The 57,671-nt window shown below is 72.9% G+C and carries 49 protein-coding genes and 1 pseudogene (1 of these 50 running past the window's edge); 21 read left to right on the forward strand and 29 right to left on the reverse strand.

The features are described 5' to 3' along the window. A partial coding sequence (locus B124_RS21135; RefSeq protein WP_496504463.1) for a transposase occupies positions 1–266 on the forward strand: 266 nt, incomplete at its 5' end. 62 nt (positions 267–328) lie between these two features. Here the strand turns inward: B124_RS21135 and B124_RS21140 are convergent. Next, positions 329–3,403 carry an AfsR/SARP family transcriptional regulator gene (locus B124_RS21140; RefSeq protein WP_496504464.1) on the reverse strand — a complete coding sequence of 1,025 codons (3,075 nt, stop codon included), beginning with the start codon at positions 3,401–3,403 and terminating at the stop codon, positions 329–331. Positions 3,404–3,535: 132 nt separating this feature from the next. On the opposite strand from B124_RS21140, the gene B124_RS21145 reads away from it, so the two are divergent. After that, positions 3,536–4,117: a dihydrofolate reductase family protein gene (locus B124_RS21145; RefSeq protein WP_496504465.1), complete on the forward strand. Its 582-nt coding sequence runs from the start codon at positions 3,536–3,538 to the stop codon at positions 4,115–4,117. Between the two features lie 15 nt (positions 4,118–4,132). Here B124_RS21145 and B124_RS21150 read toward each other — a convergent pair whose 3' ends face one another. Continuing rightward, entirely contained in the window at positions 4,133–4,654 is a 522-nt protein-coding gene (locus B124_RS21150) for a pyridoxamine 5'-phosphate oxidase family protein (RefSeq protein WP_496504466.1), read from the reverse strand. A 200-nt stretch (positions 4,655–4,854) separates the two neighbouring features. Between B124_RS21150 and B124_RS21155 the strand changes: the two genes are divergently transcribed. The 3 genes from B124_RS21155 (at position 4,855) to B124_RS21165 (ending at position 8,208) form a co-directional block, all read left to right on the forward strand. Further along, on the forward strand, positions 4,855–5,790 hold the full coding sequence (locus tag B124_RS21155; RefSeq protein WP_496504467.1) for a sigma-70 family RNA polymerase sigma factor: 936 nt from the start codon (positions 4,855–4,857) through the stop codon (positions 5,788–5,790). A gap of 94 nt (positions 5,791–5,884) precedes the next feature. Then, the gene (locus tag B124_RS21160) at positions 5,885–6,892 is read left to right on the forward strand and encodes a methyltransferase (protein ID WP_496504468.1); all 1,008 of its coding nucleotides are present in this window, start codon (positions 5,885–5,887) and stop codon (positions 6,890–6,892) included. Positions 6,893–7,137: 245 nt separating this feature from the next. Further along, positions 7,138–8,208, forward strand: a complete 1,071-nt coding sequence (locus tag B124_RS21165; RefSeq protein ID WP_496504469.1) for a ScyD/ScyE family protein — start codon at positions 7,138–7,140, stop codon at positions 8,206–8,208. A gap of 139 nt (positions 8,209–8,347) precedes the next feature. On the opposite strand, the gene phzG is transcribed toward B124_RS21165, so the two are convergent. The 6 genes from phzG to B124_RS21195 form a co-directional block, all read right to left on the reverse strand. Continuing rightward, positions 8,348–8,986, reverse strand: a complete 639-nt coding sequence (gene phzG / locus B124_RS21170) for a phenazine biosynthesis FMN-dependent oxidase PhzG (protein WP_496504470.1) — start codon at positions 8,984–8,986, stop codon at positions 8,348–8,350. A 51-nt stretch (positions 8,987–9,037) separates the two neighbouring features. Next, positions 9,038–9,877, reverse strand: coding sequence for a PhzF family phenazine biosynthesis protein (locus tag B124_RS21175; RefSeq protein WP_496504471.1), 840 nt, complete (start codon positions 9,875–9,877; stop codon positions 9,038–9,040). 79 nt (positions 9,878–9,956) lie between these two features. After that, on the reverse strand, positions 9,957–11,975 hold the full coding sequence (locus B124_RS21180) for an anthranilate synthase family protein (RefSeq protein ID WP_496504472.1): 2,019 nt from the start codon (positions 11,973–11,975) through the stop codon (positions 9,957–9,959). Then, positions 11,972–12,595 (reverse strand): isochorismatase family protein, encoded by a 624-nt coding sequence (locus B124_RS21185; RefSeq protein ID WP_496504473.1) that lies wholly within the window; start codon positions 12,593–12,595, stop codon positions 11,972–11,974. The genes B124_RS21180 and B124_RS21185 overlap by 4 nt, the downstream gene beginning before the upstream one ends. A 92-nt stretch (positions 12,596–12,687) precedes the next feature. Then, the gene (locus tag B124_RS21190; RefSeq protein WP_496504474.1) at positions 12,688–13,857 is read right to left on the reverse strand and encodes a 3-deoxy-7-phosphoheptulonate synthase; all 1,170 of its coding nucleotides are present in this window, start codon (positions 13,855–13,857) and stop codon (positions 12,688–12,690) included. Positions 13,858–13,914: 57 nt separating this feature from the next. After that, on the reverse strand, positions 13,915–14,376 hold the full coding sequence (locus B124_RS21195; RefSeq protein WP_496504475.1) for a PhzA/PhzB family protein: 462 nt from the start codon (positions 14,374–14,376) through the stop codon (positions 13,915–13,917). 768 nt (positions 14,377–15,144) lie between these two features. On the opposite strand from B124_RS21195, the gene B124_RS21200 reads away from it, so the two are divergent. Further along, positions 15,145–16,041, forward strand: coding sequence for a S1 family peptidase (locus B124_RS21200; RefSeq protein ID WP_496504476.1), 897 nt, complete (start codon positions 15,145–15,147; stop codon positions 16,039–16,041). 122 nt (positions 16,042–16,163) lie between these two features. On the opposite strand, the gene B124_RS21205 is transcribed toward B124_RS21200, so the two are convergent. The 4 genes from B124_RS21205 to B124_RS21220 all read right to left on the reverse strand — a co-directional run bounded on the left by B124_RS21205 (position 16,164) and on the right by B124_RS21220 (position 19,646). Next, on the reverse strand, positions 16,164–16,520 hold the full coding sequence (locus tag B124_RS21205) for a DUF1330 domain-containing protein (protein WP_496504477.1): 357 nt from the start codon (positions 16,518–16,520) through the stop codon (positions 16,164–16,166). A 175-nt stretch (positions 16,521–16,695) separates the two neighbouring features. After that, complete coding sequence (locus B124_RS21210) at positions 16,696–17,511, reverse strand: SAM-dependent methyltransferase (protein ID WP_496504478.1); 816 nt, start codon at positions 17,509–17,511, stop codon at positions 16,696–16,698. A gap of 29 nt (positions 17,512–17,540) precedes the next feature. After that, the gene (locus B124_RS21215; RefSeq protein ID WP_496504479.1) at positions 17,541–18,734 is read right to left on the reverse strand and encodes a hypothetical protein; all 1,194 of its coding nucleotides are present in this window, start codon (positions 18,732–18,734) and stop codon (positions 17,541–17,543) included. 234 nt (positions 18,735–18,968) lie between these two features. Then, positions 18,969–19,646, reverse strand: a complete 678-nt coding sequence (locus B124_RS21220; RefSeq protein ID WP_496504480.1) for a lytic polysaccharide monooxygenase — start codon at positions 19,644–19,646, stop codon at positions 18,969–18,971. Positions 19,647–19,812: 166 nt separating this feature from the next. Between B124_RS21220 and B124_RS21225 the strand changes: the two genes are divergently transcribed. Continuing rightward, the gene (locus tag B124_RS21225) at positions 19,813–20,391 is read left to right on the forward strand and encodes a dihydrofolate reductase family protein (RefSeq protein ID WP_496504481.1); all 579 of its coding nucleotides are present in this window, start codon (positions 19,813–19,815) and stop codon (positions 20,389–20,391) included. Between the two features lie 27 nt (positions 20,392–20,418). Here the strand turns inward: B124_RS21225 and B124_RS21230 are convergent, their stop codons facing one another. From B124_RS21230 to B124_RS21250, 5 genes are all read right to left on the reverse strand, one after another. Further along, the gene (locus tag B124_RS21230) at positions 20,419–21,954 is read right to left on the reverse strand and encodes an MFS transporter (RefSeq protein WP_496504482.1); all 1,536 of its coding nucleotides are present in this window, start codon (positions 21,952–21,954) and stop codon (positions 20,419–20,421) included. A gap of 91 nt (positions 21,955–22,045) precedes the next feature. After that, positions 22,046–23,080 (reverse strand): Ppx/GppA family phosphatase, encoded by a 1,035-nt coding sequence (locus B124_RS21235; RefSeq protein WP_496504483.1) that lies wholly within the window; start codon positions 23,078–23,080, stop codon positions 22,046–22,048. A gap of 96 nt (positions 23,081–23,176) precedes the next feature. Beyond that, complete coding sequence (locus B124_RS21240; protein ID WP_496504484.1) at positions 23,177–24,316, reverse strand: FUSC family protein; 1,140 nt, start codon at positions 24,314–24,316, stop codon at positions 23,177–23,179. 252 nt (positions 24,317–24,568) lie between these two features. Then, on the reverse strand, positions 24,569–25,864 hold the full coding sequence (locus B124_RS21245) for a glucuronyl esterase domain-containing protein (RefSeq protein WP_496504485.1): 1,296 nt from the start codon (positions 25,862–25,864) through the stop codon (positions 24,569–24,571). A gap of 130 nt (positions 25,865–25,994) precedes the next feature. Continuing rightward, positions 25,995–26,894 carry a hypothetical protein gene (locus tag B124_RS21250; RefSeq protein ID WP_496504486.1) on the reverse strand — a complete coding sequence of 300 codons (900 nt, stop codon included), beginning with the start codon at positions 26,892–26,894 and terminating at the stop codon, positions 25,995–25,997. A gap of 203 nt (positions 26,895–27,097) precedes the next feature. Between B124_RS21250 and B124_RS21255 the strand changes: the two genes are divergently transcribed. Beyond that, positions 27,098–27,634, forward strand: coding sequence for a tellurite resistance TerB family protein (locus B124_RS21255; RefSeq protein WP_496504547.1), 537 nt, complete (start codon positions 27,098–27,100; stop codon positions 27,632–27,634). Between the two features lie 93 nt (positions 27,635–27,727). Here the strand turns inward: B124_RS21255 and B124_RS21260 are convergent, their stop codons facing one another. From B124_RS21260 to B124_RS21280, 5 genes are all read right to left on the reverse strand, one after another. Further along, positions 27,728–29,158, reverse strand: a complete 1,431-nt coding sequence (locus B124_RS21260; protein ID WP_496504487.1) for a dihydrolipoyl dehydrogenase family protein — start codon at positions 29,156–29,158, stop codon at positions 27,728–27,730. A gap of 91 nt (positions 29,159–29,249) precedes the next feature. Next, positions 29,250–30,161, reverse strand: a complete 912-nt coding sequence (locus B124_RS21265) for a helix-turn-helix domain-containing protein (RefSeq protein ID WP_496504488.1) — start codon at positions 30,159–30,161, stop codon at positions 29,250–29,252. 186 nt (positions 30,162–30,347) lie between these two features. After that, positions 30,348–31,136, reverse strand: coding sequence for an SDR family NAD(P)-dependent oxidoreductase (locus B124_RS21270; RefSeq protein WP_496504489.1), 789 nt, complete (start codon positions 31,134–31,136; stop codon positions 30,348–30,350). 64 nt (positions 31,137–31,200) lie between these two features. Further along, the gene (locus B124_RS21275; protein ID WP_496504490.1) at positions 31,201–31,887 is read right to left on the reverse strand and encodes a DUF899 domain-containing protein; all 687 of its coding nucleotides are present in this window, start codon (positions 31,885–31,887) and stop codon (positions 31,201–31,203) included. Between the two features lie 103 nt (positions 31,888–31,990). Then, on the reverse strand, positions 31,991–32,857 hold the full coding sequence (locus B124_RS21280; protein ID WP_496504491.1) for a helix-turn-helix transcriptional regulator: 867 nt from the start codon (positions 32,855–32,857) through the stop codon (positions 31,991–31,993). 109 nt (positions 32,858–32,966) lie between these two features. Here B124_RS21280 and B124_RS21285 point away from each other — a divergent pair, with 109 nt between their 5' ends. Together B124_RS21285 and bla are read left to right on the forward strand one after the other, a co-directional pair. After that, the gene (locus B124_RS21285) at positions 32,967–34,499 is read left to right on the forward strand and encodes an MFS transporter (RefSeq protein WP_496504492.1); all 1,533 of its coding nucleotides are present in this window, start codon (positions 32,967–32,969) and stop codon (positions 34,497–34,499) included. 36 nt (positions 34,500–34,535) lie between these two features. After that, positions 34,536–35,153 (forward strand): annotated as a pseudogene (gene bla, locus B124_RS21290) (class A beta-lactamase); the annotation flags it as partial. 36 nt (positions 35,154–35,189) lie between these two features. On the opposite strand, the gene B124_RS21295 reads toward bla, so the two are convergent. Then, the gene (locus B124_RS21295; protein ID WP_496504493.1) at positions 35,190–36,260 is read right to left on the reverse strand and encodes an NAD(P)/FAD-dependent oxidoreductase; all 1,071 of its coding nucleotides are present in this window, start codon (positions 36,258–36,260) and stop codon (positions 35,190–35,192) included. A 147-nt stretch (positions 36,261–36,407) separates the two neighbouring features. Between B124_RS21295 and B124_RS21300 the strand changes: the two genes are divergently transcribed. Both B124_RS21300 and B124_RS21305 read left to right on the forward strand, forming a co-directional pair. Beyond that, positions 36,408–37,367, forward strand: coding sequence for a TIGR02996 domain-containing protein (locus tag B124_RS21300; RefSeq protein WP_496504494.1), 960 nt, complete (start codon positions 36,408–36,410; stop codon positions 37,365–37,367). After that, positions 37,364–39,238 carry a hypothetical protein gene (locus B124_RS21305; RefSeq protein ID WP_496504495.1) on the forward strand — a complete coding sequence of 625 codons (1,875 nt, stop codon included), beginning with the start codon at positions 37,364–37,366 and terminating at the stop codon, positions 39,236–39,238. Before B124_RS21300 ends, B124_RS21305 begins: the two co-directional genes overlap by 4 nt. Here B124_RS21305 and B124_RS21310 read toward each other — a convergent pair. Together B124_RS21310 and B124_RS21315 are read right to left on the reverse strand one after the other, a co-directional pair. After that, entirely contained in the window at positions 39,184–41,007 is a 1,824-nt protein-coding gene (locus B124_RS21310; protein ID WP_496504548.1) for an ATP-binding protein, read from the reverse strand. The genes B124_RS21305 and B124_RS21310 overlap by 55 nt on opposite strands. Before the next feature lie 176 nt (positions 41,008–41,183). Continuing rightward, entirely contained in the window at positions 41,184–42,644 is a 1,461-nt protein-coding gene (locus B124_RS21315; RefSeq protein WP_496504496.1) for a DUF2201 family putative metallopeptidase, read from the reverse strand. Between the two features lie 241 nt (positions 42,645–42,885). Between B124_RS21315 and B124_RS21320 the strand changes: the two genes are divergently transcribed. The 3 genes from B124_RS21320 to B124_RS21330 all read left to right on the forward strand — a co-directional run bounded on the left by B124_RS21320 (position 42,886) and on the right by B124_RS21330 (position 45,510). Beyond that, the gene (locus tag B124_RS21320; protein WP_496504497.1) at positions 42,886–44,334 is read left to right on the forward strand and encodes an MFS transporter; all 1,449 of its coding nucleotides are present in this window, start codon (positions 42,886–42,888) and stop codon (positions 44,332–44,334) included. A 160-nt stretch (positions 44,335–44,494) separates the two neighbouring features. Next, positions 44,495–44,956, forward strand: coding sequence for a hypothetical protein (locus B124_RS21325; protein ID WP_496504498.1), 462 nt, complete (start codon positions 44,495–44,497; stop codon positions 44,954–44,956). Further along, on the forward strand, positions 44,944–45,510 hold the full coding sequence (locus B124_RS21330; protein WP_496504499.1) for a hypothetical protein: 567 nt from the start codon (positions 44,944–44,946) through the stop codon (positions 45,508–45,510). The genes B124_RS21325 and B124_RS21330 overlap by 13 nt, the downstream gene beginning before the upstream one ends. A 34-nt stretch (positions 45,511–45,544) precedes the next feature. Here the strand turns inward: B124_RS21330 and B124_RS21335 are convergent, their stop codons facing one another. Further along, on the reverse strand, positions 45,545–45,814 hold the full coding sequence (locus B124_RS21335; protein ID WP_496504500.1) for a hypothetical protein: 270 nt from the start codon (positions 45,812–45,814) through the stop codon (positions 45,545–45,547). 1,505 nt (positions 45,815–47,319) lie between these two features. Between B124_RS21335 and B124_RS21340 the strand changes: the two genes are divergently transcribed. Then, positions 47,320–50,913, forward strand: a complete 3,594-nt coding sequence (locus B124_RS21340) for an RHS repeat-associated core domain-containing protein (protein ID WP_496504549.1) — start codon at positions 47,320–47,322, stop codon at positions 50,911–50,913. Next, positions 50,910–51,221, forward strand: coding sequence for a hypothetical protein (locus tag B124_RS21345; RefSeq protein WP_496504501.1), 312 nt, complete (start codon positions 50,910–50,912; stop codon positions 51,219–51,221). Before B124_RS21340 ends, B124_RS21345 begins: the two co-directional genes overlap by 4 nt. Before the next feature lie 38 nt (positions 51,222–51,259). On the opposite strand, the gene B124_RS21350 is transcribed toward B124_RS21345, so the two are convergent. Continuing rightward, the gene (locus tag B124_RS21350; protein ID WP_496504502.1) at positions 51,260–51,715 is read right to left on the reverse strand and encodes a PaaI family thioesterase; all 456 of its coding nucleotides are present in this window, start codon (positions 51,713–51,715) and stop codon (positions 51,260–51,262) included. A gap of 168 nt (positions 51,716–51,883) precedes the next feature. On the opposite strand from B124_RS21350, the gene B124_RS21355 reads away from it, so the two are divergent. Together B124_RS21355 and B124_RS21360 are read left to right on the forward strand one after the other, a co-directional pair. Continuing rightward, entirely contained in the window at positions 51,884–53,317 is a 1,434-nt protein-coding gene (locus B124_RS21355) for a hypothetical protein (RefSeq protein ID WP_496504503.1), read from the forward strand. A 141-nt stretch (positions 53,318–53,458) separates the two neighbouring features. Continuing rightward, complete coding sequence (locus tag B124_RS21360; RefSeq protein WP_496504504.1) at positions 53,459–55,297, forward strand: alpha-L-fucosidase; 1,839 nt, start codon at positions 53,459–53,461, stop codon at positions 55,295–55,297. A gap of 196 nt (positions 55,298–55,493) precedes the next feature. On the opposite strand, the gene B124_RS21365 is transcribed toward B124_RS21360, so the two are convergent. Together B124_RS21365 and B124_RS21370 are read right to left on the reverse strand one after the other, a co-directional pair. Beyond that, positions 55,494–55,811, reverse strand: coding sequence for a hypothetical protein (locus tag B124_RS21365; protein WP_496504505.1), 318 nt, complete (start codon positions 55,809–55,811; stop codon positions 55,494–55,496). 2 nt (positions 55,812–55,813) lie between these two features. Beyond that, complete coding sequence (locus B124_RS21370) at positions 55,814–56,041, reverse strand: hypothetical protein (RefSeq protein ID WP_496504506.1); 228 nt, start codon at positions 56,039–56,041, stop codon at positions 55,814–55,816. A gap of 17 nt (positions 56,042–56,058) precedes the next feature. Between B124_RS21370 and B124_RS21375 the strand changes: the two genes are divergently transcribed. Then, the gene (locus tag B124_RS21375) at positions 56,059–56,295 is read left to right on the forward strand and encodes a hypothetical protein (RefSeq protein ID WP_496504507.1); all 237 of its coding nucleotides are present in this window, start codon (positions 56,059–56,061) and stop codon (positions 56,293–56,295) included. A 251-nt stretch (positions 56,296–56,546) separates the two neighbouring features. Then, positions 56,547–57,671: the 5' portion of a tetratricopeptide repeat protein gene (locus B124_RS21380; RefSeq protein ID WP_496504508.1), read on the forward strand. 216 nt of this gene lie beyond the right edge of the window; only the first 1,125 of its 1,341 coding nucleotides appear in the window; it begins with the start codon at positions 56,547–56,549; its stop codon lies off the right edge, out of view.

Genomic DNA, 57,671 nt, shown 5'->3' on the forward strand with positions numbered 1-57,671 from the left:
CCTCCTCAGGCCGCACCCACCGCCACCGCCTCAACCGCGGCGGCGACCGGCAGGCCAACTCCGCGCTCTACCGCATCGTGCTCTGCCGCCTGCGCTGGGACCAGCGAACCAAGGAGTACACGCAGCGGCGCACCAAGGACGGCCTGTCCAAGAAGGAGATCATCCGCTGCCTCAAGCGGTACATCGCCCGCGAGATCTACCAAGTCCTGACCACCCCGGCCAACACCACCACCACCACTGCCGAACAGCTCACCACCGCCGCTTGACATCCATAAGAGCATCCACCGGCCCCGCCCGGGACGGCGATCCGTCCCGGGCGGGCTCGCGCCTACGACGGCCGTGCGCCCGGCGCGTGGCGGAACGCGTCCGCGGCGGCGGCGTCGAAGACCGTGAGCTGGTCGTGGACCTGCTCGGCGGCGGACGGGCCGAGGCCGGCGAGGAGCGCGTGGGCCAGGCGCCAGTGCGCGTCCGCGGCTGCGGGCTCGCCGGCGAGCCGGTGGCCGACGCCGAGGTGCGCGAGGGTGCTGGCCTCCCCGTATACGTCGCCGACGGCCCGGAAGGCGTCGAGCGCCTGGACGTAGCCGGCGACGGCCTCGGCGGGCTCGCCGCGGCGCAGGCGGACGTCGGCGAGGCAGGACCAGGTGTGCGCCTCGTACGGGCGGTTGCCGAGCTTCTGGTGCAGCACGAGGGCCCGTCGCAGGAGGTCGAGCGCGCTGTCGTGATCGCCGGTGCGGCCGTGGTGCCAGCCGAGGTCGGTGAGCGCGCTCGCCTGCCCGGCCTGGTCGCCGAGCAGTTCGAAGAGTGCGTGGGCCCGGCGGACGGCGCGCAGCGCGTCGGCCCCGCGGTTCTCGACAGCGTGCACCATGCCGCGCTGGTAGTGCGTCCACGCCTGCCCGTCGAGGTTGTCGCCGGCGCACTCCAGCGCGGCGTCGAGGTGGCCGTGGGCGTCGTCGAACCGGCCCAGGTCGGCCAGTGCCGCCCCGAGGTCGCGCCGCGCGCGGCTCTCTGCCGCCCGGTCGCCCAGCCGCCGGGCGGCGGCGACGGCGGCTTCGTGGGCGTCGGCGCGGTCGTGCCAGTGGCCGTTCCGGTGGAGGAAGACGGACAGCGCACGGGCCAGCCGGCACACGTCCTCGTCAAGCCGGAGCCGGCCGGCGAGGCCGAGGACGGCGAGCAGGGCGGTCCGTTCGGCGCCGAGCCAGGCAACGGCGTCGTCGGGGGCGGCGAAGCCGGGGGCGGGGGCGACGGGTTGGCGGGCCGGGGCGGCGGGGGTGACGGGACCGGCGGGGCCGGGGTCGGCCGCCGCGGGCTCGGGGGTCCCCGGGCGGGCCGGCGTGGAGCCGGTGTTCCCGGGGTGGTCGGCGGAGGGGGACGTCTCCGCGGGGTGGGCGGGCGGCGGCGCGGGGGTGGCGGAGCCGGCCGGTTCCGGGCTGCCGGGGAGGCGGCCGGCGGCGGCTTCCGCGGTGCGGACGCAGCAGTCCACGAGGCGGTGCGCCGCGTCGGCGCGGCCGGCGGCCGGGTCGCGGGCCTCGCCGAGTTCGCGGGCGTAGCCGCGCAGCAGGTCGTGGCAGGTGTAGCGGCCCGGGGCGCGCTCGGTGAGCAGCCCGGCACGGGTCAGCTCCGCCAGCGGCCCCCGCACCTGCGCCGCCGGTACGTCCGCCAGCGCCGCGGCGGCCCCGGTGCCGCAGTCGGGCCCGGGGTGCAGCCCGGCGACGAGCCGGAACAGCCGCGCCGCCGGGTCGCTCAGCGTCTCGTACGACCAGGAGAACACGGCCCGTACGTCGGCGGTACGCGCCAACGCACCCAGCGCGTCGCGCAGTTCACCGGCGAGGGCGTCGAGCGGGAGCGCGGGGTGCAGCACGGCGCGGGCGGCCACGATCGCCAGCGCCAGCGGCAGCCCGGCGCAGCGCCGCACGATCTCGTCGGCGGCGGCGGGCTCGGCGGCGAGCCGGTCCCGGCCGAGACGGGCGGCGAGCAGCTCCCGGGCGGCTTGGGGCGCCAGCACGTCGAGGACGAGCGGCTGCGCCCCGTACGACACGACCAGCCCCGGGAGCTGGTCCCGGGTGGTGACGAGGACCAGGCACCCGGACGCGGCCGGCAGCAGCGGGGTGATCTGCGCGGCGTCGCGGGCGTTGTCGAGCAGCACGAGCACGCGCCGCCCGGCGAGCAGGCTGCGGTAGAGCCCCGCCTGCGCGGCCGGCCCGTCGGGCACGCGGTGCGGCGGCACACCCAGCGCGCCGAGGAACTCCCGTACGGCCGCGGCGGGTCGGACGGGATCGCCGGAGGGGTCGTAGCCGCGCAGGTCGGCGTAGAGCTGCCCGTCGGGAAAGCGGTCGGCGACGCGGTGCGCCCAGTGGACGGCGAGGGTCGTCTTCCCGACCCCGGCCGTGCCGGAGACGAGGGCGATCACGGGGGCGTGCGGCGGTCGGTCCAGCAGTGCTGCCAGCGCCGCCGTCTCCGCCTCCCGGGCCGCGAACGCCGCGGTGGCCGCGGGCAGTTGCCGGGGCACCCGGCGGTCGTCGGGCGGCGCCTCCGCGTTGAGGAGGCCGGCGTACACCCGTCGCAGCTCGGGGCTGGGGTCGACGCCGAGTTCCGCGGCGAGCCGGCGGCGGATCGTCTCGTACCGCTCCAGCGCCTCCGCGGGCCGCCCGGCGGCGTCGAGCACGCGCAGCAGGCGCGCCCACAGCGACTCGCGCAGCGGGTGCCGTTCGGCCAGCGCGGCGAGGGACGCGAGTCCGGTGGGGTCGGCGGCTTCGGCCGCGCGGGTACGGTCCGCGGGGGCGCTGCCGTACGCCGTGGGCGCATCGGCCGCCGTGCCGGGGCCGGTCTGCGTCCCCGTACCGTCTGCCGGACCCGCGAACGGCCCGCCGCGGCCCGCGCCCCGGCCCCGTAGCGGATCCGCGCCCGGTGCCAGGTCCAGGTCCACGCAGCGCTCCACCGCCGTCAGATACCGCTCCTCCAGCGCCGGGGCCTCCGTGCCCTCCAGCCGGTCCGAGCGGATGCCGTCGAACGGCGTACCGCGCCACAGCGCCAGCGCCGCCGCCAGCCGGTCCCGTTCCGCCCACCCGCCCGGCGCCGCGGCGTCGAGGAGCCCGGTGAAGCGCAGGGCGTCGACCTGCCCGGGCTCGGCCAGCAGTACGTAGCCGCCGTCACGGGCGGCGATCAGGGCGCCGCCGGGGCGGCCGAGGGCGCGGCGCAGCCGCATGACGTTCGTACGGACGTTGGTGCCCGGGTCGCCGCGCAGCTCCGTGCCCCACACGGCGTCGGCCAGGTGCGCCGTGGAGACCGGGCGGCCGGCGGCCAGCGCCAGGGCCGCCAGCAGCGCGCGCAGCCGCCCGGCCGGCAGCTCGACCGGCCGCCCCGCCACCGCCACGCGCAGCGGCCCGAGCAACTCGACGCTCAGCACGCGGATCGCCCCCCTCCCCGGACCTGCGGTCCCTCCCCGCGGCGTGTTTCACCGCGGTGACACCACTGTGCCACCCGCGGCGCGCCAGGCTCTCAGTCGTTCCGCACCCGCGATCGACGAGGGAGAGCCCCCATGGGCAAGGTGATCTTCGATATCAGCATGTCGCTCGACGGCTACGTCAAGGCGGCCGGCGCGACCCCCGACGAGCCGCTGGGCAGGGGCGGCGAACGGCTGCACGACTGGGCGCTGCACCCCGAGGGCGACAACGGCGAGCTGCTGGCGAGCGCGGTCGCCCGGGCGGGCGCGATGATCGGGGGGCGGCGGACCTACGACGAATCGATCCGCGGGTGGGGGGCTGACGGACCCACGGGGGCCGCCCGGGTGCCGCTGTTCGTCGTGACGCACCGGACGCCCGCGGACGTGCCGGAGAACGGCGTCTGCACGTTCGTCACCGACGGCGTCGAGAGCGCGCTGCGGCAGGCGAAGGAGACCGCCGGCGGCAAGAACGTGCTCCTCATGGGCGGCCCGGACGTCGCCGGGCAGTTCGTCCGCGCCGGACTGGTCGACCAGATCGGGATCCACCTGGTGCCCGTGCTGTTCGGCGGCGGCTCCCGGCTGCTGGAGCACCTCGGGGACGGGCACGTCCGGCTGCGGACGGCGCGCGTCACCGACACCCCGCAGGCCACCCACCTGCTCTACGACATCGTCAAGTGAGCCCCCGCGCCCGGCTTACGCGACACCCAATGCCGCGGCGTCGGGCGCGAAGACCGTCATCCAGTGCGGGCGGAGCCGGTAGAAGACGACCTCCTCGTCCCAGCGGAAGGCGTTCTCACCGTAGAAGTCCTTGAAGTACGCGAGGAGTTCCGGCCATTCGGGGTCGGGCTCCCCCGCCGCGGGGTTGAGAGTGACCGCGTCGCCGTGGGCGAACACGCCGAGTTCCTCGCCGCGCATGTGCGCCACGCTGACCGCGGGCCGGGCCGCCAGGTGCCGGGCCTTGGCCGCGGTGCGGGCGGTGCCGAAGTACCAGGTGCCGTGGAGGAAGTGGCCGTCGGCGCCGCTGATGCGGGGTTCGCCCTTGGCGGTCACGGTGGACAGCGCGAGGGTGCGCATGCCGGTCAGGACGCGGGTGAGCTGGTCCGCCGTCAGGGTACGGCCGGTCCTGACGATGGAGCGGAGGTGGTCGGTGGAGCGGGCCAGGGAGGTGTCGAGCAGTTCTTGCAGCCGCCGGAGTTCCTCGGGGGTTTCACGCATCGGGTCACGGTAGCGGGCGGGATGCGGGGGACGGGGTACGGGGTGGGGTGGGTACGTATCCGCCGCGGACGGCGGCGGGACGGCGGGGCGTCCCCCTCTGCGGGCTGCTCCCGCCCTCGGCCGGATCTCTTCGCGACTCGTCACATCGGCACGTTCCCGCCGGTCAGATACATGACAGGCTGCGGGAGAGGACCGGATCGTTGACGAGAGAACAAGACTGGTTGGCGGAGCGTTTCGAGACCGATCGGCCCCGGCTGCACGCGATGGCCTACCGGATGCTGGGCTCTGTCCCGGAAGCCGACGACGCCGTCCAGGAGGCGTGGATCCGGCTCAGCCGCTCGGATACCGGCAAGGTGGAGAACCTCGGCGACTGGATCGCGACGATCGTCGCCCGGGTGTCGCTGAACATGCTGAAGTCCCGCAGGTCCCGGCCCGAGACGGGGACGGACACGACGGACGGGGACGATCCGCAGGACGAGTCGTGGCCGGTCGATCCGGAAGAGGAGGCGGTGATCGCCGACTCGGTGGGGCTGGCCCTGCTGGTCGTCCTGGATGCGCTGACTCCTGCCGAGCGGCTGGCGTTCGTGCTGCACGACATGTTCGGGGTGCCCTTCGAGGAGGTCGCGACGGTACTCGATTGCTCCCCCGCCGAGGCGCGGCAGTTCGCCCGTCAGGCGCGGCGGCGTATGCAGCGGTCGACGCCGAGCCTGCCGCGGAGGGAGGCCCTCGGCACCTGCGCCGCCGGCGGCCCGTTGCCGGCCGGGCAGCCGGATCTGGCGACGGCGTTCCTCGCGGCGTCCCGTGAGGACGACTTCGAGGCGCTGCTGGAGCTGCTGGCTCCGGACATCGTGCTGCGTACGGACGCGGCGGCGATGCTGATGAGCCGGGAGGCCGGGCGGCGCGGCAGGCACCCGGTCACGGACGTTCCGGAGATCCGCGGTGCGGACGCGGTGACGCGCGTCTTCGCGGGCCGGACGTGGAATCCGGCTCCGGCGCTGATCGGCGGTGCGGCGGGACTGGTGTGGGTCAAGCGCGGACGGCCGCACGTGGCGTTCTGTTTCGCCACGGAGAACGGCAGGATCACGGCGATCGACATCAAGGCCGATCTCGACGGTCTCGGCATCGTCTTCCCGTAGCCGCCCGGCCGCCGGCCGCCCGGGCAGGGCGTAACAAGATCCTGCCACCGGAGGCCTTCTGTCAGGCGTTGCATGTGCGACCTAGGGTATAGGCATGGACGAATCTACCGATCTCACCGAGCAGTTGATGGATTTATCCGTCGGCTATCTGCGGTCTGCCGCGCTGCACGCGGCCACGCACTGGCGGATCGCGGATCTGCTGGCCGGCGGTCCGCGCAGCGCGGACGACCTGGCGGCGGAGGCGGGGCTCAACGGCCCGTATCTGGCGAGGCTCCTGCGCTTCCTGGCGGCTCACGGTGTGTTCCGGCAGGAGGACGACGGCCGGTTCGCGCTGACGCCGATGGCGGAGTTGCTGCGCGAGGACGTGCCGGGGTCGATGCGCAGTTACGTAGACGTGCGCGGCCACGACATCTACTGGCGTGCCGCGGCAGGGTTGCGCGAGGCGGTCCGCACCGGCGCGAACCCGTTCGAGGACGCGTTCGGGATGCCCTTCTACCGGTATCTGTCCGCCAACCGTGAGCTGGGCAGGCAGTTCGACGCGAGCATGGCGTCGTTCTCGGAGGCGCTGAGCGATCAGGTCGCCGAGGCCTACGACTTCGGATCCGCGCGCACCGTGGTGGACGTGGGGGGCGGTCGCGGCGGGCAGCTCCGGGCGATTCTGCGGCGCAACGCGCATCTTGAGGGCACGCTGCTGGATCTCGAGCCGGTGGTGGCGGGACACGTGCTGGACGTGCCGGAGCTGTCGGGCCGGTGGCGCGCGGTGGGCGGTGACTTCTTCTCGGGGGTGCCGGAGGGCGGGGACGTCTACATCCTCAAGCACGTGCTGGCGAGCTGGCCCGACGACCAGTGCGTGCGGATCCTGGAGACCTGCCGGCAGGCCATGCCGGACCACGGGCGGCTGCTCATGGTCAACGCCCTGGTGCCGGAGGGTAACGAGCCGCACCCGAGCAAGACCGTGGACATGGTGATGCTGACCGTGCTGAACGGCAAGGCCAGGACGCAGGCGGAGTACGAGGACCTGATGCGCAAGGCGGGACTGGCGCCGGCACGGGTGCTGCACGTCTCGCCGCACGCCGCGGTCATCGAGGCGGCGAAGGGCTGAGATCCGGCAGTGTCTCCCCTCCCGGCGGCCGGCGTGCGGCACCGTTCGCTCTGGCTAACTCCCGCTAAATAGACGGCAATTCGTTGTAGGACGAATGAGGCTCTCCGCGTCTAGGGTGACGCCGGTTGCAGCGCCCCTGACTGCGGGGGCGTGCCAAGTTGAGGAGAGACATGTCAAGAGCAAGCAAGTCTTGGGCGGGGGCCTTCCTTGCGGCGGCAGTGGTGGGCAGCCTCACGACCGGTGCCATGCCGAGTCAGGCCGCGTCGTCCGGCAAGGGCACGCCCAAGGCGTTGAAGCCGGTGGTGCTGGCGAGCGGGCTGGAGAACCCGCGTGATGTCACGCTCCAGCCGGACGGCTCGATCCTGGTCGCGGAGTCCGGCATGGGCCCGGACAATCCCTGCACGGAGCCGGGCGCCCAGTGCCTCGGCTTCGACGGCGCCATCCTCCAGGTGAAGGGCAACAAGAAGAGGCACGTCGCCACCGGCCTGCCCTCCAAGCTGATCATCCGGGCAGACGGTTCCGGCGTGATCGCCGGCGCGAACCACGTCGGGGCCGCGCCGGACGGCAAGTACTACGTGGTCTACGGTCTGAGCGGCACCCCCGAATCCCGCGATGCGCTCGGCGCGGGCGCGGAGCCGCTCGGCACGCTGGCCACCTCCGACGGCAGGGTTCTGGGCGACCTGACCGCGTACGAGGGCGAGAACGACCCCGACTCCATACTCGGCAACAACGACATCCTCGCCAACCCGCAGCACTACGTCAGGGACGGCAGGGACTTCCTGGTCACCGACTCCGCCGCCAACACCCTGATCCGGGTCCACCCCGACGGCACGATGGAGACCGAGTTCGTCTTCCCGAACAACCTCCTGCCCACCGCCGAGGGCGAGGTGTCCACGATGGTGCCTCCAGGTGAGGTCGAGGGCGTGCCCACCAGCATCGTGCCCGGCCCGGACGGCAGCTTCTACATGTCCGACATGAGCGGCATCCGGCCCGGTGTGAGCCGCATCTGGCACTACGAGCCCGGCAGCGAGCCGACCGTCCTCGCCACCGGCCTGACGGGCGTCATGGACCTCGACGTCGACCCCGACGGCAACCTGGTCGCCCTGTCGTACGCCACGGACCCCAACGTGCCGAGCGTGCCGTACACCGCTGCCCTGACCCGGATCGACAAGGACACGGGCGCCCTTACCAAGATCGACACTGGTGACAGCCTGACCCTGACCATGGGCCTGGACATCGCTCCGAACGGCGACATCTACGTCACCAACAACGCGCTGAGCGACCAGGGCGAGCTCCTGAAGTTCCCGGCCTCCTGATCCCATTCGCCTGTTCCACCCCCGTCCGGCGGACGCCCTGCCTTCGAGGCGGGCGTCCGTCGGCATGGGAGGCAACCGCCCACTGCCGGCCCCGCGCCGTCCGCGTCGTACGCTCGCGGCGGCTGCGGGGCCGTACGGGCTACGGCTGCAGGCGGACGGAGGTCCAGCCGTCGCCCTCGCGGTCGTAGCGCAGCCGCAGGTGGAGCCGGTCGGGGCGGTGGGCCCAGAACTCGACGTCGTGGGGCAGCAGCCGGTAGCCGCAGAAGCGCTCGGGGCGGGCGAGGGGCTTGCTGCCCGCACCGAGGCGTTCGGCTTCGGCGCGCAGCGCCGCCGGGTCGGCGAGCGGCTCGCTCTGCCGGGACGCCGCGGACATGGCGTGCAGCGGAACGGGCCGGGCCTGCCACAGGCTGTCGGATTCGGCGAGGGGGACGGGTTCGACGGGTCCGGAGAGCTTGACCTGCTGGCCGGTCTCGCGCCAGTAGAGCACTCCCGCGCCCCAGTTGTTCTCCTCGATCTCGCGGCCCTTGCGGCTGGTGGCGTGGGTGGTGAACAGGACGCCGCGCTCGTCCACGGCGCTGACGAGCACGATGCGCGCGGAGGGCCGGCCCCTCTTGTCGGCCGTGGCCAGCGCGAGCGCCCTGGGCTCGCGGACCTCGAGCTCGTCGGCGCGGTCCAGCCAGCGCTTCAGGAGACCCACGGGGTCGGCGGGCGGGTTGTCGTACTCGGGGAAGTCCGGGTCGTTCTCGACGGTGAGGCTCTCGAACCTGCTTGTGTGCATCTCATGCCTTTCTGCGGTGGCCGCCAGCCGGGCGCCCGCGGTCGGGGGAAGCTAGAGGCAGAGGGTGCCGCGTCCTGCGGTGACGCCGTTGCCGCCGACGTGGACGGCGTGGATCTGGTCACCGTCGCCCTCCGCGGTGGCGAGCATCAGGGAGGGCCGGCCCATCTCGACGCCCTGGAGTATCTCGACCTCTTCGCCGTACGCGGCCAGGCCGTGCCGCGCGAGGTGGATGGCGAGCGGGCCGGCCGCCGAGCCGGTGGCCGCGTCCTCGACGACGCCGTACGCGGGTGAGAACATCCGGGCGCGCCACTGCCGGCCCTGGCCGGCGAAGCAGTTGGCGGCCATGTCGGGGAACGCGGACAGCGCGCGGTGGTCGGGGTGCAGCGCGGAGAGCGCTGAGACGCTTTCCAGTCCGACGAAGACGTGGCGGGGGCCGTTGCGGTAGACCTCCACGGGGGCGACGGAGGTGTCGACGCCGAGGGCGGCGAGGAGTTCGCCGGCTTCGGCGTAGGGCTCCCACACCGGGTGGGGCTGGCGCATGCTGACCTTGACGGCGCCCTCGTCGTCGGTGAGCTGGACGGGGATGACGCCCATCGCGGTCTCCAGGCGCATCTCGTCCTGCTTGCGGGTCTCGCCGAGGGCGACCGCGGTGCCGAGCAGCGGGTGGCCGGCGAAGGGCAGTTCGTTGACGGGGGTGAAGATGCGGATGCGGGCGTCGCCGCCGTCGCGGGGAGGCAGCACGAAGGTGGTCTCGGAGAGGTTCATCTCCCGGGCGATGCGCTGCATCAGGTCGGGTGTCAGTTCCCTGGCGTCCAGGAACACGGCGACGGGGTTGCCGTGCAGCGGCCTGCGGGAGAAGGCGTCCACCAGCATGTAGTCGAGTTCGGGCATGTGCGGCACTCCTGACGGGCGGATACGGGTTCGTCGTCTGGCCCCGGCGGCGGGGCTCATGTGGCGGGCGCTTCCGGCCTCACCGGCCGAGCGCGCCGAGGAGGGCGTCGCCGATGAGCCGGGGGCCGTCGACCGTGAGGACGGATTCGGCGTGGAACTGGAAGGACGCGAAGCGGGGGCCGCGCAGGGCGTCGACCTGGCCGGTGGCCGCGTCCCGGCTGACGCGGACCCGGCCGACGCCGGGTACGTCCAGGTCGTCGTCAGGGCTGACCGCGGCGAACGTGTTGTAGTAGCCGACGTGTTCGCGGCGGCCGAAGAGGTCGATGGCGCGCTGGAGGCCCTGGTTGGGCCGGCTGCGGCGGACGAGGGGGAGGCCGAGGCGGAGGCTGAGCACCTGGTGGCTGAGGCAGACGGCGAGGAACGGGGTGCGCTGGCGCAGGAGACCGGCGACGGCGGTGTCCAGCGCGGCGATCTTCGGGTCGGCGGCGGCGCGGGGGTCGCCGGGGCCGGGGCCCATCACGACGAGGTCGAAGCCGTCCACGGCGTGCGGCTCGTCGAAGCGGCGCACCTCGGCGGTGGGGCCGAGGGCTTCGAGTTGCTGGACCATCATGGCGGTGAAGGTGTCCTCGGCGTCCACGACGAGGACCTTCAAGCCCTCCAGCGCGGGCACGGTCAGCGGGCGGGCGGCGGTTCCGGCGAGCCAGAAGCCGGCGATTCCGGTGTTGCGCCCGCGTAACGCGTCGCGGATGGCGGGGTGGTCGGCGAAGCGCGGGGCGGGCGGGACGGCGGCGCCCGCGGGCGGCGCGGTCTTGGCCCCGGCGGCGGGTGCGGCGGACGTCGCGGCCTGGCCGGGGCCGGGCTGCGCGTCGGCCGCGCCGTCAGTGCCGTCCGCGCCCAGGGCGTCGAGCAGCGCGGCTGCCTTCGCACGTGTCTCCGCCGCCTCGCCCTCGGGGGACGAGTGGCGGACGAGCGTGGCGCCGACGGAGAGCGAGAGCCGCCCGTCGTCCGCGATGTCGGCGGTGCGGATGAGGATCGCCGAGTCGAGGGTGCGGCTGCCGGTGGGCTCATCGCTGACGAGCGCGGCGACGCCGCTGTAGTAGCCGCGGCCGTGCGGTTCGTGGCGGGCGATGACGCGGGCGGCGCTCTCCACCGGGCTGCCGGTGACGGTCGGGGCGAAGAGCGTCTCGCGCAGCACGTCGCGTACGTCGCGGGTGGTCTGGCCCTCGATGAAGTACTCGGTGTGGGCGAGCCGCGCCATCTCCTTCAGCCCGGGGCCGGTGACCCGGCCGCCGGCGGTGCAGATGCGGGACATCATCTTCAGTTCCTCGTCGAGCACCATGTACAGCTCGTCCGTCTCCTTGCGGTCGCGCAGGAAGGCGGTGAGGCCGTCGAGGGTGGGGCCGCCCGCGGGGTAGCGGTAGGTGCCGCTGATGGGGTTCATCACGGCGCGGCCCTCGTGGACGGAGAGGTGCCGTTCGGGGGTGGCGCCGACGAAGGTGCGGCCGTCGGCGTGGATGGCGAACGTCCAGTAGGCGCTGGGTTCCAGGGAGATCAGCCGCCGGAAGACGGTCAGCGCGGCGCGGGCGGGATCGCCGCCGACATCGGCGGACAGGGTGCGTTTGATGACGAAGTTGGCGCCTTCGCCGGTGCCGATCTCGCCGGTCACGACGCGCCGTACGACGTCGGCGTACTCCTCGTCGGAGAGGTCGAAGCGGTGGCCGGTGAGCGCGGCGGGGGTGCCGGGAAGCCGGGCGAGGGCGTCGGCGAGCGGCACGGTGGCCTGTTCCGTGACGTTCACGGCGATGAGCGGCGCGCCGTCGTCGGGGGCGGCGAAGCCGCGCTCGGTGAGCTGCCGGTAGGGCACGACGAGGAGCGTGCGGTGGGCGGTGGCCGCGGGCGGGGCGGCCGGGGCGGGCAGCGGGAGGCCGGCGAGGGTGGGGGGGTGGGTGAGGTCGCCGACGAGTACGTCGACGGTCCCGGGGGTGCCGCTTTCGGGGCGGTGCAGGAGCGCGTACGCCGGCGGGAGGGGCCCGCTCAGCAGCCGGTCGAGCAGCCCGGGGCCGGCGGCGTCCGGGCGGGGGCCGGGGGCGGTGGTCATGCGAATATCTCCGCGCTCGGGACGACCATGCCGCAGCGCCGGGCCACGTAGTCGAGGGTCATGCGGTGCTGCTCCGCACTGAAGTCGGCGACGGCGTCGGCGGCGAGGAACACCTGGATGTCGTGGGTGAAGGCGTCGACGGCGGTGGCGAGCACGCCCACGTGGGCGTAGACGCCGCAGAGCACGAGCTGGTCGCGGCCCTCGGCGCGCAGCCTGTCCAGCAGCCCGGACTTGAAGAAGGCGCTGTAGCGCCACTTGGTCAGCAGCCAGTCGCCTTCTGCGGGGGCGAGTTCGGGGACGACTTCGCGGTCCTCGGGGGCGGTGCGCATGCCGGGGCCCCAGAAGTCGGCGAGCAGGCCGCGCTCTTCGGGTGTCATGCCGCCGGGCTGTGCCGAGTAGGCGACGGGTACGCCGAGTTCCGCGGCGCGTTTGCGCAGCAGCGCCGCGTTGTGGACGAGCTGGGAGCGGACCGGCTCGGGCACCGGGCGCAGGAAGAACCGCTGCATGTCGTGGACGACGAGCGCCGCGCGGGCGGGATCGGGGGTCCATGCCGCCAGGTTGGCCGGCAGGGTCTCTGCCGTCGGCAGCTCGTACGGGTCGATGACGGGTATGCCGACCACGGTGGGGCTCCTTTCAGAGTGCGGTGGGGGGCGGGCTGGGTCCGGGCCGCGCGGCAGGGGCCGGGGACGGCCCCGGGTGCCCGGTGGCGCCGTCAGCGGGCGTGGGCCCACGCGGCGACGAGCCGGTGGGCCTGACCGGGGTTGAGCCGGGGGTCGCAGAAGCTGGTGCGGCGGCCGGGCGAGCCGATGGCGGCCATGTCGGTGACGCACTCGGCGACCTGGTCCGGGGTGGTTTCCAGGTGGAGTCCGCCGTTGGTGCCGCCGGTGGCGTCCAGGACGGCGCAGAAGTCCTGGACCGCGGTGAGCATCGTGCCCATGAGACGGGTCTTCTCCCCGTCGGGGCCGGTGATCGTGTTGCCGTGCATGGGGTCGCAGATCCACACGGCGGGGTGTCCGGCGGTGCGGACGGCCCGGACGAGCGCGGGCAGGCGGCTGGCGACGAAGCCGGCGCCCATGCGGACGATGAGCACGAGGCGGCCGGGGCTGCGGGCGGGGTCGAGGCGGGCGGCGAGTTCGGTGATGTCGTCGGGCGTGGTGCCCGAACCGATCTTGCACGCCACGGGGTTGACGACGCCGGCCAGGAGGCCGACATGGGCGCCGTCGGGCTGGCGGGTGCGCTCGCCGACCCACGGCAGGTGCGCGGAGGCGAGGTACCGCTCGCCGGTTTCGGTGCGCCGCAGCATCGGCGTCTCGTAGTCGAGCAGCAGCGCCTCGTGGCTGATCCACACCCGTTCGGGGTCGGGGCGGCCGGCGTTGACGGCGTCGAGTTCGCGGACGACGTGCTGGGCGGCGCGTAAGCAGGTGAGGATGCGCCATGGGTCGGGGCGCCGGGCCTGCGCGTCGGGCTCGGGGGCGTTGACCATGTGCCCCCGGTAGACGGGCAGGGTGACGCCGCCGATCTGCTCGACGGGCTTGGAACGGGGTTTGGCGAACTGCCCCGCGATGCGGCCGACCCGCAGGGCGGGACGGCCGGTGATCTCGGACGCGGTGCCGGCGAGCGCGTCGAGCAGCGCGCTCTTGCGCCGCACGTGGTACGGCGTGGACTCCGCCGGGTCCTCGGCGCAGTCGCCGGCCTGGATGAGATGGGCGCGTCCCTCGGCGACCTCGGTGAGGGCGCGGCGCAGCCGTGCCGCGCCGTCGCCGGTGACGAGCGGCGGCGCGGCGTCGAGGGCCTCGCGTACCCGTCGCACCTGGCCGGCGTCCTCCCACTCGGGTTGCTGGAGAGCGGGTCGCGCGTGGAACTCCTGGACTGACGTAGGCACGTTGCCCCCCTTGCCGGGTGTGCGTATCGGGGATCGCGGTCGGCTGAACGGCAGTGCTCAGGTCGGGATGCCTTCGCGGCGCACCGAGGGCACCTCGATGCCCAGGGCGCGGAACTGCTGGCAGGGATTCATGAACTCGCGCTGCTGCTTGATCTTTCCGTCCTCGAAGAGGAAGGAGTGCAGGAAGTGGTTGCGGTAGTGGCCCGGTTCGTAGCCGGGGAAGCGGATCTGGCCTTCGCCGTCGCACTCCACCCAGAAGCGGTTGGGGTCCTGGGTGTCGAATATCTCGATGTTGATCCAGGCCCAGTCGGGGAAGCACTTCAGCGACCAGACGGCGTGCTCGCCGAGGGTGTCGCGACCGCTGATGACGATGGGCTCGCCGGTTTCGGTGGTCCACAGCCCGCCGGTGCCGTCCTCGGTGAACAGCAGGTGCCGCTCCAGCCGGTCCTGGCCGCGGCAGTGCATGTACGTGTCGACGATGGCGCGGTTGTGGTCACGTACCTCTTTTTCGCTGGGCATGGGTGGTCTCACTCCCTATTACTCAGGTGGCACCCGGGCGGTGCCCGGGCCGTACGGACTCCGTCGTCCTGAACACGGTCAACGGCCGCCGGGGACATGGGTGTCGAAGAGGCTTCGGATCCGGCTGGTCCCCCCGAACTCAGCCGGTGAAATCGAGCGGTCCCGCGCGGTTCAGCGGGCCCTGCTGGAACTTCCGGGCGGCCTGGACGCGCCGCGGGCAAGCCGCCGCGCCGGCCGGATACTCGGGATACGGAAGTGCGGCACCGGAGGTGCGGCCACGATGGCAGATCGAGCTGAAACTCGCACTACCGGGTCGTGCCTCCTTACTCCTTGTCGGGGTCCGGTCTTGCTCCAGCACCATAACCGTCCGCCGGGCCCCTCCAACACGAGTGAGCGGCATAGCGCGGACGCCTGGCAAGGACTTGCCAATCTGTTTTCAGCCTTCTATGCAATACACAGCGCCCCGTGCCGTGGCGACGATTATGCGCGGTCATGAAAGTCGGCTGAAAGTCGCCGGGTCAGTCGTCACCGGGCCTGATACGGCGGGCTTTTGCCGACGCGCACCGGCGCGTGCGGCGGGAGCGCAGCCCCGGGGCGCGGGGCGGGCGCGCAGGGGTGATCCGGGGGCGGGGCGGTCTTGCGCTTCGCCGCCGCGTGCCCAAGACTCCCCTACGACGTGTCAGGGGCACGGCAAAAGCCGGGCCGCTGACGGTGTCTCATGGGCTCGTCACCTCGAGTCCTGGTTCCCCCAAACCAGAGGAGACATCTGTGAAGATCTCTCGCACCACCCCCACCGAGGCTTCCCGCGGCAGACTGCGGCTGATCACCGCGACCGCCGGCCTCGCCGCCGTGGCAGCGCTGGCGCTGCCCGCGGGTGCGAACGCACAGGAAGCCTCACCCTCGTTCAGCGCGGCAGAGCTCCGGTCCGTCGACCTCGCGGTCGGCGAAGCGGACGTCGCGGGCACCGCCTGGTACGTCGACCGCGCCACCGACACCGTCGTGGTCACCGTCGACAGCACCGTCTCCGCGGCCGAAGTGGACCGGATCACCGAGGCGGCCGGCGACAACGCCGGAGCCGTGGACGTCCAGCGCACCAACGGCACGTTCACCAAGTACATCGCCGGTGGCGAGGCCATCACCACCAGCGGCTCCCGCTGCTCGCTCGGCTTCAACGTCGCGAGCTCGGACGGCACCGCGTACGCGCTGACCGCCGGCCACTGCACGAACATCGGCTCCTCGTGGAGCATCGGCACCAGGGCCGGGACCAGCTTCCCGACGAACGACTACGGCATCATCCGGCACTCCAACCCGTCGGCGGCTGACGGCCGGGTCTCGCTGTACAACGGGTCGTACCAGGACATCACCTCCGCGGCCAACCCCTCGGTCGGCCAGTCCGTCCGGCGCAGCGGCAGCACCACCGGCGTGCACGGCGGGTCCGTCACGGGACTGAACGCCACCGTCAACTACGGCGGCGGCGACATCGTGTACGGCATGATCCAGACGAACGTCTGCGCCGAGCCCGGCGACAGCGGCGGCCCGCTCTTCAGCGGCAGCACCGCGCTCGGCCTGACCTCCGGCGGCAGCGGCAACTGCTCCTCCGGCGGCACGACGTTCTACCAGCCGGTCGTCGAGGCCCTGAACGCCTACGGCGTGAGCGTCCTCTAGTCCCCGGCACCGCTAGTCCCCCGCACCGCGCACACGGCACACGAGCACGTCGCCCCGGCCGGCCACCCGCCGGCCGGGGTCCGTGCGTTCCCGGGCGACGCCGGCCGGCCCGGTGGCACCCGCTACGCGGTGCCCTGCGCGGCTGCGGCCTCCCGGATCGCGCGGGCCGCGGCGGTCGGGACGTAGCCGTCGGGCACGCCCTCGACCATGATGATGTCGCCCTCGATGCGGCGGGAGCGCAGCGGCGCCAGCTCCCGGTAGGCCGGCGAGTCCCACCAGGCCCGCGCCTCGGCGATCCCCGGGAAGCCGATCATCACGACGCCCCCCGGCCAGTCCCCCTCCTTCACCTCGTGCGGCGTGGCGTGCACGAGGTACCGGCCGCCGTACGGCTCGAAGGTGCCCGGCAGCCGCTCGATGTAGTCGGCGACGTCCGGGTGCGGGGCGGAGTCCCGGAGGCTGGCGATCACGTAGGCGGGCATGGTGGTCCTTCCGTTCGGGGACGCGGTCCGTACTCTTCGCGGAGGAGCGGACCGGGGTCGATTACCCCGCGGGTAGGCGGCGACCCCGGCACCCGGCACGGCACGCGCGACGGCCGCCGCGGGAGTCCCCGGCGGCGGCCGTCGTCATCGCCCGCGCCTGGCGGCACGGTTCGCCTCACTCCTTGCGGAGCACCGCCCCGTAGGCGTCGCACGGCTTCTGCGTCCGGTCCGCCGGGCGCCACCGGCTGACCGGAACCAGGCCGGGTTCGACCGGCGTCCAGCCGTCGGTGATCCGCTCCAGGTCGGCGCGGCCCCGGTCGATCAGCGGGTCGCTGGCCCGGCGGAACGCCTCGATGACGGCCGGCACCCGGGGGTCGACCTCGGACGAGATGTGGTTGACCGCCAGGTAACTGCCCGGCACGACCGCCTCGCGGATCCGGGCCACGATGGCGGCCGGGTCCTCCTCGTCGGTGAGGAAGTGCAGGATGCCCGAGAGCAGGACGCCGACGGGCATCGTGAAGTCCAGGGTGGACCTGACGGCTTCGTGGAACAGGACGCTGTCCGGGTCGCGCACGTCGCCTTCGAGGGCCACGGTGTACTCGCCGTCGGCCTGGAGCGCCGACATGTGCGCGACGGCGACGGGGTTCTTGTCGACGTAGACCACCCGCGTGTCGGGGGCGATGCGGTGCGCAACCTCGTGGACGTTGTCGTAGATGCCGGTGGGTATGCCGCCGCCGATGTCGAGGATCTGCCGGACGCCGGCCTCGCCGACCCAGTACTCGACGGTGCGGTCGACGAAGAGCCGCTGCTCCCGCGTGAGCACCTTGAGGTCGGGCATGATCTGCTCGGCCTCCGCCAGCAGGTCGCGGTCGGCGTGCACGTTGTCCCGGCCGCCCAGCGCGTAGTCCCAGAAGCGTGAGGGGTGGGGCTTGCGCGCGTCCGGCAGCGGCATTCTCCCCTCGCGTTCGGTCGAGGTCTCGTCAACGGCCATGTCTGCCTCCGTACCCGCGGCCATCGGTCTCACTCGCCGCCGAGCGTGATCGACGTGTCGATGAACTCGTTGGTCACCAGGTCCTCGGGCGTCAGCCCGTCCTTGACCGGCTTCTTCTGCGCCTCGAAGACGGGCCCGGCGAGGTCGATCAGCTCCTGCACCCGCCCGGTGTCGAACTCGCCGACCGGCTTACCGGGATCGGCGACGAGGTCGAGCGCCTGCATCTGCTCCACCGAGTACTTCCCCACGCCCTTGGAGAACGGCTGGTCGGCCTTGAAGGCGTCACGCAGCCCGATGACCTTGTCGATCACCGGGTCCGGGTTCTCCATCAGGTCGACCGCACCCTGCTGGATGACGGGCACCAGCTTCTTCAGGCACGGCGCCAGCTCGGCCTTGTCCGCCGGGCGGATCATCGGCGACGGACCGGGGTTGGGGTAGTACTCGTAGGCGAGCTGCGACTCGACGGGCTTGCCCCAGTCGGGCAGCTCCTCCTCGTAGATGTACGGGTCCTCGGTGGCGTACCCGGAGGTGGCGATGTCGCCGCCGGCGGCGACGAAGCGCGCCGGGGAGCCGTCGCCGGAGCTGTCGACCTGGTCCTTCTTCAGGACACCCTGGCTGGTCAGGTAGTCCATGTAGGGGGTGGGGACGTAGACGACGGTGGTGTCGGTCTTGCCGATGTCCTCGATCGACTTGACGTCCGGGTGCTTCTCCGGGTCCCACATGATGACCTGCGGGTTCTTCGCCAGCAGCGACATGATCGCGAGCGTCGGCTGCTTGTCGGAGTTCTGGATCGCCTCGTCGAAGCCCTGCGGGATGCCGAGGTGGATGCTGTCGTCCGTGTACATCTGCGAAGACGTCGGGTTGAAGCCGATCGCCGGCCCGCCGGAGCGCAACTCCAGCTTCACGCCCGTGTCCTTGCCGCCGGAGGCGACGAGCGGGGCGGTGACCTTCTTGGCGTTCGCGTCCACGTCCATGTCGTCGCCGAGGAGCTGATACATGGCGCCGGCGGAGGTGATGTCCGGCCACCACGCCGTCTGGACCACGATGGTCTCCGGGCACTCCTTGCTCAGGTCCGTGGCGCCGCCGGCCTCGGTGGCCGGGGAGGCGGTGTTCTTGCTCTCGTCGCCGTCGTCGTCGCTGTCGCCGCAGGCGGCCAGCACGGACAGCATCGCTACGGCGGCGGCGAGGGGGACCGCCTTTCTACGCACGTGGTGCAGAGACATGTGAGATCCAGTGACGATCGGGCGGCCGGAGGCCGGCCTGGCTGACGGGGGTGCCGGACTGACTGGTACCTGATCATATGCCTTCCGCGCGTATGTTCGGCGTGCTCCCCGGTCGAGTCCCCTTTGCCACAGGGTCGTTGAGGCGCCGGAGCGCCGCGTCTTCTTCCGTGCGTGCCGGGGTGGCCGGCTCGCGCCGGGCGTCGGCGGAGCCGGTCACCGGCGGTCTGCGCGCCGCTAGAAGGTCACGTCGCTGCAGAAGAAGTAGATCTGGTCCGCATGCGACGCCTTCCAGATGGTGTAGACGATGTGGTGGCCACTGCGGCCGGGGGCACTGGCGTCCGCCGTGTAGTGGTTGGCGGGGCCGTACGGGCCGGCGGTGGCGACGCGCTCCAGGTCGCCCCAGTCGAGCGCGTCGGTCTGCGCGTCGTAGCCCTGGCGGGTCACGTAGACGTAGAGGTAGTCAGCGCCGTGGTACGCCTGGTCCAGGACGTCGACGGTGAAGTCGGTGCCGATGGCGGAGGTCTTCCACGGGCCGGGGGTGTCCATGGAGTTGTAGCGGCCGTCCTGGGTGTGGCCGGCGCTGCAGAGCTGGTTGTCGGGGATGTGGGCCTCGAAGTCGCCGCCGGTGCCTTCGCGGTAGAGGCCGTTCCAGTTCCACATGCCGTTGGTGTCGTGCTGCCATGCCTGCCAGCACATGGGGTCCTGCTGCTCCATGTCCGGGTTCTGGAAGTCGCTGCCCCAGCGCAGCCAGCAGTCGTAGTTGCGGGAGACGGGGTCGGCGGCGGAGCCGTGGGCCTGCGCCGTGCCGCCGGTCCAGGGCGTCAGCAGGAGCGCGGCGGCGGCCAGGACGGCCAGGAGGGCACGGGCGGGCAGGCTCCGCGGATCGGTGCGATCGTTCCGTAGCGATGACACTGCGGCTCCTCCTCCGGGAGGGGGGTGGGGGAAAGGAAAATGGGAGCGCTCCCATTTTCCTCCCATCCCCCGGCCATACCCGTACGAAACCTGTGCGGCGATGAGTTCCGGCCCCCTGCCCGGTCTTACCCCCGTACCCGGCCGACCGCCTGCCAAGGAGAACGACATGACCGCCACATACACCTTCGACGTCTTCAGCAGCCTCGACGGCTTCGGCGCCGCCGGCGGCGACTGGACCGGCTACTGGGGCAAGCAGGGCCCGGAGCTGCTCGACCACCGCCTCGGCCTGTACCGCGGGGCGCAGCGGATGGTCTTCGGCGCCCACACCCACCGGCTGTTCGCCCAGATGATCGCCGAGAGCACCGAGGGCGACGACGTGCGCGACCCGTGGGTCACCCGGATGACGCAACTGCCGGCGACCGTCGTGTCGACCACGCTGACGGAGCCCCTCGACTGGCCGGACGCGACCGTCGCGCACGGCGACGCCGTGGACGTGGTCGCCCGGCTGAAGGAGGAGTCGGACGTGCCGCTGCGCTCCCACGGCAGCCTGTCGATGAACCGGGCGCTGCTGGCCGCCGGCCTGGTCGACCGGGTGCAGGTGACGCTCTTCCCCGTGATCACCGGCCGGTCAGGGCTCGACCCCGTCTTCCGGGGTGCGGAGGACTTCGACCTCGAACTGCTCGGGACCCGGACCCTCGACGGCTCCATCCAGGAACTCATCTACCGGCCCACCCTGCACGGCTGAGCCCGCGCCCTCCTCCCCCGGCGGCGGTCAGGAGGCGAGGTTCCGGCGCTGGGCGCGTACCAGCTCCTCGGCCTCCGCCGCCGTCGCCACCGCGGGCGGGGAGCCCCACAGCGGCATGCCCGCGGTCTCCTTCAGCAGCGACACCGAGACGATGCCGACGACGGCGAAGCCCATGGTGTAGTACGCCGCCGCCATCGGCGTGTCCAGGACGTGCACGAGCCCTTCGATGACCGCGGGCGTCGTGCCGCCGAAGACCGCGACGGAGATGTTGTAGCCGATGGCGAGGGAGCCGTAGCGCACTTCCGTGGGGAAGAGCGCCGGCAGCGTCGCCGACATGGTGCCCTGCAGGCAGATCAGGCAGCCGCCGAGCAGCAGCATGCCGCCGAAGACGGCGAGGGGGGACCCCTGCCGCACCAGGGCGTAGGCCGGGGCCGTCACCACGAGGAAGCCGGCCATGCCGGTCATCAGCAGCGGCTTGCGGCCGAGGCGGTCGTTGAGGCGGCCGACGAACGTGACGACGGCGATCATCGCGACCATGGTGGCGATGACGACGGCGAGCTGCCCGGTCCGCGGCCAGTCGAGGGCCTCGGTGAGGTACGTCGGCATGTAGGTGAGCAGCATGTAGTTGGCCACGTTGTACGCCGCCACCAGCGCGATGCACAGCAGCAGCGTCCGCTGCTGCCCCCCGAGGATCCGCCGCAGGTCCCCCGCCCCCTGCTTCCCCTCGGCCTTCAGTACCCCGGCGGCTTCCGCCCCGCCGGTCACCTCCGCCACGGTGGCCCGGCCCGCCTCGGACTTGACGAACGCGGGCGTCTCCTCCAGCCGCAGCCGCAGATAGAGACCGATCGCGCCGAGCGGGCCGCCGACGAGGAACGGGATGCGCCAGCCCCAGGAGCCCATGGCGTCCTCGCCGATGCCGGCGGTGAGCGCGAGGACGAGCCCGGAGGCGCCGATGTAGCCGGCGAGGGTGCCCAGCTCCAGGAAGCTGCCGAAGTAGCCGCGCCGCTTGTCGGGGGCGTACTCGGCGATGAAGGTCGCCGCGCCGCCGTACTCGCCGCCGGTGGAGAAGCCCTGCACCAGCCGGGCGGCGATGAGCAGCAGGGGTGCCCACAGGCCGATGGTGTCGTAGCTGGGGATGAGGCCGATGGAGAAGGTGGCCGAGGCCATCAGGATCATCGTCAGCGCCAGCACCTGCTTGCGGCCGACGCGGTCGCCGAGCGGGCCGAAGAAGGCGCCGCCCAGGGGGCGTACGGCGAAGGAGATGGCGAAGGTCGCCAGCGACAGCATCGTGCGGGTGCCCTCGCCGGCGCCGGAGTAGAAGACGTCGCCGAGGGTGACGGCGAGATAGGCGTAGATGCCGTAGTCGAACCACTCCATGGCGTTGCCCAGCGCGGCGGCGCGCACGGCGCGCCGGATCTCGGGCTCCTCGGTGACGGTGATGTCGCTCAGCCGCCACTTGGGCCGCAGCTTGGCCTGCGCCACCCGGAAGAGCACGGGGTGGCGTCTTCGTGCCGCACGCTCCCGGGCCGCGCCGCCGTCGTTGTCCTGGGCCTCTGCGTCCATGGGATCCGGGGTACCACGCCGCCCGCCGCCATCGCGGTCAACGCGCCGCCCCACCCGCCGGTTCGGCCGGGGGTGCCCGGCGGGCCCGGCTTTAGTTCGTCAGGTTGATCTGCGGCCGGAGCTGGTCGAAGCCGAGGTCCGGGGGCTGCCTGCGCTGCGCCGGCAGGCGCGGGTCCGCACCGGCCGGGGCCGTCCACCAGCTCACGCTGCCCTCCTCGACGGTGCGCAGCAGGATGCCCTCGCGGATCGCCCAGGGGCAGACCGTGACCACGTCGATGCTCATCAGCTTCATCGCGGTGTGCGCGACCACGGCGCCGGCCAGCGACTGCCTGGCGCGCGCGGGCGAGATGCCGGGCAGCCGGGCGCGTTCGGCCGCGGGCAGCCCACGCAGTTGCTTGACCGCGCGGCGGAGGTCTTCCTGCGCCATCGTGCGCGGGACGAACGGGCCGTGCCGGCCGGGTGCGGCGCCGCAGAGGCGGGCGAGCTGCTGCATGGTGCGGGAGGTGACGACGGTGGTACGGGGCGCCTCCCAGCGGATGCGCGCGGCCACGTCCCGCAGCCGGTGCCGGACGTGGCGGCGGACGGCCTTGACCGCGGCGGGCGGCGGCGGGTCGTGCCGGCCGAAGAACTCGCGGGTCAGCCGGGCGGCGCCCAGGGGCAGCGCGACGGCGAAGTCGGGCAGCCGGCTGCGGCCGCAGGCGACCTCGAACGAGCCGCCGCCGATGTCGAGGACGGCCATGGGCCCGGCGCGCCAGCCCATCCAGCGGCGGGCCGCCAGGAACGTCAGCTCCGCCTCCTTCTCGCCGGGCAGCAGTTGCAGGACTACGTCGGTGCGCTCGCGGACGGCGCGGCAGATGTCGCGGGCGTTGGGGGCGTCGCGTACGACCGCGGTGGCGAAGGCGAACGGCTCGGTGACCCCCCAGCGCCGGGCCTCCTCGCGCGCGGCGCCGACGGCGGCGGCCAGTTCCGCGACGGCGCGGTCGCCCAGCCGTCCGTCGGGGCCGGCGGACTCCGCGAGGCGCAGTTGCCGCTTGGCGGTGTGCACGGGCAGCGGCACCTGGCCGTCCGCGTCCGCGACCACCAGGCGCACCGTGTGGGATCCCGCATCGATCACGCCGACTCTCATCCAGCCTCGCGTACCCCAACCGGCGCTATTTTAGACATCCTTCCTCTTACGGCCCGGCTGCCTCCGGCCCGTCCGCCCGCCTCCGGGCGGCCCGGCTCAGCGGGTGAACCAGGCGACCAGGCGGGACAGGCGCGGGATGTGTTCGCGGTAGTCGCGACCGCTGCGGTCCAGTGCTTCCAGGAGGCGCTCGGAGCGCTGTTCGGTGTCCAGTTCGCCGAGGATCCGGTTGACGTCGGCGAGCAGGGCACCGTACAGGAACCAGTTCTCCTCGTCGCGCTCCACGGTGCCCAGGAGCAGGGACGCCACCCGGTCGCGTACGGCACGGGCCGCCGCCAGGTCCGCCTCCAGCCGGCCGGCCGCGGTCTCGGCGTTCTCGGACACCTCGGTCGCCACTAGCTGGGCGAAGCTCACCAGGGCGTCGCCGAGGTAGCCGAGGAGGTCCTGCAGCGCCGCACCCGCGTCGCGGGGGAAGAGGGGCTCCCCCGGCCGGCGGGCCTCCGCCAGGTCAGCCAGGCTCCGGCTGAGCACGCGCACCACCACCGCGCAGACCTCCAGCGTGTCCAGCCCGGTGCGCAGCACCACCCGGTACATCAGGCCCTCGCTCACCCGGGGGTTGAGCCGCAGGCCGTCCTCGGCGCGGCGCAGCGAGGTGTCGACCTCGGCGACGAAGTCGTCCACGTCGCGCGCCGCGTGCAGCCGCTCGGCGGCCTCCGCGGGCGTGGTGACCTCGGTGAGCTGCTCCGCGCTGCGCAGCAGCAGGCGGCGCATGCGCCGGGCCAGGTCCTCGATGGCGTCGCCGGCGCTCTCGACCCACACCGGGGGCGCCAGCACCAGGTTGAACGTCAGGCCGACGACGGCGCCGATGAGCGTCTCCAGGATCCGGGTGAACGCCTTGTCCCCCACGTGGGTGACGCCCAGGACGAGCATGGCACTGATCGCGACCTCGTTCACGAACTCCAGCCGCACGAGGCGGCCCACGATCAGCGAGCCCAAGATGATCATCCCGAGGCTCCACCAGCTCAGCCCGACCAGCGCGCTCACCCCGCTGGCGATCAGCACCCCGACGACGACGGCGATGACACGCCGCACCCCGGTGGTGAGCGTGGCGAAGAAGGTCACCTGGACGACGAGCAGCGCGGTCAGCGGCGCCGTCAGCGGCTTGGGCCCGCTGCTGAGCTGGAGGGCGACGACGTACGCGATGGTGGCGGCCATGGCGGCGCGCACGGTCTGCGCCACGGCGGGCGTACGGAGCCGCTCGGCGAGGCCGGCCAGAAGCGGGCGCCGCCGGATGGCGTCGACTGCGTACGGCTTCAGAGCTCCTCCCGGTGACGTCGCGCGCCCGGGCGCCGCGGCGGTCCGCCGCGGCGCCGGTGCTCAAGCACAACGTCTCACAGAGACCGCCGCCTCTCACCGCGCGGAGCCACCCCCTCGGGTCCGCGTAGGCCGAGGGGGTGGTGTGGGGGGAGCGGCGGGGCCGGTCCGGCCCGGTCAGGCGCCCCCGTCGCTGCCGCCGTCGTCGGTGAGGACGGGGGTCTGCCAGTTGCGCCACTCGGCGAGGTTGCCGGCCTTCTTCGACGAGATCCGGAAGACGCCGGGAGCGCTGCCCGTACCGTGCAGGAAGGTCGCGATGCTCTGCTGCAGCGGCGTGCGCCACTCGGACCTGGCGGCGCAGTGGGTGCCGTCCTGCACGTCGGACCAGTAACTGATGCTCTGGCCCGCGCCGAGCGCCTTGTAGATCTCCGCCCCGCCGAGCGCGGCCACGCTGCCGGACTGGGCGCCGAGCCAGTCCACGTGCGGGTTCTCCATGAGGAACAGCCCGCGGGGCGCGACCATGCCGACCATCTCGTGGGTGTCCACCGGCAGTTGGGCCGGGTTGCCGGTGTACGAGCCGAAGGCGTCGCCCAGCCACGGCTGCTCCGAGTACGCGCTGCTCAGCGGCTGCGCGCCGCTCTCCCGCGCGACGCTGCGCAGCGCGGGGGCGCCCGCGGTGCCCGACTCGATGGGCATCGTCAGCGCGACGCGCTGGTCGAACGCGCCGGCCACGAACGCGCCCTTGCCGAACCGGGAGCAGCCGGTGACGCCGGTCGCCTCCGCCCGCAGCACGCTGCCGTCCGACTGCTCGATGACGTCGATGATCCTGCTGACGCCCCAGGCCCAGGCCATGAGCAGCCCGGTGCTGCTGGAGGAGCCGTAGACGCTGTAGAAGGCGCCCTGCTTGTTGTTGCGCGGGGTGCCCTCGCGGCCCACGGAGAACGGGTCGAAGTTGACGACGGCGGCGCCCGCGGCCTTGATGGTGGCGGTGTCCGCGCCGAAGCCGCCGTAGACGATGACCGCGGGGAACGGGCCGGTGCCGCTGGGCAGGTCGACGCTCGCCGAGAAGCTTGAGCTGCGGCCCTGGTCGGAGACGTTCACGGTGATCCCGGTCCGCGAGACGCTGCCGCTGACGGTCTCGGGCTTGGGCGGCTTCTGGCCGTAGATGGTGCGCTCGGACAGCTCCCTGATCTCGGCCCGGCGGCAGCGCCAGTCGGACTTGGCGGTGACCCGGGTGCCGTCCAGCTTCGTGAAGGGGTCGGGCAGCAGGGAGTTCGAGGGCGTGGACGGGCTGGGGACAGGGCAGTCGGCGCCGTCGTCCTCGACCGGCGGGTCCGCCTGCGCGACGGTTTCGAGGCGGTCGGCGGCCCCTGGCCGGGCGTCGAGAGTGGCGGCGAGCATGGCCGCGACGGCCACCACGGCGGCGACCACCCAGAGGAGCGGTCGCGGCCGGCAGAGCGGGTGGAAGCGCATGGGGGGCCTCCAAGCGAAGATGGGAGCGCTCCCACAAGGTAGAGAGACCCCCGTGGCGCGACAACAGTGGATTCCAGCCAGTTTCGCAATGAAGAGCGAAATTTTCGGCGCATCCGGTGCCGGCCCCGCTTCAGCCGCCGACCACCGCACTCGACGGCACCCGGTCGGCCGGCACCGAGAACACCGCGACGTACGGCTGCGGATCCCGGCACCCGCCGCCGGCCGGAAGTGGCCGCAGCCGCGCCGCCGTGATCTCCAGCAGCACGCCGGCCCCGCAGCCGCGCCCCTCGAAGGCGAAGCGCCGTGCGGGGCCGGGAAGCTCCGAGTCGTACAGGCTCTTGAGCCTGCCCTCAAGCGCCGTGGCAGCCTCCGCGGGCAGCGGGCGTACGAAGGCCGCGAACTGGTCCGGCTGGCTGACCTCGGCCGCCCGCGGCGCACGCCCCGCCGCGGCGCCGTCCAGCGGCGCGTACGCGAGGAGTTCGGCCGGTCCCGGCGGCCCGGGTGCGGTGCCGCCGATGGCGGGGTCCGCGCCGACGTCCTTCTCCGGGACGGCGAAGACCGCGAGCACGTCCCACGGGCTGTCGCACGTCTCGTACGCCGTCGTGTCCGTCAGCCGCGCCGAGTAGCCGGTGCCCTCGGCGTACGTCAGCTCCGCCCCCTCGGCGCTGGTGCAGCCGCTGCTCCACCCGATGGCGACCAGCGCCTCGTCTCCCAGGTCGCGGTCGAGCAGTTTCTCCCGCAGCTCTGCGCCGACGCCCTCCTGCGGATACCAGCCGGCGAAGACCTTCACATCCCCCGGCGTACGCAGCAGCGTGCTGACCGCCGCGAGCCCGTGCCCCTGCTCGAAGTGCACGGCTTCCGCGCCGTGCACCACCCTGCCCTCGCCGCCGCCCGGCCCGGACGCCGGCGGCCCCGTCGACGTGCCCATCGCCCACCACACGCCCACCACGAGCAGCACGCCCGCGACGATCGCCCCCGCGACCGTCCACATCCCGCGGCGCCGCCGCGCCACACCCGGGTCCCCCGTCATGCCGTCCCCCTCGTTTCCCCGTACGCCCTTCGACGGCACAGCGCCCCTCGCGGTTCCCCCGTTCCCCCGGACGGGTGCATGCGGAACCTCTGCGTCCCGCGGGGGCGTTCACACACTGACCGCGGCACCGCGGTCTTCGGTACGACGACCGGAACCGACGAGTCGGGCGGCACGCCCGCAACCCGAGGTGGCATGCAGTGTCGATGTTTGATCGGATCAAGGACCAGGCCAAGGGTCTTCAGCAGTCCCGGGGCGGAGCGCGGTCCGGGAGCGCCGGCTCGACGGGCTCGGGCGGTGGTTCCAAGGCCCAGCTCGTGAGCATGTTCAAGTCGCAGCTCAGCTCGATGAAGACGGAGCTGAAGAGCGGCGGGTTCCGGGACGCCAGCATGGCGGTCTGCGCACTCGTGGCGGCTGCCGACGGGCACGTGCACCCCGCCGAGCGGGAGCGCATGGACTCGCTGATCGTGAGCAACGACGTGCTGCAGAACTTCCCGCCGGAGCAACTGCGGCAGCGGTTCACCAAGCACCTGGACCGGCTCACGGTCAACTTCCAGCAGGGCAAGGCGGAGGCGCTGCAGGAGATCGCCAAGGCCAAGAAGAAGCCGGCGGAGGCGCGGGCGGTGATCCAGACCGGGTTCGTCATCGCCGGCGCCGACGGCCACATCGACCCGGCCGAGCAGCAGGTGCTCCGCGAGGCGTGCACGGCGCTCGGGCTGGCGCCCTCGGAGTTCGGCATCTGAGGCCGGAGGGCCCGTGGTTCGCGTGCCTCGTACGCCCTCGGCGGGTGTACGAGGCACGCGTGGCGCTGCCGTCCCCGGGGCCGGGGAGCGCGGTCAGCCGCGGTACGCCTCCAGCAGCCGCAGCCACACCTCGCTGAGCGTCGGGTACGACGGGACCGCGTGCCACAGCCGGCTCACCGGCACCTGCCCCGCGACCGCGATGGTCGCCGAGTGGATCAGCTCCCCCACCCCAGGACCGACGAACGTGACGCCGCGCAGGATCTCCTCGTCCAGGTCGACGACCATGCGCGCCCGCCCGCGGTAGCCGTCCCCGTACAGCCCCGCGCCCGCGACCGAACCCAGCTCGACGTCCACCGCGCGCACCCGGTGCCCGGCCCGTACCGCCTCGGCCAGCGACATCCCCACGGCCGCGGCCTCGGGGTCGGTGAAGACGACCTGCGGGACGGCGCCGTGGTCGGCGGTCGCGGAGTGTGCGCCCCACGGGTCCGTCTCCAGCAGCGGCACCCCCTGCGCCCGGGCGGCGATGGCCGCGCCCGCGATGCGGGCCTGGTACTTGCCCTGGTGGGTCAGGAGCGCGCGGTGGTTGACGTCGCCGACCGCGTACAGCCACTCGCTGCCCTCGACCCGCAGGCTGTCGTCCACGGCCAGCCAGGAGCCGGGCTTCAGGTCCACGGTCTCCAGGCCGATGTCCTCGGTACGGGGCGCGCGGCCGGTGGCGAAGAGGATCTCGTCGGCCTCGATGGTGTCGCCGGCGTCGGTGGTGGCGAGGACGGTGCCGTTCTCGCGGACTACGGAGGTGACGGAGGTGCCGGTACGGATCTGCGCGCCGGCCTCGGTCAGCGCCTCGGCGACCAGTTCGCCGGCGAAGGGCTCCATGCGGTCCAGCAGGCCGTCGCCGCGGACGAGGAAGGTGACCTGGGAGCCGAGTGCCTGCCAGGCGGTGGCCATCTCGACGCCGACCACGCCGCCGCCGATGACGATCAGCCGCCCGGGGACGGTCGCGGAGCTGGTGGCCTCCCGGCTGGTCCACGGCCGTACGTCGGCGAGGCCGGGCAGGTCGGGCAGCACGGCGCGGCTGCCGGTGCAGACGGCGACGGCGTGCCCTGCGGTCAGCGTGCGGACCACGCCGTCGGCGTCGGTGACGGAGACGGTGCGCGGCCCGGCGAGGCGGCCCCGGCCGCGGTAGAGGTCGGCGCCGATGCCGTTCACCCAGGCGGCCTGGCCGTCGTCCTGCCAGTGGGAGGTGAACGTGTCCCGGCGGGCGAGGACCGCGGGCGCGTCGAGGTCGCCGGCCACCTGGGCGCTCAGCCCGGGCAGGCGGCGGGCGTCGGCGCGGGCGAGCACCGGCCGGAGCAGGGCCTTGCTGGGCATGCAGGCCCAGTACGAGCACTCGCCGCCGACGAGTTCGCTCTCCACGATCGCGGTGGACAGGCCGGCGGCGCGGGTGCGGTCGGCGACGTTCTCGCCGACCGGCCCGGCGCCGAGGACCACCACGTCGTACGCGAAGGATTCCGTTTCCGTCATGGGGTCAGTGTGGCTGGTGGCCGTGCGGGGGCGGAACAGCGGGGCGGCGGGGTGTGTCGCCTGGCCGGGTGCGCCGCGCGTACCGGCGCGGTCAGTGGCCGTCCAGCAGGCGGGTCAGGAACTCGGCGGCGTCGGTGCTGGTGCTGGTGGCCGCGGCGAGGCTGTCCAGCGCGAGGCGGTAGTGCTCGACCTCGCCCGGCTTGTCGATGCGTACGGTGCCGGAGAGCTGGTCCAGGCAGACCACGTCCGGCAGTTCGGGCTCGGCGAACCGCAGGATCGTCAGCGACTGGGCCACCGCCGCCGTGCCGCCGGCCGCCAGCGGCACCACGTCCAGGGTGACCGTGGGGTGTTCGAGGTGCAGCCGGAGCAGGTGCCGCAACTGGTCCTCCATGACGCCCGGGGCGCCGACGGAGCGCCGCAGCGCCGCCTCGTCGAGCAGCACCCAGCAGCGCGGCGGGTCGGCGCGGGTGAGGGCCCGCTGGCGGCGCTCAAGCAGGTGCAGGCGGCGCTCCACCGTCTGCACCGGGTCCCCCGGGTAGCCGAGCTGGGTGACGGCACGGGCGTACGCGGGGGTCTGCAGCAGGTCCGGGATGCGCTGGGACTGGTAGCCGCGGATGCCGGTGGCGGCCTCCTCCAGGCCGAGGTGGGTCTCTGCCTGACTGGGTATCAGATCGCTGTACTCCTGCCACCAGCTCGGCGCGTTGGCGCCGCGGGTCAGCGCCGCGTACGCGTCGAGCTCGGCCTCGTCGACGACGCCGTAGAGGTCGAGCAGCGCCGCGACGTCGTGGTCCTTGCAGCCGCCCCGGCCCAGCTCCAGCCGGCACAGCTTGGGGACGGAGGCGCCGATCTCGCGGGCGGCCTCCTGCAACTGGACGCCCCGCTCCTGCCGCAGCCGGCGCAGCCGGGAGCCGAGGACGGACCTGCAGACGGGCCGGCCGCCGCGCTCATGCACGTCGGCGAGCGGGGTCTGCGGGTCGTGCACTGCCGCACTCGGCACCGTCATCGGCCCTCCGCAGGCGCGGCCCCCCGCGGGCGAGAGACCGTCGCCGTCACACTCACGCTACGGGCGAAGAGTAACCCGCCGCGGAGGGCAATAACGCACCTTGGCCCGATTTTTGCGAGGTACGGACATGCGTGCGGCGGCGACGCGCCAGGGGCGCACGAGGGTCCGCGGTGGCCGGCCGCGCTCTTACGCCCCGTCGCCCGCGATGCCGCGGGACATCGCGAGGTGGCTCGCCAGCAGCCCGCCGTCCACCGGCAGGCTGACGCCGGTGATCCAGGCCGCGTCGCGGGAGGCGAGGAACGCCACCGCCGCCGCGATGTCGTCCGGTTCGCCGACCCGGCCCAGCGGATAGTGCTCCACCACCCGGGCCAGGACCTCCGGCCGGTGCTCCCAGACGGCGGTGCGTACGGTGCCGGGCTCGACGAGGTTCACGCGCACGCCGCGCGCCGCGCTCTCCACGGCCAGGGTGCGGGTGAGGGAGACGAGCGCGGCCTTGGCGGCGCTGTACGCGTGCTCGCCGTAGTGGCGTTCGGCGTTGACCGAGCCGATGTTGACGATCGCGGCCCGGCCCGGGGCCCCGGCGAGCAGCGGCAGCGCCGCGCGGGCGCAGCGCGCCGCACCGTGCAGGGTGACCTCGAAGTCCTCGTACCAGTCCGGCTCCTGCCAGTCCTCGAAGCGGGGCGGGTCGAGGTGTACGCAGTAGGCGTTGTTGACCAGCACGTGCAGCCCGCCGAAGGCGTCCGCCGCGTACGCGACCGCCGCCCGGACCGCCTCGCCGTCCGTCACGTCGCAGGCCCGCGGCTCCGCGGTGCCGCCGGCGGCGCGGATCGCGGCGGCGGCCCGCTCGGCGCGCCCGCCGTCCCGGTCGGTGACCAGCACGCGGGCGCCCTCCGCGGCGAACCGGCGCGCGACCGCCTCGCCTATGCCCTGCCCGGCGCCCGTGACGAGCACCGCGTAATCCTCGAATCGCGTCATCGGACCAGGTTAGAGGGCCTGGTCCGGCACGCTCGCGGCGCGCGTCCCCGGGAGCGCGGGCGCGTTACGCATCCTCGCCGTAGAGGCGGGCGATGTCCTTCGAGTCGAGCCAGTTGCTGTACGTCGGCGACTTCGGCCAGCCCTCCGGCGAGTCCTGCCACTCCTCCTGACGCCCGTACGGCAGCAGGTCGATCAGCGGGAAGGTGTGGCTCACCTGCTCGGTGCCGCGCCCGCTGGTGTGCCAGGTGCGGTAGACGGTGTCGCCGTCGCGCAGGAAGACGTTGAGCGCGAACCCGCCGCCGGGCGGGGCGTCGACATCGCTGCCGAACGGGCTGTTGGCGGTGGAGTACCAGGGCATCTGGTTGCCGACGCGCTTCTTGTACGCCAGCGCCTCGTCGATCGGGCCCTGCGTCACGATGACGAACCGCGCGTCGTACGGCTCCAGGAAGCCGAACCGGGTGAACTGCGCGGTGAAGCTCGTGCAGCCCCCGCACTGCCACTCCTTGCCCTCGAACCACATGTGGTTGTAGACGATGAGCTGCGCCTTGCCGGCGAAGACGTCGACCAGCCGGACCGGCCCTTCCGCGCCCTCCAGGGTGTAGTCGGGCATCTCGACCATCGGCAGCCGGCGCCGCTGCGCGGCGATGGCGTCCAGCTCCCGGGTCGCGGCCTTCTCGCGGGCGCGCAGCGCGTCCAGCTCGCGCCGCCAGGTCTCGGTGTCGACGACGGGCGGCAGTGCGTGGGCGGTCATGGTGGTCCTCCGGCGTTCAGGAATTGCCTTTCCGTACGGGTAGACCCGCGGGCCCCGCGAAACTCATCGGCGGGCGTGAGGGCACCCGGTCACGGACGGCATCTCACCCGGTCGCGCCAGCGCGGGCGGCGGTCACCCGGTCCAGCAGCCGGAGCGCGTCGGCCGAGGCGGGGTCCTCAGGGGTGTAGACCTCCAGCCGGTGGTCGGGGCTGTCGGGCTGGAGCCAGACCTGGTAGCCGACGTCCAGCGCGCCGACGGCGGGGTGCCGCATGTGCATCGTGCCCACGGTGCAGTCGGCGACGTCGCCGGCGGCCCACAGCTCCGCGAAGTCCGTGCTGCCCATGGCGAGTTCGCCGATCAGTTCGGCGAGGCGGGCGTCGGCCGGATAGCGGCCCGCGGTCAGCCGCAGGTACGCGACGTGGACGCCGGCCAGCTCCGACCAGTTGGCGTACTGGTCCCGTACCAGCGGGTCGAGGAAGAACATCCGGGGCACCGACGGCCGGCGCGCCGGGTCGCGGGGCGCGTCGAAGCCGACGTGTCCGGCGACGAGCGCGTGGCCGGCGCGGTTCCAGGCCAGCACGTCCCCGCGGCGGCCCAGCACGACGGCGGGCGTCGTCTCGGCCAGGGACGCCAGCAGCGCCAGCACCCGGGGGTGCGGCTGCTCGGGGGCGGGGCGGACCAGCCGCGGGGCGGCGGGGCGGGCGGCGAGGTTGTGCAGGTGGGCCGTCTCCACCGGGTCCAGGCGCAGCACGCGGGCCAGCGCGTCGAGGACCTGCCGGGAGGCGGTGCCGGCCTGTCCCTGCTCCAGCCGCGTGTAGTACCCGGCGCTCACCCCGGCGAGCTGCGCCAGCTCCTCGCGGCGCAGGCCCGGCACGCGGCGGGCGGTGCCGTAGGTGCCGAGTCCGGCGGCGGCGGGCGTGACGCGGTCCCGGCGGGTCTTCAGGTACGCGCCGAGGCTCTCCAGTTCCATGCCTCCGAGGCTACGTCGCAGGTACGCCGGGGTGCGACGGCCGCGGGTATCCCTGCCGGGGGTACCCACGAGGCGGGGATGGCTGCCGGGCGCGCGGCGGAGCAGCGTCGTGGTCATGGACGTACGGCACACTTCTGACTCTCCCGGTGACTCTCCCGGGCTGCGGGCGTGGCTCGGGCTGCTCGTGGTGCTCGGCCCGGTGCTGCTGGTCGCGATGGACGGCTCGGTGCTGTTCCTCGCGATGGCCCGGATCTCCGCGGACCTGTCGCCGTCCGCGGACCAGGCGCTGTGGATACTCGACGGCTACGGGTTCGCGGTCGGCTCCCTGCTCATCGCGTTCGGCAGCATCGGCGACCGCTACGGCCGGCTCCGGCTGCTGATGGCCGGGGCGGCGGTCTTCGGCGCCGCCTCGGCGGGCGCGGCGTTCGCGCCGTCACCGGAGCTGCTGATCGCGTTCCGGGTGCTGATGGGCGTGGCCGGTGCCACTCTCCTGCCGTCCGCGCTGGCGGTGCTGAGTGAGCTGTTCGGCGACCCGCGGCGGCGCGCGCAGGCCATCGGGATCTTCGCGGCGGCCTTCGCCGCGGGCTTCGCGCTCGGCCCGGTCGTCGGCGGGCAACTGCTCGCGCACTTCTGGTGGGGCTCGGTGTTCCTGATCAACATCCCGGTGGTGGCGCTCTTCCTGCTGCTGGCTCCGCGGCTGCTGCGCGAGGTGCGCGGCGGGGGGACGGGCCGGGTGGACGCGCGCAGTGTCGTGCTGTCCGCCGCGGGCATCCTGCTGACCGTCTACGGGATCAAGCGCGCGGCGGCCGGCGGCCTGGCCGCCGTCCCGCTCGTCGCGGCCAGTGGCGGCGCGGCCCTGCTGTGGTGGTTCGTACGCCGCCAACTGCGGCTCGCGCACCCGCTGATCGACCTCCGCCTCTTCCGTGACCGGGTGTTCGCGATCGCTGCCGTCACCGGGCTGCTGCCGCTGGCGGCCTGGTCCGCCACGGCCTACCTGGGCGGCATCTACCTGCAGTCCGTACGCGGGCTCGACGCCTTCGACGCGGCGCTCGTGGCGCTCCCCGGCGCCCTCGTGCTCACCGTCACCGCCGTCGTCACCCCGGCGGTGGTCGCGCGCACCGGCACCCGCGCCGGGCTGCTGGCCTCCCACTTCCTCATCGCCGGGGGCCTGCTGCTGTTGCTGCCCACCGGCGTCTCTGGCGGCACCGGCTGGTACGTCGCCGCCACCGCCGCCGCCGGCGTCGGCTACGGCATCTCGTTCAGCGTCGTCGCCGACACCGCCGTCGCCGCGGTGCCGCCGGAGCGCGCGGGTTCTGCGGGGGCGATCGCCGAGACGAGCAACGAACTCGGCAACGCGCTCGGCATCGCGCTGCTGGGCTCGCTCGCGGCGCTGGTCTTCCGCCTGAGGGGCCCGGACCTGGCCGGGACGCTCACCGAGACGCATCAGGTGCCGGGGATCAGCGCGGCGGCGGCCGGCCAGGCGGAGGCCGCGTTCGTCACGGGGCTGCACGCCGCCGCGCTGGTCGCGGCGGTGCTGCACGCGGCGCTTGGGGTGTTCACGCTGCGGCACCTGCCGCGGGCCGGGGCGGCGGCGCGGGAGCGGGCCGAGGCGGGGGTGGGGGCGGGTGCGGATGCAGGGTGAGGCTGCGGCGCCGGGGCCCGTGGGCTCCTTCACCCCAACCGGGTGATCACGTACTCCCCCGGCGACCTGATCGCCCACTCCCCGCGGACCGAGGACCACGTCGCCACCGGCATGACCCTGCGCGACCTGTGCGAGGCCGCCGTCCGCTTCAGCGACAACACCGCCGCCAACCTGATCCTCGCCGAACTCGGCGGCCCCGCGGGCATGGACGCCGAGCTGGAGGCCATCGGCGACGACGTCACCCGCATGGTGCGGACCGAACCGGAGCTGAGCCGCTGGACCCCGGGCGATACCCGCGACACGACTACGCCGCGCACGCTGGCGCGCGACCTGCGCGCGTTCGTCCTCGGGGACGCGCTGGCCGGACCCGGTCGCGAACAGCTCACCACGTGGCTGCGCACCAACGTCACCGGCGACACCCTGATCCGCGCCGGTGTGCCTGAATGCTGGGAGGTCGGCGACAAGACCGGCACGGGCAGCACGTACGGCGCACGCAACGACATCGCGGTGCTCTGGCCCCCGGACCGCTCCCCGATCGTGCTGGCGGTCATGTCCCGCCGTACGGAACGGGACGCGACGGCGGACGACGCGCTGCTGGCAGCGGCGGCGGCCGAGGTCGCCGCGGCTCTCCCGCCCCGGGACGGGGCCTCGTAGGCGGGCGCGGCGCCGGCTGGGTGCGCCCTGCCGGGGCTACGTGAACCGCGGGCGGCAGCGGCGCAGTTCCGGCGGCGGTTCGCCGGTGGTGAGTTCGGCCGCGGCCAGGCGGCCGGCGGTGGGGGCGAGGGTCACCGCCGCGTGCATGACGGCGACGTAGGCGGAGCGGTCGCGGGTCGCGTACCCGATGACCGGCCCGTGGGGCGGCATCGGGCGCCGGCCGAGGCGGAAGCCGAGCAGCCGGCAGGAGCCGGCGCCGCGGAAGGCGTGCTGAAGGCGGCGCACGGCGTCCCGGGCGGCCTGTTCCAGGCCCGGTGGCGAGGTGTCGTCGACGCGCGGGAGGGTCATGAGGAGTTCGCCGTCGGCCACCTCGCGGACCTCGAACTCCGGGGTCGACACGATGGTCCTGACCAGGCCGGGCGGCGCCGCGACCCGCACCCGGAAGGCCGGGGAGGCGGGTACGGGAACGTCGGCGGCCAGCGGTGCGCACAGTTCGGCGACGCCGGTGCCGGCGGCGAGGACGACCGTCGCGGCAGGGTACGGCCCGGCGGTGGACCGCACGCCGACGACCCGGCCGTCCGAGGTCTCCAGCGCGGTCACGGAGGTGCCGAGGAGCACCCGCGCCCCGCGGGCGCGGGCGGCGTCGATCAGCGACCGGGTCATCGTCTCCGGGTCGAGGCCGCCGTCGCCCGGGATGTGCACGGCGTGTGCCGGGGGGTTGCGGAGGCGGGGCTCCAGCGCCGCGACGCCGCGCCCGTCGACCCGGCGGCTGCCGGGCCCCGGCGCGGAGCCGTCCCCGGCCCGGTCACCGGTCCACTTCAGCGAGCCCGCCCAGCGGACGGCGTAGCCCGGCACCTCGCTCTCCAGCCGGCGGTGGTCGGCGAGCACGGATCCGCGCAAGTCCGCCGCGCCGCCGGGCCAGTCGCCGCCGGTGCCGCCGATCCAGGCGAAGGAGGCGCCGGTGACACCCGCCGCCGGCACCGGCTCCCGGTCGAGCAGCGTCACCCGCACACCGCGGCGCGCCAAGTGGTACGCCACGGAGGCACCGACCACCCCGGCACCCACGACAACAACGCCGCCCGGCAACGGAGTCGCGTTCACTGACATACCCGATCACCTCGACGCCAGTGTCCCACCCGGCTTCCGGGGTACGGCATGGTCCGCACCGGCCCGGACTTCCGCGACGCTCGCGCTCGGCGCGCTCCCGCACGGGGCCAGAACCGCCGTGTCAGTGGCCGCTGTTAGCCTCCGGCCATGACCTTAGGGGCCCTGGAACGAACACTGCGGGAGCGCCCGGACGACCTCACGTCCTGGCTTGCCTACGGCGACCTGCTGCGGGAGCGCGGCGACCTCCGCGCGGAGCTGATCAGCCTGGCGGCGCAGCGGGCGCGCGTCGGTCCTGGCAGCCGCCGGGAGGCGGTCGAGCAGGAGATCGACGAGCTGGTCTACCAGCACCGGGAGAGCTGGGACGCGGAGTTGCCGGGCCGCGTCACCGCCACGGGGCACCGGCACGGGTTCGCCACGGGGATCGCCGTCACCTGGGAAGACGACGGCACACCCAGGCTGGTCGAGCAGGCCCTGCGCGTGGCGCCGTTCGCGACCGCGCTGCGGATCGCTCCGCCGGAGCGGGACGCGGACGAGGAGTACGAGTACTGGGACGACGACACGGACGAGGACGGTGAGCCGCTGCCCGCCGCCTACGTGGAGGCCGGCGCGCTCGCGACGCTCGACCTGGCCCCGTTCACCACCGTCGACCTGTCCTATCTCCGCATCGGCGCCCTCGGCGCCAAGGCCCTGGCGGTGTCGTCGTACTTCCGCAGCGAGGCGGCCGGCGGTCAGTCCCTCGCGGTCCCGGCCGCGTCCGGCCGGATCGGCACGCTCGACCTGCGGTACTGCCACATCGGCGACAGTGGCCTGGCCGCGCTGGCGGCCAACCCCTTCTTCACCGGCGTCACCCGGCTCCACCTCCAGCGCAACGCGCTCACCGCTGAGGGCATACGCGCCCTGCACGCCTTCGGCGGCCTCAGAGAACTCGACCTGCGCTACAACGAGATCGGCGAGGACGGCGCCGAAGCCCTGCTCGCGGCGCCGTTCGCCGGCTCGCTCACCCGGCTGCTGCTCTACGCCGCCGACGTCGGCGACGAAGGCGCGCGCAGACTCGCCGCCGCACCTCAACTCCCGCCCGTACTGCGCAGCTATTGGAGGAGCGTGTGAGCACCGAGCTCCGCGACCGGTTCTTCGCCCTGTCCACCGCCGGCGCCAAGGCGCCCGCGGCGGAGGTCGAGCAGTACCGGGCCCTGGTCGACGCCGCCGACGCCGAGCCCACCGCCGTGCTCGACGAGCTCGCGGTCTCCTGGCATCCGACGGCGCGGTTCAAGTCGGTCCGCTTCGTCGACGCCGAGCGCATCGACGCGGACGTGCGGGAGCTGTTCGCGCGGCCCAGCGAGACGGCGCCGTATCTGGCGGCCGTCTTCGCCGACCCGCGTGAGCTGTCGTTCCGTACGTACGAGAACATCCTTCCGCTCGACCGGCACTTCGCCGGCGCCGGGCTGGAGTTCGAGCTGACGGACCGGACGGAGTTCGCCAAGGGGGCGTACTCGTTCGCGGTCCGGCTGCCCGCGGCGGCGCGCGCTTCTCTGGAGGGCCTGGACGGCCTGGACCTCTACGTGCCGCCGCTCAACGCCGGCTCCCGCGGCGGCGACCGCTTCATCTTCCACTCGGCGCTGCTCGCCGAGGCGCTCACCGCGGCGGTGGCCGAGGCCGTGCCGGGGGCGCGGCGCGACGGCTTCTCGCACGTCAACCCCGTCTTCCGGTGCAACCGCTTCGAGCCGGACGACGCCAACTTCCACCGCCACCTCGACACGCCGTACTACGACCGGTCCCGCGGCCACGTCTCCCGCCACACCCTCCTGCTGTACCTCACCGGCGGCTCCGGCGCGCCCGCCCTCGATTTGACCGGGGGCGCCGGCCTCACCGAGATCGAGCCCTTCACCTGCGTGGTCTTCGATCAGCGGTACGAGCACGAGGGCGCCCCGTACCGCGAAGGACGCAAGGTCTTCCTGCGCACGGAGCTGATCTTCGCCGAACCGGACGTCGCCCACGACCCGGAGATCGGCGCGCTGTTCGCCAAGGCGACCTACCTGACCGGCGAGAGCGTCTTCGCCCCCGAACTCGCCCGGTACGCCGAGGACTACTACAACCGCGTCGCCGCGGCGCACTGGAGCGGTGACCTCGGCGCGGGCGCGGCGGATGAGCCGTTCCTCCACAAGCAGTTCCGCGGGCTGGACTTCGTCTCCAACGGCCACGACTTCTGGTTCCCCGCCGCCGGCGGTCTGTCGCCGGCCGAGTGCGCAGCGATCACGCTCCTGGACTACTTCAACTGCAAGGTCGGCGACGGCGCGTTCCGCGCGGAGTGCGAGACGACGGTGGTCGAGGCCGAGGGCACCGGCTGGATACCGGCGTTCCTGGCGGAGAGAGGCGGCGCGTCACCCCTCGCGCCGTTCGACAAGAGCATGCTGTTCCCGGAGCCCGAGGAGCCCGCCACCGAGGACATGCCTGACTGCGCGTGCGGCCTCTGCGACGGCGGCCTCCTCAGCCGGAGCTTCGACACCTCGCGCAACGCCGAGGTCATCAAGCACTACGTGCACGCACAGGACGCCGCGAAGGCGGACGTGCTGCCCGCGCCGGTGATGATGCTCGGCGAGGACGTGGTGCTGGACCCGGACAGGTTCGTCGTCGAAGGCAACCGCATCCACGTGCTGGGCAGCAAGGCGCCGGCTCCGGTCAACTTCGCGGCCTGCCAGGGCGGTCCACCCGTTGTCCCGGCGAAGGAGTTCGTCACCACCGCGGCGACCGTGGACGTGGCGCACTTCCTCGTCCCGCCGATCCTGTTCGCGGAGCACGACGGCCTCGTCCATCTGAAGTTCGACTTCTTCCGCAACTCCTGGACGGTCGGCCACGAGCAGTCGACCGTCCCGGTGCCGATGATCCGCCCGTTCACGGACCTCGACATCGACGAGAACTGGGAGTACTACGACGAAGACGAGGAGGAGGAGGACGAAGAGGAGGAAGAAGAAGAGGAGTAGGCGGGCGCCGAGGCCAGCTCCCCCATCCGGGCCAGGGCGGCGATCCAGAAGCGCTGCCGCGCGGCGGCCTGCCCCACGAGGTAGGTGGCGCGCAGCTTGGGCGGCAGGTGCGGCAGCAGCCGCGCCACCACGTCGAGGTGCCGTTCGAGCTGCGACACCTCCGCGTTGGAGAACACCTGGTGCACCAGGTCGGTGTCGTTGGTGCCCTCCGCGGACGTCTCGACGGCCGCCGCCAGCCGGGCCTGCCAGCCCGTCAGGTCGGCGGCCAGCTCCGCCAGACCGATCTGCCGCCGGTCCGCGAGCCGCGCCTCAAGGCCGGACAGCGGCACCGGCGCGTACTCGCCGTCGCCGAGGTAGATCAGGCCCTGCTCCAGCGGCATGCCGGCCCGGTGCAGCTTGATGAGCCGTTCCAGGGTGCGCTTGGTGACCCACTCGCGGCCCTCGTCGTCGATGTCGTTCTTCCACCACTCAAGGACGGTCTCGGCGGTCTCGCCGTACGTCGAGATCAGCCACTCGTTGGCCGGGATGTCCGCCGGCTGCACCTCGTAGCTGATCGTGAACCGGCTGGCCTGAGCGACGTTGTTGCTGCTGACGAGCATCTTGCGGCCCAGGTGGTACGGCGGGTTCTGCAGCGCCACCTGCGCGCGCAGCCCGGGCAGCGGCCGGCCCGCGAGCGTCCACTCCTGGGTGACCTCCATCAGCTTCGCGTACGTCGCCTTGTCCTTCGGCCGGTTGTACTCGTCCCAGATCAGCACCTTCGGCTCCGGGTCGAGCAGCGACCGGGCGAGCATCGCCTCCAGCGCCCCGTCGGTGGTCGGCACCGGCACGCACAGGTCCTCGACGTTGGTCACCGGCAGCGAGAAGTACACCGGTTCGCGGCCGGTCTCCTCCCGGGCGATCTGCTTGGCGATCTCCGTCTTGCCGCAGCCGGGCGGCCCCTGGAGCAGCACCGCCCAGCGGTGCGCCGCCGCGGCCCTGAGGATGCGGCGGACCGGGTCGGCCACCGTGGCGGGGTTGGCGGCGCCGACCGCCGCGGCGATGGCGTCGAGCACCTCGTCGGTACGGTCCCGGCCCGGCGCACCGCCGGCGCCCTGTGGAGAGGGGGTGCCGGGCTCGACCAGCGCCAGCCGGCGGCCGTTGTGCAGCGGCAGCCCCCAGGCCAGCGGGAAGCCGGCGCGGGCGCAGTCGAGCACGTGCTGCAGGGTGCGCGGCGAGAGCAGTCCGCGCAGGTGCGGGTCGAGGGCGGCCCACTGCCGGAACACCTCGCGCAGGTCCCAGTCGGGGAACCGGGCGGCCAGCGCGTACCGCCACGCGGTGTCGTTGGCGGTCAGCCGGAGGGTGACCATCCGGTCCAGGATCGCCAGGTCGGAGCGGCGCACGCTGGTCTCGGCCAGCGACTCGTTGTCGGTGAGGAAGACCCCGACGCAGCCCAGCTCGCGCAGGTCGTGCTCGCCGAGGGTCCAGTTGCAGGCCGTCTGCATGAGCTGCGACTGCACGGTGTTGCCCGCCTGCAGGGAGTCGTCGACGAGCAGGACGAACGGGGTGCCGGGGACGAGCTGGCGCATCACGAGCTGGCGCAGGGCGAGTTCGCCACTGCGCTCGTCGCGTACGGGGGCGTTGATCAGCAGGTCGTCCGGGGCGAGGTTGGCCGCGGGCAGGACCACGAGGCCGGTGCCGGGGTAGCGCTGAGGCACGTACGAGACGAAGGTGGAGGTCTTGCCGATGCCGTGCTCGCCGAAGATCTGCCCGGTCTGGCCGGTGGCGATCATCGCGTCGATGAACTTCTCCAGCTTGGCGGTCGGGCCCTCCCGCGGCGGGTCTGAGAAGGTGGCGTTCGCCCTCCACTGCCGGCCCGCGGCCGGCGGTGCGGGCGTCGCCGCCCCGGGCGGGGCCGCCCCGGGCGGGGTCGCGGCGGGCGGGGTCGCGGCGGGCGGTGCGGGGGGCACTAGCGGTTTCTCCTCGGCTGTGGTTCGGACGTGACCCGGTGGCAGGCCATCGGGCGGTGGTGCCGCTCCGGCCAGTCGTCGCCGCCGTCGGTGATGAGCCAGATCCAGCGGTCGGGTTCTGCGGGGGTGACGTGGGGCGCGTAGCCGTCGGTGACGACGATCACCGCGTCGGGTTCGTGCGCGAAGGTCTTGCCGGCGACCTCCAGCCGGCCCTCGGCGTAGTCGACGACGTTGTGGAAGTCCGTGCCGCCGCCGCCCGCCACCCGTTCCCCGGGCACGAACGGCATGACGACGCCGTCGAAGGAGAGCCAGTGGCTCTCCACCCCGTCCGTCTGCCCGACCAGGGTGGTCAGCCACTCGACCACGGCGTCCGGCATCGACCCCGAAGTGTCGAACGCGACGAGCACGACCTTCGTACGCTCCGGGCCGCGGCGGGTGAGCATCGGCTCGTGGCCGAGCGCGAGGACGACCGCGCCGTGCTTCTTCGGGTAGACCAGCCGCTCGCTCTCGGTCAGCTTGGAGGCGAGCACGTCGGTCAGCCACCGCTGCCACCAGTCGACCCGGCGGGTACGGGGCGTGGTGCCGCGCAGCTTGTCAAGACCCAGGCGGCCCCAGAGCCGGCTGAACCGTTCGCCGCCGTCGGCGGTGCGGTCGGCGACGCCGAGCAGCTCCTCGCGGGCCGCCCGGCCGCCGCGCAGCGCGGACTGCATCACCTCGCGCAGCACGTCGTCGCCGACCTGCGCGACGGTCTCGGGGTCCAGGGGGACACCGGCGCCGTCCGTGCCGTCGGCGAGGTGGATGCAGGCGGCGGACGGCGGGATGCCGGGCGCCCGCATGCGGCGCAGTTCGCCGTACACCGTCAGGTCGGTGCGGATGAACTCCTCGTACGGCAGCGGGGCCGCCCCCTGCTCCCGCAGGTCGTCCCGGTACGCGCGGTACACCGCGTCCGGGTCGACACCCACCGGCTCGGGCGCCCCGCCGCCGGCGGGCACCGCCTCGGGTAAGGCGGCGCGGCCCAGCCGGCGCAGCGCGACGTGGTTGATCGCCACCTCGGCGGCGAGGGTGAACACCGGGTCGGAGCGCAGCTCCTCGTCCACGTACAGGTGCCGGTGCATCAGGTGCCGCGCCTCGTGGAACAGCACGAACTTGACGCCGTCGAAGTCCAGCGACGCGAAGAAGTACGGGTTGTAGAGCAGCGTGCAGCGGCCGTCGCCGGAGGCCGTGACCGCGGCGGTGGGGACCGCGGTGGTGGCGAGGTGGCGGTGGCACTTCGCGTACAGCCAGGAGGCCACGACGCTCTGCCCGACGCCGAAGTCCAGCAGCGCGGCCTCCTTGCGGCGCCGCGCCTCGGCCACGACCTCCGGGTCGGCCGTCTCCCCGGCCGACTCTCCGGCCGCCTCCGCGGCCAGCAGTCGGCGCACGTCAGGCGAGCCGTGCGTGCCCGGCCGAATCCCCTGCACCCGTGATCTCTCCCCTCAACGCCCGCGGGCACGCTACCGCCCGTCCCGCAACCGGGCAGGACCGGGCCCGGCAACGAGCCAGGACCCGCGGACGCGGGCAGCATTCCGGCCCGTACTCACCTCGGACGCCCTCGCACCGCCCGGTGGCTGCGGGCCTCACGGTTGCATACCCCTCAGGGGTAGTGGTATATCTTCTCGACATACCCCCTAGGGGTATCTACGAAGAGGAGGCGTTTCCGCCATGTCATCCGTCAACCCCCGCCGCTGGTGGGCACTCGCCGTGCTCGCCACCGCGCAGTTCATGGTCATCATGGACACCTCGATCATCGGCGTCGCGCTCCCCGAGATGCAGCGCGACCTCGGATTCTCACCGGGCGATCTGCAGTGGGTCTTCAACGCCTACGTCGTCGCCTTCGGCGGTCTGCTGCTCCTCGGCGGCCGGCTGTCCGACCTCTTCGGCGCCCGGCGGGTGTTCGTCACCGGGTGGGGCGTGCTCATCGCCGGCTCCGTGGTGGCCGCGGCGGCGCAGAGCGCCGGGGTGGAGATCGCCGGGCGCGCCGTGCAGGGCGTCGGCGGGGCGCTCATCGCGCCGTCCGCCATGACCCTGCTGGTGATCCTCTTCAGCCACGACCCGCGGGAGCTGGGCAAGGCGCTTGCCCTCTACGGCGCCGCGGCCCCGGCCGGCGGCACCGCCGGCGTTTTCCTCGGCGGCGTGTTCACCGAGTGGCTGAGCTGGCCGTGGATCTTCATTATCTACGTGCCCATCGGCGTCGCCACCCTGCTCGCCACCGGCCTGCTGCCGGACGTCCAGTCCCGCCGCGGCGGCGTGGACGTGCTCGGCGCCGTCGCCGTCACCGCCGGGCTCGCGCTCGCGGTCTTCGCCGTCGTCCGGGCCCCCGAGGTGGGCTGGGGCTCCGCCGGCACCGTCGTCCAACTGGCCGGCGCCGCCGCGCTGCTGGCGCTCTTCCTGGTGATCCAGCGCGCCGCCAGGTCGCCGCTGATGCCGCTGGGCGTCTGGCGTACGCCGCGGCTGGCGTCCGCGAACCTGGCCATGGCGCTGCTCGGCGCCGCCTGGATCCCGATGTGGTACTTCCTCAACCTCTATCTGCAGCAGGTCCTCGGCTACGGGGCCTTCGCCTCCGGCGCCGCGCTGCTGCCGATGACCGGGCTGCTCATGGTGGTCATGACCCTGCTGGCCGCCCGGCTGCTCGGCCGGTTCGGGCCCAAGCCGCTGCTGGTCGGCGGGCTGCTGACGCTGGCCGCCGGGCTGCTGTGGCTGTCGGCGGTCGAGCCCACCGGGTCGTTCGCGGTCGACGTCCTGCCCGCCTCGCTGGTCGCGGCGCTGGGCATGTCGCTGGCGTACATCCCGGGGCTGATGGCCGCGATGTCCGGCGTCCCGCAGGAGCAGGCCGGGCTGGCGTCCGGCATCGTCAACACCACCTACCAGGTGGGCTCCGCCCTCGGCCTCGCGGCGCTGACCGCGCTGGCCACCTCGCAGGGCGCCGACCGCCTCGGCGATCTGCCGGCGCTCACCGACGGGTTCAGCGCCGCGTTCACCGGAGCCGCCGGGGTGGCGGCGGCGGGTGCGCTGCTGACCGCGCTGTTCATGGGCCGCCGCAGCAACCGGCCGGCGCTGGCCGCCGGACCGGGTGCGACCGCGGACGCGAGTGCGAAGGAGGCGCGCCTCTGACGGCCCGGCCGCCGCGCCGCACCACCGGGGTGCGGGCACGGGACGCCGCCGTACGGCGGACCCGTCGCCCGCACCCCGGACAGGTTTTCGGGAGGGGTACCGAGCCCTGCGCAGTACAACTGAGCCGGAGGACACCCCGCCCCGACCGCGAGGAGGCCCCGTGCCCACCGACTCACGAGTGTTCACCGAAGGCAGCCGCGCCCTGCGCTACACGCTCGCCGGAATCGTGCTGCTCACCCTTGTCTACGTCGCCGGTGTCCTCGCCTGGGGCGGCGCGTCCTGGTCCACGGCGCCGTTCCGCGGCGAGACCGACGCGCGCAACCGCACCGTGGGCTCGGGCGAGTTCCGTATCTCCACGTACGAGGAGTTCTTCGACCTGTGCGCCGCGGTGGAGACGAAGGAGGACGAGATCGGCGCGCTCCAGGACGAGCTGGACACCAAGCCGTCCGAGTACCGCAGCGAGCAGATCGCCACCTCCCTCACCGCGCTCCGCGCCGCGCGGTCCGAGCTGGTCAACGACTACAACGCCAAGTCCCGGCAGGAGCACCGCAAGGCGTTCAAGGACGCCGGGCTGCCCGCCGAGCTGAGCACCGACGCGAAGGAGACCTCGTGCGCCGCCTGACCCGCATCCTCACCGCCCTCGCCGCGACCGCCACCCTCGCCTTCACCGCCGCGGCCTGCACGGACGACTCCTCCCAGGCCCAGGAGTCGCGGACCAAGCAGTCCGGCTACGACCAGCTCGTCAGGCGCCAGCCGGCGGATGCGATGACGTACTCCCCGACCCGGGAGACCATCAACAAGTGGGTCGACAACTGGGAGAAGCCCGGGAAGCTGTCCTACGTCTACCTGCAGAACGCCAACGGCGAGTACGGCTACTTCGTACTCGAAGGGCTGCCGGTCTCGTACTGCGCCATGCTCACCCCGCCGGAGGACGTCGACTCCTCCAACTCCGGCATGGTGACGAAGACGGCGCCGGGCATGGACGGCGTCTACTACTCCGGCGGCCAGTGCAGCGCGTACTACGGCTTCGACGCCACCACCGGCGCGTACATGGAGTTCACCATCGGCAGCAACCAGAGCTTCTTCCTCTACGACCAGCCGATGACACTGCCGGAGTTCCGCGACGCGACCCCGCTGGGCCAGACGCGCATCGAGGACGGCGAGATCGCCGAGTAGGGCCCGGCCGGCGCTCGGTGATCCACGCCCGGTCCTACCCCAGTTGATCCCGGCGGCGCGTCAGATACGCGGTCTCGGCCGTGTTGCCCGCCAGCTCGATGGCCTGGTCGTACGCCCTGCGCGCCGCGGCGCCGCGGTCCGGGCGGCGCAGCAGGTCGGCGCGGGTGGCGTGGAAGGCGTGATAGCCGGCCAGGCTGCCGGCGAGCCGGTCGACGGCCGCCAGCGCGACGTCCGGCCCGTCGGTCTCGGCCACCGCGACGGCCCGGTTGAGGGCGACGGCCTGGGACCAGTCGGTGTCCCGCACGTCGCGCGCGGAGGGCGTCGGCGCGCTGGTACACCTCGCCGAGGTACGTCTCGGCCTCTGGCCCGAACAGCGGCAGCGCCCAGCCGCCCCGCTCGAACCCGTTCCTGCGGTCCTCCTCCGACCCGCCGAGGCCCTGCATCACGCCGTCGACGGAGACGTTGGTGACGGTCGTCAGCTTCATCGTCGTTCCCTCTCCGGACACCCCGCGCGGGTGCCCTCTCACCTCTTCCACGAACGCCGCCGCCCGGATCCGACACCACCCGCGTGGCGGATCGGAGAAAGTGACGCCACCGCTGTGGCGGACACCCTCCGCACAGGCGGGAGCGCGCGCCGTCACCCGGGTCCGCGGGCAGACCGGGACGGTCCTGACACCCGCCGTGTCGCCAATCACCGCACGCCAGAGCCGGTGTTACTTTCGTAAGGAGGTCATCGCCGAGAACGCGGCGGCGGCCACGGGGGGTTGGTGAGCACGTATGGGAAGTCGTCCGACGGACTGGCATGTGCTGGATCTGGATGACGATCCGACGCCGGGGGATCCGGAGCGGGTCAAGCAGTTGGCGCGGGAGTTGCACGACTTCGCGGACGATGTGGCGGATGCGCTGCGGCAGATCAAGGGCATGGCGGGTGAGGATGCGCTGCTGCGGTGGGCGGGGAAGACCGCGAANGCNTTCCAGGANGAGTTCGAGGAAGTNCCCANGAANCTGAAGAANCTNCAGCGGTCGTANGACCTNGCNGGGGANGCNCTGGCNGCGTACTGGCCGAAGCTGGAGCGCGCCCAGTCCCTCGCCGACAAGGCNCTGGCCANGGGNCGGGAGGCGCAGAGNGATCTGACCGCCGCCACCGGCCGNNTGGACTCGGCGGACTCCTGGGTGGACCGGGCCACCGCCAAGACTGAGGAGTATGACGAGAAGGAGGGCAAGGAGAAGCCCGACGAGTCGGAGGTGCGGGCCGCGGCCTGCAACGCCACCGATGCCAAGTCTGCGCGGGCCTCCGCCCAGACGGCCGTCGACAATGCGGAATCCGGTCTTGAAGCGGCGAAGAAGATGGCGGCGGATGCGAAGAAGATGCGTGAGGATGCCGCCGACGAAGCCAAGGACAAGCTGGAGGACGCGTCCGACGCGGGGATTCAGAACCGTAAGTGGTGGGAGAAGGCGGTCGACTGGGTCAAGGACAACTGGGACACCATCGTCAACGTCTGCAAGGTCATCGTCGCNGTCCTGGGCATCGTCGTCCTGATCATCGGCGGGCCCCTTGCATGGGTGGTCCTGGCCGCNGCGCTGGTCGTCCTTGCCGACACCCTGATGAAGTACATGAACGGCGAAGCCTCCCTGTGGGACGTCGCCTTCGCCGCCCTGGACTGCATCCCCGGCATGAAGGGCCTCACCACCCTCGGCGGCCTCGCGAAGGGCCTCAAAGGAGGGCTGGCCGCCCTCAAGGGCGGCATGAAGGGCATGAAGGCCGCCGTCTCCGGCCTCGGCAAGACCATGCAGGCCATGGGCCGCTCCATGAAGAAGCTCTTCACCTGCGGCGACCCCATCGACGTCGCCACCGGGCAGATGGTGATGTCGATCGAGGACATCACCCTCCCCGGCCTCCTGCCCCTCGTGCTCCAGCGCAGCCACCGTACGGGCGTCCGTGCCGGCCGGTGGTTCGGGCCGAGTTGGGTGTCCACGCTCGACCAGCGGCTCATGCTCGACGACGACGGCCTCCGGCTCGTCACCGAGGACGGGATGGTGCTGTACTACCCCGTGCCCGTCGCGGGTGAGGCGGTGGCGCCCGTCGTCGGGCCGCAGTGGCTGCTGAGCTGGGACGGCAGTCCGCAGGGGGCGATCACCGTGCGGCAGCCCGAGGCCGGCCGGACGCTCAGGTTCACGCCCGGCTCCGGCGGCCGTGCGGGGGAACTGGTGCTCGCCGCCGTCCTGGACCGGAACGGCAACTCCCTTGAGGTCCGCTACGGCAAGGACGGCACGCCCGCGGAGCTGGTCCATCACGGCGGCTACCGCGTCGGTCTGACGTGCGCGGACGGCCGCATCACCGAGCTCACGCTGCGCAGCGACCCGCGGGAGCCGGTCCTTCTGCGCTACCGCTACGACGACCGCGGCAACCTCACCGGCGTCGTCAACTCCTCCGGCCGGCCGCAGCGTTACTCGTACGACGACGAGCGCCGGATCACCGGCTGGTGCGACCGCTCCGACGCCTGGTACCGCTACACGTACGACGAGCTGGGCCGCTGTGTGCGCACCGGCGGCGACGACGGTGTGCTGGCGTACACGTACGCCTACGACGACGAGACCCGCACGACCACCGCCACCGACTCGCTCGGCCACGCCACCGTCTACCGCTTCGACGAGTCCTTCCAGCTCGTCGCCGAGACCGACCCGCTGGGCCACACCACCACCCGCACCTGGGACGGCTTCCAGCGCCTCGCCTCGCTCACCGACCCGCTCGGCCGCACCACCGGCTACCGCTACGACGCCGCCGGCAACCTCAGCGAGATCGAGCGCCCCGACGGCGGCGTGCTCGCCGTGGAGTTCAACGACCTCAACGTGCCCGTGAAGGTGACCCGCCCCGACGGCACCTCCTGGGAGTACGCCTACGACGACCGCGGCAACCGGCGCGCCGTCACCGACCCGCTCGGCGCCACCACCGTCTTCACCGTCGACGAGCGCGGCGCCACCACCGGCATCACCGACCCGCTCGGCAACCGCCTGCAGGTCCTCGACACCGACGCGGCGGGCCTCGTCACCGCCACCACCGACGCGCTCGGCGCACGGCGCTCCTTCACCCGCGACGCGTTCGGCCGCATCACCGCGCTGACCGACCCCTTCGGGGAGGTCACCAGGGTCGGCTGGACGGTGGAGGGCCAGATCTCCTGGCGCGAGCTGCCGAGCGGCAAGAGCGAGCGCTGGACGTACGACGCCGACCGCAACCCGCTGGAGTACGTCTCCTCCACCGGCCGCCGCACCGTCTACCGCAACACCCGCTTCGACCTGCGCGCCGCCGAGGAGGACCAGGACGGCACCGCGCACGAGTTCACGTACGACAGCGAGCTGCGGCTGACCGAGGTGCGCAACAACGCGGGACAGCGGTGGCGTTACCGCTACGACCCGGTGGGCAACCTGGTCGAGGAGACCGACTGGGACGGCCGCACCCTGCGCTACCGCTACGACGCCACCGGTCAGTTGACCGAGCGGACCAACGGCGCGGGGCAGACCACGGCCTTCGACTACGACGCCCTCGGCAACGTCACCGCCATGACGGCCGACGGCGTCGTCACCACCTACCGCTACGACCCGCTCGGCCGCCTCGTGCACGCCGCCAACCCGGACGTCGAGCTGAGCGTCGAGAGCGACGCCGCCGGGCACACCCTCGCCGAGTCGTGGAACGGCCGGAAGGTCGGCTTCGCGTACGATGCGGCGGGCCGCAGGACCGAGCGGCGCACCCCCTCCGGGGCGGTGACGCGCTGGACGTACCGGCCGGCGCAGCGGTCCGCGGTCCAGCACATCGGCGCCACCGACGTCACCTTCGGCTACGACGCCGCCGGGCGGGAGCTGGAGCGGGTGCTCGGCGACGCCGCAGTGCTCACCCACCGGTGGGACGGCGACCGGCTGCGTACGACGCAGGAGCTGACGGCCCTGGCCGCGACGGGGGCCGCACCCGGCGGGAGCGGGGCCGCGCTGCAGCGGCGCACCTACGTCCACCGTGCCGACGGCTTCCTCGCCGGCGTCAGCGACCTGCTGCGCGGCGACGTCGACTACGAGCTGGACGGCGCCGGCCGGGTGACGGCCGCGCGCGGCGGGGGGCGGGACGAGTCGTACCGCTACGACGCACTCGGCAACCTCCTCTGGTCCGGCATCCCGGACGCCGCGGAGACCGACGACGCCGCGCCCGGCGAGCGCACGTACAGCGGCACCCTCATCCGGCGCGCCGGCCGCACCACGTACGTACACGACGAGCAGGGCCGGGTGACGCGGCGCAGCACCCGGCTGCTGTCCGGCGGGCGGCGCGAGTGGCGCTACACCTGGGACGCCGAGGACCAGCTCACCGGCGTCGTCACCCCGGACGGGCGGGAGTGGCGTTACGCGTACGACCCGCTGGGCCGGCGCGTGGCCAAGCGGCTGCTCGGCGACGACGGCGAGAGCGTCGTGTCGGAGGTGCTCTTCTTCTGGGACGGCGACCGGCTCGCCGAGCAGACGGACGGCGCGGCCAGCACGGTGTGGGACTGGGGCGAGGGGCACACGCCCGTGGGCCAGCGGGTGCGTACGCCCGCCGCGTCCGCCTCGCAGGAGGAGATCGACGAGCGGTTCTACGGGATCGTCACCGACCTCGTCGGCACCCCGGAGGAGCTGGTCGACGCCACCGGCACCGTCGTCTGGTCCCGGCACTCGACCGTGTGGGGCCTGCCCGCGGGCGGCAGCCCGGGGGACGTGGACTGCCCGCTGCGCTTTCCCGGCCAGTACCACGATGCCGAAACCGGTCTCCACTACAACCACCACCGCTATTACGAGCCGGCCACCGGCCGCTATTTCAGCCCCGATCCCCTGGGCCGTACACCGGCGCCCAATCACCACGCCTACGTGCCCAATCCGCTGCAGTGGACCGACCCGCTCGGCCTGCGCGCGCCGTGCATGGTGGACCTTTACCACGGCACGTTCGGCAAGGCGGCCGACAACATCATGGCCAACGGCGTCGACGTCCACCGCGGCACCAGGAACATGGACTTCGGCCGCGGCGGCTTCTACGTCACGAACGACCCGGCGCAGGCGCTCACCTGGGCCAAGCGCCTCGCCAGACGCGAGGGCGACGTGCCGGCGGTCATCCACTTCCGGGTCCCGAGGAGTGAGCTGGACAACCTCAACAGCCGGATCTTCAACGGGCCCGGCGACGAGCTGAACGACATGCTCAGGACGGGCAGGACGGGCGGCCCGATGCACGACTACGACATGGTCGAAGGCCCCATGCTGAGGAATGTGGGAGACTTCCTGGGCGGTGCCCCGCCGCGCCTGGAAGGGCACCAGATCGCCATCTTCACCGACCGGGCGCAAGACATCTTCAACAATGCCGAGATCACCCGGCACGGACCGCCGACAGGATCATGACGGAAGAATTCACGACGGACCTCGACGACGGAATGCTGAAGTATTTCCGGGACATCGCCGATGTCATGGTGCAGCGCATCGGCATTTCCCGGGCCGAGGCCGTGGCCCGGATCAACAAGGCGTACGGCGGCGCGGAGATCGACCCGTACCCCGACATCATGTGCCACGAGCTGCCCGAGTACTGGGCCTACGGTCTCTACTACGCCGGCGACGTGCCGTACTGGGAGCCGGACGCGGACCCCTCCGGCTGGGAGGTCCGCAAGGCGCCGCCGCGGGGCGGGCCGGAGTGGACGCTGCCGGAGGACTGAGCGCCGCCGGCGGCGGCGCCCCCGCGGGGGCGCCGCGTTCACCGCTCCCGCGGCACGCGGATCAGCGTCTGCTGGCCGTTGGCGACGAGCTTGCGCACGCCGTCGCCCCGGTGCCCGAACACCTCCAGCCCGCACACCGTCAGGGTCCGCCCTGACTTCAGCACCGTCCCCACCGCCTCAAGGCGGTCGCCGACGGCGGGCGCCAGGAGGTTGATCTTGTACTCGACGGTGAGGACGTCCATGTCCTCGGGGAACAGCGTGTACCCGGCGTACCCGCCCGCGCTGTCCGCGATCGCGCTCGTGGCGCCCGCGTGGAAGTAGCCGTGCTGCTGGGTGACTTCGGGCCGGCTGGGCAGCACGATGTGCACGCGGCCCGGCGCGATGCGGGAGATCCGCGCCCCGAGGTGGCTCATCAGCCCCTGCCGGTCGAAGCTCTCCTGCACCCGCTTCTGCACTGCGGGGCTGGCTTCCTCGGACTTCGCCTGGTCCTCCACGGCTCTCCTCCTCCGGCCGCGCCCCGCGCGCAGGGTCCGCGCGCGCGTCGGCCGGCTGCTCGTCAACAGGTGTCGGTGGAGCGCAGCGTACCCACGCCACCCCTTGTCAGATCACGTTCCCACGTGAGAATCCTCAGGGACGTCGTCTACGGACCGCAGGAGTGCCGCATGACCTCTTCCCACCGTCCCTCCACCCGCCTGTCCCGCCGCCGTCTCCTCGGCGCCTCGGCCGCCGCCGGCGCGGCCTCCGCCCTCGGCGCGGCCCTCGGCCCGCCGGCCGCCGCCCGCGCCGCGGGCCCGACGGCCGCCGGCACGGTCGTGCCCGTCGACTGGGCCCGGCTCGGCACGTACGACGCGCGGGACGCCGCCGGGCAGCGGGTCAGGGCGATCCTGGCGGGCAGCTCGCGCTACCTCATCGGCCCCTGGTACGCCGGGACCTACCGCACGTACCTCCCGGACGGCTACATCGACCTGCGCGGCACCGACGAGCGCGCCATCCGGCTGCCCGCCATGGCCGCCGTCGCCGCCGTCACCGCCCTGGTCTCCGGCGTGTACGACCCGCGTACCCTCTCCGCCGCCAACGCCACCATCCGCACCCGCAACCTCATCCGCACCCTGGCGGCCCGGCACTTGGCCAGCAACACCGATCCCGCGACCCGCTGGGGCAACACCTGGCAGAGCGCCCTGTGGGCGTACTACACCGCCCTCGCCGGCTGGCTCTTCTGGGACGAGCTGGACGACCAGGAGCACGGCCACCTCGCCGCGATGACGGCCTGGGAGGCGGACCGGCTCACCACCGGCAACGACGTCCATCTCATCGGCACCTCCGGCGAACAGCTCTACGAGACGCGCCGCGACGGCACCGCGGTGACCCCCGGCGACAGCAAGGCGGAAGAGGACAACTGGAGCGCCGCCGTCCTCTCCCTGGCCGAGGCCATGATGCCCGCCCACCCCCACGCCCCCGCCTGGGCCCGCCGCAACGTCGAACTGCTGCTGGCAGCCGCCGCGTGCCCCGCCGACCTCACCGGCGGCGGAACGGTCAACGGCATCGAGCTGTCCACCTGGCTGCAAGGCACGAACATCGCCGACGACGGCACCCTGCAGAACCACCACATCCTGCACCCGCTCTACATGGTCGCGTTCGACCAGAGCCTCTACGAGGGCTTCGTCTACGGCCTCGCCGGCCGCGCCGCCCCGCGCGCCGCGCTCCACAACATCAACCGCGTCTACTCCGCCCTGGTCGACAAGCCCTTCCCGGCCCCCGACGGCTCCACCACGACCATCTACCAGCCGGGCAGCGGCGAGATCTACTACCCCGAGGGCAACGACTGGGGCACCCACTTCCCCTTCTACTTCGGCAACTTCGACCTCCTGGTCTCCCTCACCGCCCAGGACACGGGCATCACCCCGGCCGCCGCCTCCTGGGAGCGGCGCCACAACGAGGAGCAGCTGAGGATGATGTCCCGCTTCGACGACGGCCGCACGTACGGCGCGTCCGGGGAGAACACGTACTACGGCCGCGAGCACCGCATCGGCGCGATGGCCGGCCAGGCGTACTGGACCCTCCACCTGGCCCGGAAGGACGCACTGCGCTTCACGTAGAGCGCAGCGCAGACACACTCCAGACCTCGGACCTATCTCTCCCAACACCCCCTACTTATCGAGGGGTTACGGTTACGCAGCCCATTGACATCCGATGTATCCGTTCCTACCTTCCGGGTGATCCGATGAATTGGAGCTGCGATGCCCACCCCTCGTATCCGCACCACGCGAAGAGTCACCGCACTGCCCCTGCTCATCGCCGCGGCGCTCGCCGCCGCGGCCCTGCTCACCGCGGTACCCGCCGCCGCCGCGCCGCCGGCGGCGAGCGGGCCCGGCACCGACCACGCCGTCGACGACCCCTTCACCTCCGAGCGGACGAGTTGGTTCCGGCAGGACCGGTTCGGGATGTTCATCCACTTCGGCGCCTACTCCAACCTCGAAGGCGAGTACACCCGCCCCGACGGCACCGTCTGCCGCGACGCCGAGTGGATCAAGCGGCAGTGCGGCATCCCGGCCGAGGCGTACGAGAAGCAGGCCGCGACGTTCAACCCCGCCGACTTCGACGCCGAGGCCGTGGTCGCGGCGGCCAAGGACGCCGGGATGCGGTACATCGTCCTCACCTCGAAGCACCACGACGGCTACGCGATGTGGCCGACGAAGGTCAACCGCTGGAACCTGCGGGACCATTCGGCGTTCGACAAGCGCCGGGACATCGTCGCCGAACTCAAGACGGCCGCGGACAAGGCGGGCATCAAGCTCGGCTTCTACTACTCGATCTGGGACTGGCACGACCCGGACTTCGCCGACCCGGCCACCTTCCCGCGGTACGAGAAGCGGATGTACGCCCAGCTCAAGGAGCTGGTCGACACGTACGACCCGTCGACGCTGTGGTTCGACGGCGAGTGGGAGACGGACAACCCGCACAACCCGTGGACCGCGCAGGACGCCGAGCGGCTGGAGACCTATCTGCGCGGTCTGGACCCGGGCCTGATCGTCAACAACCGCGTCGGCAAGCGCCGGGTGACCGACGGCGACTTCGGCACCCCCGAACAGGAGATCCCCGGCGCGCCCGTCGACGGGCAGCTCTGGGAATCGTGCATGACCCTCAACGATCACTGGGGGTACGCCCGTTACGACCAGAACTGGAAGTCGAGCGCCACCCTGGTGCGCAACCTGCTGTCCACCGCCGCGCGCAGCGGCAACTACCTGCTCAACGTCGGCCCCGACGCCCGCGGACGCGTACCCGAGCAGTCCGTCCAGCGGCTCGGGGAGATGGGCGGCTGGCTGCGTACCGCGGGCCAGGGCGAGGCCGTCTACGGCGCCGGGTTCGGCGGGCTCGTCGAACAGCCCGGCTGGGGCACCGTCAGCCGCAAGGGCGACAAGCTCTACGCGGCCGTCACCCAGTGGCCCGCCGCCGGCGGCTCACTGCACCTGACGGCCCGCACCGGCATCGACGTCACCGCCGCCCGCGTGCTCGGCTCCGACCAGGAGGTGACCGTCACCGAGACCGGCGACGGCTACGACCTCACCCCCGCCGGGACCACCGCCAACGACGCCGCCACCGTCATCGAGCTGACCGTCGACGCCGGCCCGACGGCCGCGCCCGGCAGCGGCACCGGCCTGACGCAGGAGGTCTTCGACAACCCCGCGCTCTCCGGCTCGCCGAAGGTCACCCGCACGGACGCGGACGTCAACCACTCCTGGAAGTTCACCGGTTCACCCGCGGAGGACATCCCGGCCGACGGCTTCAGCGTCCGCTGGACCGGCAGCGTCGAGCCGCGCCGCACCGAGACGTACACCCTGACCACGGTCTCGGACGACAACGTGCGCGTCTGGCTCGACGGCAAGCTGGTGATCGACAACTGGACCCCGCACACCGTGACCGCCGACAAGGCCCAGGTGGACCTGACGGCGGGCACCCGCCACTCCCTCAGGGTCGAGTACGCGGAGCAGACGGGCGACGCCCACATGAAGCTCCTGTGGTCCAGCCCCGGCCAGGACCAGCAGATCATCCCGCAACAGCAGCTCTACCCGCACTGACTCCCCCGCCGAAGGGGACGCCCCGGCCGACCACGAAGGGGGCACCGCCGCGTTCCCTGCGGCGGGCGGTGCCGTCGCACACCCCGTCGTCTGGACGTGAGACGTAAACTGCCGACGGACAAGGTGCGGCACCGGGGCGCACGGTGTGCCCGCCGCAGGGAGCCTCTACGGTGCCGTGCCCGGGGCGTGAGCCGGTTCAGTGGGCGGCGCGGCTGCCAAGTAGCCCGTCACCGCCGTATGGAACCGCGTATGCCCGGCCCCCGCGGCATTCCGCGACCCTCAGCGCGTCGCGCAGCGCCTCGCTCAGCCGTTTCACCAGGAACCGCAACTCCGTCTCCGACACCCCGCCCGTGAGCATCTGGGCGGCGCGCTCCAACAACTCGTGCCCCCAGATCAGTTGCTGGCACTCGATGGCATCGGCGTACTCCGACAACCACCCCGAGCCGACCGGCACGTAGCACGGGCGCCCCTCCGGCGTCGTCCACGGCAACAACCGCATCTCCGACAGACGCACACTCACCTCTCCACCCCCCGCGCGATCAAGTGCGCCAGTTGCCGCGCCACCGGCGGCGACACCGGGCCCAGGTCGACCATCCCGTACGCGGGCTTGCCGCCCGTCACCCCGTGCGGCCTCACGTCCATGGCAGGGAACGAAACCCCCGCCTTCCGCAGCGCGGCCGAGAGTTCATCCCGCGCCGCATCCGCCTCCCGGACCTTGGCGTTGCCGTACTCCGGTGCACTCACGCGGGCACCTCCACTCCATGAATCCACCGCGGACCCGCATCAACCCCGTGCGTCGCAAGCACCAGAACACGCCGCCGAACCCGCTGCCGACGTACCTCCTCCCGCCGTTCATGGGCGACCACGTACGGACGCACAAGCCCGAGGTCCTCGCCACCCACCACAGGCACGCACGCGATAGGCACAATCGGACGATCCAGGCGGCAGGCGACCAGACCGGAGCCGGCTACTCGGTGACGCCCCGAGGCAGGCAGTAACTGCCGCAGCAGCGGCACGAACAGCCACGCGATAACTTGGAACACGTCGTCAACCTCCTGGGGTTGAGAGCCACGCCCCCGGGCCGTGCTGGGGGTACCGCCCACGCCCTTAAGGCAGTGGGGGAGGTCGCGGGGGTCTGATCACTCGATCGTTGACCACGTAACCGCGTGGTGCTCCCCAGGGGTACCGTTGAGCCAGCGCCGGAACTTGAAAGCCTTGAAAGACCGCGCGCGGCGGGGAGTTGATGAAAGTGGCACAGCGCGAGCCGAACGCCCACGTGGGGCGTCTAGTGGCCGAGACCCGATGGACCTACAGCCAGTTCGCTCATGCCGTGAACCGCATCGGTGCCGAGACCGGGACACCTCTGCGCTATGACGAATCTTCCGTCGCACACTGGCTCAGCGGCACCCTCCCCCGCAAGGCTGCACGACCGATCATCCTCGAAGCCCTCTCCCGCAGACTCGTACGACCCGTCACCCACGCCGAAGCGGGATTCCCACCCTCCGCAGATCAAAAATCCCCACCTGCAAATACCGTGGAGGGATTACTGGATCTCGGCAGGCTGGACATGGACCCATCACGCCGGAGCGTGCTGTCCGCTGGCCTATTCTCCGTCGCCCTGACTGTTCCCGAATGGCCAGACGTAGTTGGCCGCATCGAAGCCGTACAGACCGGCCGAGCGCGGCGCATCGGACACCGAGAAGTCGATGCTGTGGCGGCAATGACGGAGAAGCTGTCTGAACTGGACGATCAATTCGGCGGGCGCCAGGTCCGACCCATGGCCGCCGCGTTTCTCATCAATACCGTGGCGCCCCACCTTCGAGCCGATGCTCCGGAAGCTGTACGCAAGGACCTGCAGTCCACTACGTCAGACCTCCTCTATCTGACCGGATACATGGCTGTGGACGAGGGATTGCACGGTCTGGCCCAGAGATATTACGTCAAGGCCCTGGAGCTGGCCGGGTCCGCTGACGATCACCTGACGTACTGCACGACCCTGCGGGGCATGAGCCTCCAAGCCGTCGACCTGGGGCACGTCACCCATGCGACCCGGCTCGCAGACGCTGCCGCCGCGGCGTCGCCGGCAGCGGGGCCCCGTATGCGCGCTTTTCTTGCCGGCCAGCAAGCGCACTGCTATGCCGCAGCCGGGGACCGCCACACGGCACTCGCGTACCTCCGGGAAGCGGAGACGGCCATGGAGCGGGCAGAGAGCCGTGCGAAAGCATTCGGGAGTTACGACCCGTCGTCCCTTGCGTACCACACATCCCAAGTGCGGTATGAGCTGGGTGACAAGAAGGGAGCCGTGGACTCCTTGGTCGAGTCGGACAAGCTCCGGGACAAGCACTACCGGCGGACCAGCGTCCGCTATAACGCA

Source organism: Streptomyces sp. CNP082, from assembly GCF_059570535.1.

Bases quoted from the DNA above. Each gene is read 5' to 3' on its own strand.
- B124_RS21165 (WP_496504469.1), top strand. From the start codon at position 7,138: ATGCCGAGTCAGGCCGCGTCGTCCGGCAAGGGCACGCCCAAGGCGTTG.
- B124_RS21205 (WP_496504477.1), bottom strand. From the start codon at position 16,520: ATGCCCGCCTACGTGATCGCCAGCCTCCGGGACTCCGCCCCGCACCCG.
- B124_RS21180 (WP_496504472.1), bottom strand. From the start codon at position 11,975: ATGACCACCGCCCCCGGCCCCCGCCCGGACGCCGCCGGCCCCGGGCTG.
- B124_RS21160 (WP_496504468.1), top strand. From the start codon at position 5,885: ATGGACGAATCTACCGATCTCACCGAGCAGTTGATGGATTTATCCGTC.
- B124_RS21280 (WP_496504491.1), bottom strand. From the start codon at position 32,857: ATGGAACTGGAGAGCCTCGGCGCGTACCTGAAGACCCGCCGGGACCGC.
- B124_RS21265 (WP_496504488.1), bottom strand. From the start codon at position 30,161: ATGACGGTGCCGAGTGCGGCAGTGCACGACCCGCAGACCCCGCTCGCC.
- B124_RS21250 (WP_496504486.1), bottom strand. From the start codon at position 26,894: ATGACGGGGGACCCGGGTGTGGCGCGGCGGCGCCGCGGGATGTGGACG.
- B124_RS21375 (WP_496504507.1), top strand. From the start codon at position 56,059: ATGAATCCACCGCGGACCCGCATCAACCCCGTGCGTCGCAAGCACCAG.
- B124_RS21275 (WP_496504490.1), bottom strand. From the start codon at position 31,887: ATGACCGCCCACGCACTGCCGCCCGTCGTCGACACCGAGACCTGGCGG.
- B124_RS21300 (WP_496504494.1), top strand. From the start codon at position 36,408: ATGACCTTAGGGGCCCTGGAACGAACACTGCGGGAGCGCCCGGACGAC.
- B124_RS21295 (WP_496504493.1), bottom strand. From the start codon at position 36,260: ATGTCAGTGAACGCGACTCCGTTGCCGGGCGGCGTTGTTGTCGTGGGT.
- B124_RS21340 (WP_496504549.1), top strand. From the start codon at position 47,320: ATGAAGAAGCTCTTCACCTGCGGCGACCCCATCGACGTCGCCACCGGG.
- B124_RS21260 (WP_496504487.1), bottom strand. From the start codon at position 29,158: ATGACGGAAACGGAATCCTTCGCGTACGACGTGGTGGTCCTCGGCGCC.
- B124_RS21215 (WP_496504479.1), bottom strand. From the start codon at position 18,734: ATGTCTCTGCACCACGTGCGTAGAAAGGCGGTCCCCCTCGCCGCCGCC.
- B124_RS21310 (WP_496504548.1), bottom strand. From the start codon at position 41,007: ATGATCGCCACCGGCCAGACCGGGCAGATCTTCGGCGAGCACGGCATC.
- B124_RS21235 (WP_496504483.1), bottom strand. From the start codon at position 23,080: ATGAGAGTCGGCGTGATCGATGCGGGATCCCACACGGTGCGCCTGGTG.
- B124_RS21245 (WP_496504485.1), bottom strand. From the start codon at position 25,864: ATGCGCTTCCACCCGCTCTGCCGGCCGCGACCGCTCCTCTGGGTGGTC.
- B124_RS21150 (WP_496504466.1), bottom strand. From the start codon at position 4,654: ATGCGTGAAACCCCCGAGGAACTCCGGCGGCTGCAAGAACTGCTCGAC.
- phzG (WP_496504470.1), bottom strand. From the start codon at position 8,986: ATGCACACAAGCAGGTTCGAGAGCCTCACCGTCGAGAACGACCCGGAC.
- B124_RS21360 (WP_496504504.1), top strand. From the start codon at position 53,459: ATGCCCACCCCTCGTATCCGCACCACGCGAAGAGTCACCGCACTGCCC.
- B124_RS21320 (WP_496504497.1), top strand. From the start codon at position 42,886: ATGTCATCCGTCAACCCCCGCCGCTGGTGGGCACTCGCCGTGCTCGCC.
- B124_RS21255 (WP_496504547.1), top strand. From the start codon at position 27,098: ATGTTTGATCGGATCAAGGACCAGGCCAAGGGTCTTCAGCAGTCCCGG.
- B124_RS21175 (WP_496504471.1), bottom strand. From the start codon at position 9,877: ATGCCCGAACTCGACTACATGCTGGTGGACGCCTTCTCCCGCAGGCCG.
- B124_RS21355 (WP_496504503.1), top strand. From the start codon at position 51,884: ATGACCTCTTCCCACCGTCCCTCCACCCGCCTGTCCCGCCGCCGTCTC.
- B124_RS21270 (WP_496504489.1), bottom strand. From the start codon at position 31,136: ATGACGCGATTCGAGGATTACGCGGTGCTCGTCACGGGCGCCGGGCAG.
- B124_RS21145 (WP_496504465.1), top strand. From the start codon at position 3,536: ATGGGCAAGGTGATCTTCGATATCAGCATGTCGCTCGACGGCTACGTC.
- B124_RS21210 (WP_496504478.1), bottom strand. From the start codon at position 17,511: ATGGCCGTTGACGAGACCTCGACCGAACGCGAGGGGAGAATGCCGCTG.
- B124_RS21225 (WP_496504481.1), top strand. From the start codon at position 19,813: ATGACCGCCACATACACCTTCGACGTCTTCAGCAGCCTCGACGGCTTC.
- B124_RS21345 (WP_496504501.1), top strand. From the start codon at position 50,910: ATGACGGAAGAATTCACGACGGACCTCGACGACGGAATGCTGAAGTAT.
- B124_RS21230 (WP_496504482.1), bottom strand. From the start codon at position 21,954: ATGGACGCAGAGGCCCAGGACAACGACGGCGGCGCGGCCCGGGAGCGT.
- B124_RS21195 (WP_496504475.1), bottom strand. From the start codon at position 14,376: ATGCCCAGCGAAAAAGAGGTACGTGACCACAACCGCGCCATCGTCGAC.